Below are 57,671 nucleotides of genomic sequence, written 5' to 3'. Positions count from 1 at the left end.
CTCCTCGGTCAGCTCGGCGGCGACCTCGGCGGGGTCCACCGCGTCCCGCGAGGCGTGCGGGCTGACCAGGGTCGGCTCGGCCAGTCCCGCGAGCGCGGCCCGCCAGACGTCCGCCGAACTCGGTCGCGCTTCGAGCCATTCGAGGTAGCGGCGGAACGACGGCACGGCCGCCGGCCGGTCGCCCGCGTAGTGCGCGAACAACTCCTGGATCAGCAACGGGGTCGACCAGCCGTCGAGCAGCAGGTGGTGGCTCGTCAGCACGAACCGGTGCCGGTCGCCCGCCGAGAGCAGCGCGCAGCGCGCCAGCGGCGGCCGGGTGAGGTCGAAGCGCTCCCGCTGGTCGCGGCGCAGGAACTCCTCGAAGTCCTCCGTCGACTCCACCCACGGCACGTCCACCGACGCGGGCACCCTGGCGTGCCCGCCGTGCACCGCGATCCGCAGGTTGTCGTGCCGGTTGAGCACCGCGTTCACCGCCGCGCGCAACCGCGCCGGGTCCAGCGGGCCGTGCAGGTCGAGGGTGAGCTGGGTCAGGTAGAGGTCGGGTCCCTCGTCGTCGAGCAGCGCGTGGAACACCATGCCCTGCTGCAACGGGGTCAGCGGCCACACGTCCAGCACGTCGTCGCCGAGTTCGTCCACTTCGGACTGGTCGAGCGCGACCAACGGGAAGTCCGACGGGGTGCGGCCCTCGCCGCCGACCCGCGCCAGCGCGTCCACCCACCGGTCGGCCAGGTCCGCCACCTGGTCCTCGGTGAGCACGCCGTCCTGCCACGACCACACCGCGGTCAGCTCGTCGTCCAGCGCGTCGACGTTGACCTCCAACGGGTACGCGGCGGGCAACCGGTCCGCGCCGCCGCGCAGGGCGGCGGGCAGCGGCGCCCACGGCGCCTCCGAGGTGAGCGAGGTGCGGCCGAGGTAGTTGAAGCAGATCGACCCGCCGCGCAGCCCGCCGAGCAGCCCGAAGCCGAGCCCGTGATCGGGCACCGCGCGCAGCGCCTCCTTGACCTCCTTGAGGGAACCGGGTTCCAGTCGCACCGGGTGCAGGCAGGTGAACCAGCCGATCGCCCGGGACAGGTCGAGGTCGCCCTCGCGGCCGTGCCCCTCGACGTCGACCAGGGTCGAGGTCGTGTCGCCGAAACCGTGGTCGCGCCGCCACCGCGGGACGACCTCGGCGAGCGCGGTCAGCAGCACGTCCTGCGCGGTGCCGTTGACCGCCGCCGGCACGGTCGTCAGCAGCCCGCCGACGGGCGTGGTGACGGTGAGCCGCCGGGTGGTCGCGGCGGTGTCGTCGGCGGTCAGCGCGCGGGACCCGAGCACCGGTTCCCCCTCCGCCACCAGGTCGCGCCAGTACTCGGCGCGCGGATCACGCTCGAGGAGCGACCGCGCCCACGTCCGGTAGGAGACGGGCACCGGGTCGAGTGCCCGGCCGGCGCACGCGGATTCGAGGTCGCCCAGCAGGATCCGCCACGACACCGCGTCCACCACCAGGTGGTGCGCCACGAGCAGCACCGCGTCACCCAGCCGCACCGCCCGGAACATCACGCCGGCGCGCGGGTCCAACGCGTCCTGAGCGGTCCGCAGTGCCTGGGCGACCGGCTCGGTTCCCGGGCGCACGGCCAGCACTTCGCCGTCAGGCTCGGCCGGCACGTCCAGCCGCCACGGGTCCAGGAGCAGCCGCGCGGCCAGCACCGGGTGCCGGCGCACGACCGCGCGCAACCCCGCGGCCAACTCCTCGTCGCTCAGCGCGGCGGGCAGCCGGACCAGCACCTCCTGGCTGTAGGCGGACATCCGGTCGACGTCGTCGCCGACGAGCCGGGCCAGCCACCGGGTGATCGGCGGCGCGGGCACCTCGCCGTACGCCGCGTGCGCGGGTTCGGCGGTGTCCTCGAGGATCCTGGTCGCCACCGCGGCGATCCGGGCGGGCGTGCGCTCGGTGAACACCTGGCGCGCGGTGATCGCGTACCCCGCCGCGCGGACCCGGCCGACGAGCTGGATCGACACGATGCTGTCGCCGCCCAGGGCGAAGAACCCGTCGTCCACGCCGACCCGGCCGACCCCGAGCAGGTCCGCGAACGCCTCGCACAGCACGCGTTCCGCCTCGGTGCGCGCGCCGACGACTACCCGCTCACCCGCCGTCGGCACCGGCAGCGCCGTGCGGTCGAGCTTGCCGTTGACCGTGGTGGGCAGTTCCTCCAGCGCCACCACCGCGGCGGGCACCAGCGGCGCGGGCAGCACGGCGGCCAGCCGGTCGCGCACACCCTCGGCCGACGCCGCCACCACGTACCCGATCAGCCGTCCGTCGAGCACCGCGGCGGCCGCCGCCGACACCCCGTCCAGGCCCGCCAGCGCGGTTTCCACCTCGCCCAGCTCGATCCGGTGACCGCGCACCTTGACCTGGTCGTCGGCTCGACCCAGGAACCGCAACTCACCCCGGTCGGACACGGTCGCGAGGTCACCGGTGCGGTACATCACCGTGCCGGGCGCGCCGTGCGGGTCGGCCACGAACCTCTGCGCGGTCAGGGCCGTGTTGTTCAGGTATCCGCGCGCCAAGCCCGGCCCGGCCAGGTACAGCTCGCCGACGACACCGGCGCCGACCGGGCGCAGCGCGCCGTCGAGCACCCGGGTGACCGTGCCGGCGACCGGCGCCTCCCGGCCCGCACGGCGCAGGTAGGCGTCCACCGCGTACTCGGTGGGTCCGTACAGGTCGACCGCGTCGACCCCGGAAAGCCGGTGCCACAACGACTCCGGCACGGCCTCGCCGCCGACGCACACCACCGGGGGCCGGTGGTCGCCGGTGAGCAGACCCCGGTCGACCAGCTGGGCCAGGAACGTGGGCGTGAAGTCCACGACGTCGATCCGCTCGCGGCGCACCAGCTCGACGTACGCGTCCGGGTCCCGGTACAGGTCCTCGGCCACCACGCGCAGCTCGTGCCCGGCGACCAGCCACAGGATCGGGTCCCAGGAGGCGTCGAACGACAGCGACGCGGTGTGCGCCACCCGCATCCGGTCGGTGGCGAAGTGGTCGCGCCGGTGCGCGGCCAGCAGGTTCGCCAGTGCCCGGTGCTCGACCACGACACCCTTGGGCCGACCGGTGGAACCCGAGGTGTAGATCACGTACGCCGCGTCCCCTGGTGCCGGCCACGGCGCCGGCTCGGAGTCCACTTCGGAGTCCACTGTGGACGGTAGTTCGCGCAGCACGAGCACCGGCTGGGCATCGTCGGTCATCAGCGCCAGGCGTTCGGCGGGGTAGGCCGGGTCGAGCGGCAGCGCGACGCCTCCGGCCCGCAGCACGGCCAGCAGCGCCACCACGGCGTCCGCGCCGCGCGGCAGCGCCAGGCCGACGACCGCCTCCCGGCCCGCGCCCCGACCGCGCAACCAGGACGCGACGCGCTCGACGTCGCGCGCCAACTCGGCGAACGTGCGCGCGCCGCGGTCGTCCACCAGCGCGATCGCGTCCGGCGTCCGCACCGCCTGCGCGGCCAGGGCTTCCGGCACGGTCGGCGCGGCGGTCACCGGCACGCCCGCCGGCGCGGGAGCCGCGTCCAGCGCGGGCAGTCGGCCGACCGGCAGGTCCGGCGTCGTCGCCACCGCCGTGAGCACGTGCAGCAGGTGCCGCACCACGGGCGCCGCGTCGACCACGTCCGGCCGGTGCTCGACGTCGAGCCTGAGCGTCTCGGCCGGGGTCACGGTCAACCCGAGCGGGAACGGCGTGGCGTCGCGACCGGCCTGCGCCGAGACCTTCAGGCCGGGCACGGGTTCGGCGGCCTTGTCCGGGTCGAACGGGTAGTTCTCGAACACCGCCAGGGTGTCGAACAGCTCGCCGGTCGGCCGCTGGATGTCCGCGAGGCCGACGTGCTGGTGGTCCAGCAGCGCGGTGTGCTCGGCCTGGACCCGGGCCAACAGCGCGCGCAGCGGCTCGGCCGGGCGCAGCGCGACCCGCACCGGCACCGTGTTGATGAACAGCCCGATGACCTGCTCGATGCCGGGCACCTCCGGCGGGCGGCCGGACACCGTGGTGCCGAACACCACGTCGTCACGGCCGGTCAGCGCGCCGAGGACGAGCGCCCACGCGGTGTGCACCAGGGTGTTGAGCGTGACGCCCTCCGCGCGGGCCCGGGTGGTGAGGGCCGCGGTGAGGTCCGCGTCCAACGAGGTGCTCACGGTGTCCGGCAGCGCGGGCACGCGGTCCTGGGCCGGGCCGCCGACCAGCGTCGGGCGCACGCCGTCGAGCACCTCGTGCCACACCCGCGCCGAGTCGTCCCGGGTCGCCAACCACCGCAGGTAGTCGTGCGGGCCGGTGACCGGACGTGGTTGTGCCCCTTGGTAGAGCGTGAACAGGTCGTCCAGCAGCAGCGGCGTCGACCAGCCGTCCAGCAGCACGTGGTGGTTGCTGATCACCACCACGTGCTCGTCGGTTCCGGTGCGCACCAGCGTGAACCGGATCAGCGGCGGCACGGCGAGGTCGAAGCGGGTGTCGGCGTCCTGCGCGGTGATCCGGGCCACCGCGGCCGGCCCGTCCTGGCCGGTCACGTCGATCTCCCGCCACGGCACGGTCACGCCCTCGTGGACGACCGCGTGCCGGGTGTCCGGGAACGACGTGCGCAGCGTGGCGTGCCGGTCCAGCACCGCCTGCGCGGCGCGGTGCAGGGCGGCGGCGTCCAGCGGGCCGCTCAGCGCGAGGGTCAGCTGACCCAGGTAGACGTCGGGGCCGTCCTGGTCGAACGCGGACTGGAACACCATGCCCTGCTGGAGCGGCGTCTGCCGCCACACCTCGACCACGTCGGCGGGCAGACCGTCCACTTCGGACTGGGTCAGCACGGCGAGCGGGAAGTCCGCCGGCGTGCGGACGTCCTCGGTCAGCTCGGCCAGCGCGTGCACCCAGGCCTGTGCCAACCGGCTCAGCTCGGCCTCGTCCAGGACCGCGGACGCCCAGGTCGCGGTGAGCACGCCGTCGCGCACCGCCGAGTCCACCTCCAGCTCGTGCGTGACCGGCATCCGCGGGTCGATCCCGTCGACCAGCAGCGCGTTCTCCGCCGCCACGGCGAAGTCGGCGTCCTCGGTCGCGGGCAGCCGGCCGAGGTGGTTGAAGCCGATCGGCGCGGTGGGCAGGTCGTGCGCCAACCGCAGGAAGCCGTACCCGAGCACGTCGGGCAGGGTGCGGAGCTGTTCCTTGACCGCCTTGAGCGCGGCGCGCGGATCGGCCGAGCCGGGGGTGAGCCGCACCGGGTGGATCGCGGTGAACCACCCGACGGTCCGGGACACGTCGAGGTCCCCGTCCCGCCCGTGCGCCTCGCGGTCGACGAGCACGCTGTCCACCCCGCGCACCCGGTGGAACGCCAGGGCCAACGCGGTGAGCAGCGCGTCGTCCGCCTTGACCGACACGGGTTCCGGCGCGGTGACGGTGATCCGCCGGACGTCGCCCTCGGTGCGGGCGCGGTCGAGCGGGTGGGTCTGCTCGCCGGCGATCCCGCGCCACGCGGGCAGATCGGCCGTGTAGTCCCGTTCCCGGCGCGCCCAGGTGCGGAAGGACGCACCGGTGCGCGGGAGGTCGCGGCCGGCGTAGGCGTCCGCGAGGTCGGACAACAGGATCCGCCACGACACCGCGTCCACCGCGAGGTGGTGCACGGCGAGCAACAGCCGGTCCTGGTCCGGGAAGTGGACGGCCTGCACCATCACGCCGGTGTCCGGGTCGAGCCGGTCGCGCGCGGCGGCGGACTCGGTGGTGATGTCGTGCTCCGCCGTCCGGAACACCTCCGGCGCCCGTTCCGGCACGTGCAGGGACCAGCGGTCGCCGCGCACCAGTCGGGCGCGCAGCAGGTCGTGCCGGTCCAGCAGGGCGGCGACGGCGCGGCGCAGGCCGGGCTCGTCGCGCGGCACCCGGATCACCACGGCCTGGTGGTAGCCGGACACCGGGGCGTCCAGGTCGCCGAGCCACGCGGTCATCGGGGTCGTCGGCACGTCGCCGAGCGCGTCCCGCGCCGTGTCGTGCTCGTCCGGCGCGGCGAGCGGCGTGGCCGCGGCGGCCAGGTTGCGCACGGTCTGGTGGGTGAACACGTCCCGCGCGCTCAGGTCGAACCCGGCCGCGCGGGCCCGACCGACGAACTGGATGGACACGATGCTGTCGCCACCCAGGTCGAAGAACCCGTCGGTGGGCGCGACCTCGTCCAGCCGCAGCACTTCCGCGACCAGCGCGCACAGCACGCGCTCGGTCTCGTTCGCGGGCCGCGCGGAACCCGCGGTGTACACCGGGTCGGGCAGCGCGGACTGGTCCAGCTTGTCGTTGCCGGTGCGCGGAAACGACTCCAGCGCGACCACGGCGGCGGGCACCAGGTAGTCCGGCAGCACGCCGGCGAGGTGCCGGCGCACCGCCTCACCCTCCACTGTGGACGGTGTCACGTAGCCGACCAGCCGACCGTCTCGCAGCACGACCGCGGCCTGGTCGACGCCCGGCACGGCCGTCAGCGCGGCGGCGATCTCACCGGGTTCGACCCGGAAGCCGCGCACCTTGACCTGCTCGTCGGCCCGGCCGAGCACGAGCAGGCAGTGCGGCGTCCACTTGGCCAGGTCGCCGGTGCGGTACAGGCGCTCGCCGGGCGCGCCGAGCGGGTCGGCGACGAACCGCTCCGCCGTCGCGCGCGGGTTGCCGAGGTAGCCGCGCGCGAGCGACGCGCCCGCCAGGTACAGCTCGCCGACCACACCGCGCGGCACCGGCCGCAACGCCTTGTCCAGCAACAGTGCCCGGGTGCCGAGCACCGGGCGACCACCCCGCTCGTCCCACCAGTAGGTGTCGACGGTCGCCTCCGTCGGCCCGTACAGGTTGAGCACGCGGGTCCGCCCGACCAGGTCGACCCACAGCGAGTCCGGCACCGCCTCGCCGCCGACCGCGATCACCGAGGGGACGTGGGCGTTGTCGAACAACCCCGCGTCCACCAGCTCGCGCAGGTAGGACGGCGTGAAGTCGAGGTAGTCGATCCGGTGCTCGGCCACGAGGTCGAGCACCGCGCGCGGGTCGCGGTAGACCTCCGCCGGCACGACGTGCAGCAGGTGCCCGCCGAGCATCCACAGCACCGGGTCCCACGACGCGTCGAACGAGAACGACGCGGTGTGCGCGACCCGCAACCGCTCCCCGGCCGCGGGGAACAGCGTCGCCCGGTGCGAGGCGAAGAGCGTCGCGATGTTCTCGTGCGTCACCACGACACCCTTGGGCCGCCCGGTCGACCCGGACGTGTACAGCAGGTACGCGGCCGACCCGGGCGCGATGTCCCAGTCCGGCGGCGCGGGAGTCGTCGCGGGCAGGGAATCCAGCACCAGCACCGGATCCGCGTCGGCGAGCATCGCGTCCAGCCGCGCCCGCGGGTAGTCCCGGTCCAGGTGCAGCGCGGTCGCGCCGGACGCCAGCACGCCCAGCAGCGCCACCACCGAGTCCACCCCGCGCGGCACGGTGATCGCCACCACCCGCTCGGCCACCGCGCCGCGGGCGCGCAACCAGTGGGCCAACCCGGTCACCCGGTCACCCAGCTCGGCGTAGGTCAGCGTCACGACGCCGTCGGTCACCGCGTCCGCGGTGGACGACCCGAGGCCTGCCAGCACCGCGGGCAGCAACGGCGCGTCCACCGGCACGGCCGCCGCCGGGTGCTCGCCGGCCACCAGCACGTCCACCGCGCCGATCCGCACCCCGGTGTCCGCGCAGCACGCGGTCAGCAGCGCCACCAGGCGGGTAGCCAGGTCCGCCACCGTCGTGCCGTCGAACAGGTCGGTCCGGTACTCCACGAACCCGGCCATGCCGCCCGAGTTCTCCTGCACGCTGAACGTCAGGTCGAACTTCGCGGTCTCCTGCGCGGACTGCGCGATCTCGGCGGTCACCCCGGCAAGCTCCGGCGGGCGCCGGTCGCCGATCTGGTGGCTCACCATCACCTGGAACAGCGGGTGGTGCGCGGCCGACCGGGTCGGGTTGACCGCCTCGACCACCCGGTCGAACGGCAGGTCCGCGTGGTCGAACGCGGCCAGGTCGACGCGCCGCACCCGGTCCAGCAGCTCGCGGAACGTCGGGTCGCCCGAGGTGTCCACCCGCAGCACCACGGTGTTGACGAAGAACCCGACCAGCCCGTCCAACGCCGGGTCCGAGCGACCCTCGACCGGCGCGCCCAACGGGATGTCCTCGCCCGCGCCCATCCGGGACAGCAGCGCCGCGACCGCGGCCTGCACCACCATGAACACGCTGGTGCCGGTGTCCCGCGCGACCGCGCGCACCGCCTCGTGCAGCTGCGGCCCGACCGCGAACGGGTGCAGCGCGCCCGCCTGACCCGCGACGGCCGGCGCCGGGTGGTCGGTCGGCAGCGCGATCCGGTTCGGCACGCCCGCGAGCTGCGCGGTCCAGAACGCGACCTGCTCGTCCTGCACCCGGGCCAGCAGCTCCTCGTGCCACAGCGCGTAGTCCGCGTACTGCACGGGCAGCGGTGTCCACTCCGGACTCCCGCCGCGAAGCCTTGCCGCGTAAGCGGTTCCGAGGTCGGCGGAGAGCGGGGCGAGCGACGCCTCGTCACCGGCGACGTGGTGCAGCAGCAACATCAGCCGGTGCTCGGCGCCCGAACCCTCGAGCACCGCGCGCAGCGGCGGCTCGGCGGTGAGGTCGAAGGCGTGGCCGGGGTCGATCGCGCCCCGGTGCAGCACCGGGGCGTCGTCCCGCACCAGCTGTCGCGGCTGCCCGTCGACCTCGGCGAACACCGTCCGCAGCGACTCGTGCCTTGCCACCACGTCGGCCAGCGCGGCCTCCAGCGCCGGCACGTCCAGCGGGCCGGTCAACCGCAGCACGAGCGGCAGGTTGTAGGTGGAGTTGGGGCCCTCCACCGCGTCCAGGAACCACAACCCGCGCTGCGCGGCGGACAGCGGCACGACCTCGGGCCGCGGACCGGCGACCAGCGCGGGCCGGGGCGGCGCGTTCTCGTCCACCACCAGGGCCAACCCGGCGGGCGTCGGCGCGGCGAACAGCGACCGCAGCGGCACGTCGACCCCGAGGTCGGCCCGCACCCGCCCGACGACCTTGGTCGCGAGCAGGGAATGCCCGCCCAGCGCGAAGAAGTCGTCGTCCGCGCCGACCTCGGCCAAGCCCAGCACGTCCGCGAACACCCGGCACAGCGCCTGTTCGCGCGCGGTCGCGGGCACCCGCGTGCCGACCTCGACGGTCGGCGCGGGCAGCGCCTTGCGGTCCAGCTTCCCGTTGGCGGACAGCGGAAGCGCGTCCAGCACCACGAGGAACGACGGCACCATGTGGTCCGGCAGTACCCGCGCGACCGACCGGCGCACCGCGTCCACGTCGACCGCGCCGACCAGGTACCCGACCAGCACCGGCTCGCCGTCCAGCACCTCGCGCAGCACCACGGCCGCCGCGCGCACGCCGGGCGCGGCGATCAGCGCCGACTCGACCTCGCCCAGTTCGACGCGCAACCCGCGCAGCTTGACCTGGTCGTCCACCCGACCCAGGAACTCCAGCACGCCGTCGGGCGTCCACCGCGCCAGGTCGCCGGTGCGGTACATCCGGGAACCGGCCGGGCCGTGCGGGTCCGCGACGAACCGCTCCGCGCTCAACCCGGGCCGGTTCAGGTACCCGCGCGCCAACTGGACGCCGGTCAGGTACAGCTCGCCCGGCACGTGCGGCGGCACGGGCCGCAACCGCGCGTCCAGCACCCGCAACCCGGTGTTCCACACGGGTCGACCGATCGGCACGGTGGTCCGGTCGGCCGAGGCGACCTGCCACGACGTGACGTCGACCGACGCCTCCGTCGGCCCGTAGAGGTTGTGCAGCTCGGCCGAGAGCACCTCGCGGCACCGCCGGGCCAGGTCCGCGGGCAGCGCCTCGCCCGAGCAGATCACCCGGGCCAGGCTCGCGCACCCGGTGGCGGCCGGTTCCGCGAGGAAGGCGCGCAGCATGGACGGCACGAAGTGCGCGGTGGTGACCCGCTCGGCGCGGATCAGCTCGGCCAGGTACGCCGGGTCGCGGTGCCCGTCCGGCTTGGCCACGACCAGGGTCGCGCCCGCCAGCAGCGGCCAGAAGAACTCCCACACCGACACGTCGAAGGTCGCCGGCGTCTTCTGGAGCACCCGCTCCCCCGGCGCGAGCCGGTACCGGTCCTGCATCCACAGCAACCGGTTCACGATGCCCCGGTGCGGCACCACGACGCCCTTGGGCCGTCCGGTGGAACCCGAGGTGAAGATCACGTACGCGGCGTCGTCCGGCGTGGCCACCGGCAGCGGCCGCGGCTCGACCTCGGGCAGCTTCCCGGGTTCCACCACGACGTGACCGGGGAAGTCCACTGTGGACACCACGGCCACCGGGCGGGCGTCGGCCAGCACACCGGCGATCCGGTCGGCCGGGTGGTCGACGTCGACCGGCAGGTAGGCCGCGCCCGCGCGCTGGATCGCGTGCAACGCCACGACCAGCTCGATCGAACGCGGCAGCGCGACCGCGACCAGCGCGTCCGGCCCGGCGCCGAGCGAGGCCAGCACCTGGGCCAGTTCCTCGACCCGCGCGTCGAACTCCGCGTAGGTCAGCTCGACGCCGTCGGCGACCAGCGCGACCGCGTCCGGCGTCGCCGCGACCCGGCGGCGGACCAGCTCGGGCAGGGTGGTGTCCGGTACCCGGCGCGCGGTGTCGTTCCAGTGGCCCAGTTCCCGGCGTTCGCGCGCGGACAGCAGGTCGAGGTCGTCCAGCGGCGTCGACGGGTCGGCGGTGATCGCGGTGAGCAGCCGGACGAAGCGGTCGCCGAGGGTCCGGGCGGTGGCCGAGTCGAACAGGTCGGTGCGGTACTCGACGCTGCCGGTCATCGCCGAACCGGTGTCCACGACGCCGAAGGTCAGGTCGAACTTGGCCGTGCCGACGCCCGTGACGTCCACGGTGGACTTCACACCGGGCAGGTCGAGTCGCTCGGCCAACCCGGCGCGGTGCACCAGCATCACCTGGAACAGCGGCGAGTGCGCGGGCGAGCGCGCCGGGTTCAGCGCCTCCACGACCCGCTCGAACGGCACGTCCGCGTGGTCGAACGCGGCCAGGTCGACGGCCCGCACCAGGTCCAGCAGCTCGGCGAACGTGCCGGCGCCCGCGGTGTCCACCCGCAGCGCCAGGGTGTTGACGAAGAACCCGACAAGCCGGTCCAGCTCGGTGTCGCCGCGACCGGCCACCGGCGTGCCGACGGTGATGTCCTCGCCCGCGCCCAACCGGCGCAGCAACGCGGTGAGCGCGGCGTGCAGCACCATGAACACGCTGGTGCCGGTGCGGGACGCGAGGTCCCGGATCCCGTGCGCGACGCCGTGCGGGACGGTGAACGGCACCGTGTCGCCCGCCGCGCCCGCGATCGCCGGCCGGGGGCGGTCGGTCGGCAGGTCGAGCACCTCGGGCGCGCCCGCCAGCGCGGCGCGCCAGTGCGCGAGCTGCGCCTCGCCGGTCAGGTCGAGCAGATCCCGTTGCCACAGCGCGTAGTCCGCGTACCGGACCGGCAGCTCGGGCAGGTCGGCCGTGCCGCCCGCGAGCCGAGCCCGGTACGCCGCGGTGAGGTCGCCCACCAGCGGCGCCATCGACCACTCGTCGGCCGCGATGTGGTGCAGCAGCAGGACGAGCACGTGCCGGGAGTCGGACCGCACCAGCGTCGCGCGCACCGGCGGCTCGGCGGTCAGGTCGAACGGGCGGCGGATCTCCCGGCGCACCGCGGACTCCGGGTCGGCCGCGACCACCACGCGCAACGGCGGCGGCACCTCGAGCACCCGCGCGCACCCCGTGCCGTCCGCGCCCTCGGGGAACACCGTGCGCAGCGACTCGTGCCGCCGCGCCACGTCCGCGAGCGCGCCCTCCAGCGCCGGCACGTCGAGCGGACCGCTCAACCGCACCACCAGCGGCAGGTTGTAGGTGATGTCGGCCGGGTCGAGCCGGTGCAGGAACCACAACCGCTGCTGGGCGAACGAGAGCGGCAGGTCGTCGGGCAGCACGCGGCGGGTCAGCGCCGGTCGGCCGAGGTCGGTCAGCGCCGCCGCGACACCCGCCGGCGTCGGCGTGGCGAACAGCGCCCGCAGCGACAGGTCCTGGCCGACCTCCGCGCGCACCGCGCCGATCAGCCTGGTCGCGAGCAGGGAGTGCCCGCCCAGCGCGAAGAAGTCGTCGTCCGCGCCGACCTGCGCCACCCCGAGGACGGTCGCGAACAGCGCGCACAGCCGGGTTTCCAGCGGGGTCGCGGGTGCCCGGCCGACCGCGTGCACGACCGGCGCGGGCAGCGCCCGGCGGTCGACCTTGCCGTTGGTGGTCAACGGGATCCGGTCCACCGGCACGATCGCGGCCGGCACCAGGTAGTCCGGCAGCACCGCGCCGAGCCGGGTCCGCACGTCGACCGCGTCGAGCGTCGCGGGCACCACGTACCCGACGAGCCGCAGCGAGCCGCCGACGTCCGGCAGCGCGAGCACCGCCGCGCCCACGACGCCCGGCACCGCGGTCAGCGCGGCCGTCACCTCGCGCGGCTCCACCCGGAAGCCGCGGATCTTGACCTGCTCGTCCGCCCGACCGACGTACTCGAAACCGCCGTCGGTCCGCTGCCGCACCAGGTCGCCGGTGCGGTACATGCGGGTGCCCGGCACACCGTGCGGATCGGCCACGAAGCGGGACGCGGTGAGCCCGGTGTTGCCCAGGTACCCGCGCGCGAGCCCGTCGCCGGACAGGTACAGCTCGCCGACCAGGCCCTCGGGGACCGGGTGCAGGCCACCGTCCAGGACGTACGCCCCGGTGTTGGCCAGAGGTCGTCCGATGGAGACGGCGTGCGAGGGCGGTGCGGTGTCGGGCATGGCGGAATGCTCCAGAGGTCCACACGATCGGGTGACAAGCTAAGGTGAGGCTAACCTAATGCATCGGTGGTACGCACCGCTGCCGATCAGCCCTGTGACATTGCTCCGAGGAGACCCGAATGCGGCTCGGCGACCTGGTTGTCGACGTGGCACCCCTGCGAGAGAGCAGGGAGTTCCGCTTCCTGTTCGTGGCGAGACTGGTGTCCCTGTTCGGCTTCGGCCTGACCACCGTCGCGATCCCGGTCCAGGTCTACGGCCTGACCGGTTCCTCGATCCAGGTGTCCCTGGTCAGCCTGGTGATCATGGTCCCGATGCTGGCCGGCACCCTCGCGGGCGGCGTGCTGGCGGACCGGATGGACCGGCGGAGGCTGATCCTGCTGGCGCGCGGCGGCGCGGTGCTGGTGTTCGCGGCACTGGCCCTCAACGCCTCGCTCGACCACGCGCACCTGTGGGCGATCTACCTGTGCGCGGCGCTGAACAGCGTGCTGAACGGGTTGAGCGCCACGGCGTTGATGGCCGCCACGCCGGCCATCGTCGGACGCGGTCAGCTCGCCGCGGCGGGCGCGCTGATGGCGATCACCGCCGAACTGGGCGCGATCGTCGGACCGTCCGTCGGCGGCGCGCTGACCGCCGGGCTCGGCCTCGCCTGGAACTACGGGCTGACCGCCGTGGCGACGGCGATCACCACGGGGCTGGTGTCGTTCATCCGACCGCTGCCGCCGACCGGCGAGGTGGACGAGAACCCCGTCCAGTCCATTGTGGAGGGTTTGAGGTTCGTGGCGCGCAACCGGGTCGTCGCCGGATTGCTCCTGATCGACGTGTGCGTGGCGCTGTTCACCATGCCGTTCGCGCTGTTCCCTGAACTGGCCGAGCGGGTGTTCGAGGGCGGCGCCGGCGTGGTCGGCCTGCTGTACTCCGCGCCCGCCGTCGGCGCGATGATCGCCGCGACGGCCAGCGGCTGGACCGGTCGGGTCCGGCGCACCGGGCACTACCTGGTCGGCGCGACGATCGCGTGCGGCGTCGCGGTGGCCGGGTTCGGGCTGAGCAACGGCGTGCTGTGGCTCGCGCTGGTGAGCCTCGCGCTGCTCGGCGCGGCCGACACCGTGTCCGAGATCCTGCGGCGTTCCCTGTTGCAGCACAACACCCCCGACCACTTGCAGGGCCGCGTGAGCAGCCTTTGGCTGGCGCAGACCAACATCGCGCCCGCGCTGGGCAACTTCGAGGCGGGCGTGCTCGCCCGACTGGTGGGACCGGTGACCGCGGTCGTCGTGGGCGGCGCGCTGTGCGTCGTCACGTCCTCCGCCGTCGGCGCGGCGATGCCCGCCCTGCGGCGGTCGAGCCTCCAGGACCCGTCCGCCGACGACCTCGCCTCGGCCTGAGCCCCGTTGTCGAGCAGGGCGCCGACGGGCGCCCTACTCGGCGGGCGCGTGGTGGTCGAAGTTCTCCTCGCCGCGCTTCCAGTAGCCGTCGACGTCGATCGACTCGCGCGGGAGGCCGCGCTCGTCGCGCAGCAGCCTGCGGATCGGCTTGAGCGAGTTCGCCTCGCCCGCGACCCACGCGAAACCGCTGCCCTCGGGCAGCACCAGCGCCGCGATGGCGTCGTGCAGCAGGGTCGTGCTGCCCGCCTCGGCGCCGTCCCGGTACAACCAGGTCAGCCGGACGTCCGCCTTCGAGGTCAACTCCTGGTGCTCGGCCTCGTCGGCGACCTCCACGAAGGCGAACACCGTCTCACCCTCGTCGGCCTGCTCCAACCAGCGGGCGAGCGCCGGCAACGCGGTCTCGTCGCCCGCCACGAGGTACCAGTCCCGCCCCTTGGGCACCAGCACGGACCCGCGCGGCCCGAGCACGCCCACCGCGTCGCCCTCGCGCGCGCCGGCCGCCCAGGACGAGCCGGGGCCCTCGCCGTGCACCACGAAGTCGATGTCGAGTTCGCCCTGCTCGGCCCGGTACTCGCGCACCGTGTAGTCGCGGAACGTGGGCCGCGGCGCGTTCGGGTCCCGCTCCAGGCCCTCGGGGCCGAGCTTGGGCATCACCGGCAGCCCGTCCCGCTCGGCGGGGAAGAACAGCTTGACGTGGTCGGCGGGCGCGGCCTCCTGGAACCCGTCGAGGTCAGGCCCGGCCAGCGTCACGCGCACCATCTTCGGGGTCACGTTCCGCACGGCCTTGACCCGCAGCACACGGGGCTTCAGGTCGTACTGCACGACCTCGACGCCAGCCTGTTCAGCCACCACGACTCCTTCACTCCGGTTTGCTAAGCCTCACCTTACTTCGTGATGGCCGGGTGATCCACAGTCGCCCGCCGGCGGGCGTGGCCGGGCCGAGGCGGGTTCGTAGACTGGTGATCATGACCGACGAGAGGTACCTCGTCGCCGAGACCAGTTCCGGCGACCGGTGGGACGATCCGTCCGAGGACCTGCTGTACATGCTGGTGGAGGACATCGTCGACGAGCGGGGCGGGTCGTTCCTGCTCCGGCGGATCCACCCGCGGGAAGGGGACACGCTCGAGGTGTCCAGTCTCGACGGGCGGGCGTTCCGGGTGGTGCGGGCCGACGACGACGGGGTGTTCGAGGCGCACAGCGGTGAGCCCCGGGAGGTGCACGCCGCGATCACCCACTGGTCCTTCGAGCGGGCCGACGGGGCGGCGTACTCGCGGTTGGGGTGGCGGGCGGTGTAGCGAGGCGGTCCAGGAGGCCGTCGACCACGATCGACAGGCCGAGCCGGGCGCGGTCGTCGTGGGCTTCCGCGCCGCGGCGGGCCAGGGCCGGGACGACCTCGGCGGCCATGCGGGTGCCGAAGGACTCGTCGTCCGGGTTGGTGGCGGACAGCACCGCGCCGAACAGGTGCGACCACAGGATCCGGGCCGCGTCGGCGATCTCCACCACGCCGGCCGCGCGGAACGCCGTCACCACGCGGTCCACCAAGGGCAGGATCAACGGGCCCGCCAGGCCGTCGACGGACAGCGCCGCCACCGCCCACGGGTCGCCGCGCAGCACCTCGTACACCGTCCAGCTCACCGCCAGCAGTTCGGCGCGCGGCTCCGCGGCGGCCGGTGGCGGCTCGATCTCCTCGGCCACCGCGTCCAGCATCGCGACCACCAGGCCGTCCCGGTCGCCCACGACGGCGGGCAGGGTGGTCGGGTCCACGCCCACCCGGCGGCCGACCGCGCGCAGCGTCACCGCGGCCAGCCCCTCCTCCCGCGCCAACGCCCGCCCCTGCGCCACGACCTCGGCCCGGCCGGGCACCGCGGGCGGCGCGCACACCGGGGCAGGCACCGGTACCGGCGGACCGACGCGCGAGGCCAATCCGTCGAGCAGGATGTCCAGCTTCTCGTTCAGCCACCCACGTCCGCGAAACGTCTCGTCACCCATCTCGGGCCACGCCAACAGGTAGATCTCGCGCAACGACCGCCGACCACGAGGCGTGTCGAACACGCGATCCAACCCGCGCACCCCGATCTCGGTCGCCACCGTCAGGTCCGCGACCAGGTCGATCGCCACCATCGCGTCCTGCTCGGACAAACCCTCGGCTCGCAGCCGAACCCGGTACCCGGTCATCAGCACGGTGGCGCCCGGCGGCAACCCCGGCGCGGTCCACACCGCCTCGGCCAACCCGGGCGACCCGGCCAGGAACCGCCACAGCGCGTCCACGAACGCGGTCAGCAGCTCGCGCCACGGCAGGTCCGCGGGCGGCCAGGAGAACTCGCGCATCGCGAGGTCCAGCGCCGCCAGAACCAGGTCGTCCCGGTCGTGCACGTACCGGTAGAGCGTGGAGTGCCCGACACCGAGCCGACGGGCGACCGAGGGCATGGACAGGTTCTCCATGCCCTCGTCCAGGGCGGCGCGGGCGACGTCGTCCCGGGTCAACGACGGGGGACGCCCCGGACGACGACCCGGCCGGGGCTGTGCGGTCACGCCCCGATCCTAGGTCCGCGCCGCCCGGGCCAGCCGCCACCCACCGGCTCGCGTGCGCTCGCGCCAGAAGTCCGCGTACCGCCCGTCCCGCGCCAGCAGCTCGTCGTGCGTGCCGCGTTCCAGCACCACCCCGTCGCCCAGCACCACGATCTCGTCCGCCCGCACCACGGTGGGCAGCCGGTGCGCGATGACCAGCAGCGTCGACCGCTCCCGCAGCACGTCCAGCGCGTCCCGGACGAACCGCTCGTTCTCCGCGTCCAGCGCCGCCGTGGCCTCGTCCAGCAGCACGATCGGCGCGTTCTTCAGCACCGCCCGCGCGATCGACACCCGCTGCCGCTCGCCACCGGACAACGACGCGCCGCCCTCGCCGACCCGCGTGCCCCACCCGCCGGGCAGCCGCTCGACCACCTCGGCCACCCCCGCGAGCCGACCGGCTTCGCGCACCTCCTCGTCGGTCGCGTCCGGCCGTCCGACGCGGATGTTGGCCTCCAGCGTGTCGTCGAACAGGTAGACGTCCTGGAACACCAACGCGACCTGGGCCATCAGGTCCTCGGTGGTCTGGTCGCGCACGTCCACCCCGCCGACCCGGATCACGCCCGAGTCCACGTCCCAGAACCGCGCGATCAGCCGGGTCACCGTGGTCTTGCCCGACCCCGAGGCACCGACCAGCGCCGTCATCGTGCGCGCCGGCACGGTGATCGACACGTCGCGCAGCACCGGCCGGTCCGCCTCGTAGCCGAACCCGACGCCGGCCAGCTCGATCTCACCGGGTCGCACCACGGGGTCCGAAGTGGACGGTTCCGGCAACGGCTCCTCGGCCAGCACGGCCGCGATCCGCCGGACGTCGTTGTGCGCCATCCGCAGCGCACCGGCCAAAGTGGACACCTCACCAAGTGGGCCGGTGAACCGCGCGGCCAGCGCGAGCACCGCCACCAACCCGATGGCGTCCACGCCGGTCGACAGCGACACCCCGACCGCCACCAGCACGGTGAACGCCGACTGCGCGGCGAGCCCACCGGCCAGGATCCCCGGCACGGACAGCCACAACGCCTTGCGCCCCACCCGGTGCTGGTCCTCGATCGCCCGCTCCAGCGGCTCGTGGCCGACCGCGCCGCGCCCGAACGCCCGCAGCGTCCGCTGGTGCCGGGCGAACTCGACCACCCGGTTCGCCGCCTCCACCGCCGCCGTCTCGGACAGCTCGTCGCCGCGCCCGACCAGCGCGCCGGACCAGCGGAACACCAGGTACAGCAACGGCGCGCACACCACCATCGCGAGCCCCAGCCGCCAGTCGAACACCAGGGTGGCGACCGCGATCGTGATCGGCGTGACGACGCCGGACACCAGCGGTGTCACCAGGTGCGCGAACAAGCCGCCGACGGACACCGTGCCACCGGTGACGATCCGGGACAGCCGACCGACCTTCTCGCCGGAGAACCAGCCCACCGGCAGGGCGCCGACGTGCTCGCCGACCCGTTCGTGCATGGTGGTCAGCACGGTCAGCGCGACCGCGAAACCCTTCATCGCCTGCACGTAGTTCACCACGCACGCGGCCACGACGGCGATCGCCATCAGCCCGAGCCACCGCCCGGTCGCCGCGAGGTCGCCCGCGATCAGCGACCGCAGCACCGGTACCAGCAGCGCCGCCGCGATCCCTTGCAGCACCGCGAACAGCGTCACCCACGCCAGGTACGCGTCGAGCGCGCGGCGTCCGCCCAGGATCGCCGCCAGGTCCTTGATCATCGTTCGTCCCCCTGGTGTGCGGCCCACATCCGCGCGTACCGACCCGCGCGGTGGAGCAGTTCGTCGTGCGTGCCCTGTTCCACGACCTCGCCGTCGTCCAGCACGAGGATCCGGTCGACGCCGGTGATGGTCGCGAGCCGGTGCGCGATCACCAGCAGCGTGCGCCCCTTGGTCAACTCCGACAACGCGTCCTGCACCGCCGCCTCGGACTCGGGGTCCGCGAACGCGGTCGCCTCGTCCAGCACCAGCACCGGGCAGTCGGCGAGCAGCGCGCGGGCGATCGCGACCCGTTGCGCCTCACCGCCGGACAGCCGCGCGTCCACCGTGTCGTAGCCGTCGGGCAGTTCCAGCACCCGCTCGTGGATCCGGGCGGCCTCCGCCGCGGCGCGCACCTCGGCGTCGGTCGCCTCCGGTCGACCGAGCCGGATGTTGTCCGCGATCGTGCCGTGCACCAGCGCGACATCCTGGAGCACGAACCCGATCCACCGGTAGAGCTGTTCGGGCGCGATGTCCCGGACGTCCACCCCGCCGACGCGCACCGCTCCCCCGGTCACGTCGTGGAACCTCGGCAGCAGCGTCGCCAGCGTCGACTTGCCCGAACCCGACGGCCCGACGAGCGCGGTCACCGTGCCGGGTGCCAGCACCGCGCTCACCCCTCGGAGGACGTCGGTCGTGCCGTCGTAGGAGAACCGCACGTCGTCGAACTCGACGCCGTTGTCCCGCGGCACCAGAGGTTCCGCCGCCACCGGGAGTTCCGGCGCGGTCAGCAGGTCGTGCAGCCGCACCGCGGCGGCGCCGGCCAGCCTGCGGTCGTGCGCGCCGAACGAGATGGCCATGACCGTCGTCGGGATCACCATCGCGAGCAGCACCTCGGTGAGCGCCTCGGCGGGCGTGACCCAACCCTCGGAGACGAACCACCACACGCCGGCGAGACTGGCCAGGCCGACCACCGGCGCGGACAGCGCGAGCCCGCTCACCGCCTCCAGCCTCAGCATGGGCCGCACCCACTCGGCGTAGAACCGGCCGAACTCGCCGGCCGCGCGGTGGTACGACTCGTGCGCCCGCCGTTCCCGGCCGAACGCCTTCACCACGCCGATGCCGGTCACGAACTCCACGACGGCGGCGCTGATCCGCGCGAACGCGGTGTTCATCCCCTCCATCTTCTCCTGGTAGCCGCGCATCATCCACGCGTACGCGGCCGCGTAGGCAGGCAGCGTCGCGACGGACAGCAGCGCGAGCCGCCAGTCCAGCAGGAGCAGGTAGCCGATGCCGCCCAGCGGCAGCACGACCGCCGCGGTCAACTCCGGGGAGTGGTGCGCCACCAGGTGGTGCAGCGTGGCGATGTCGTCCTGCGCGGCCTTGCGCACCGCGCCCGAGGACCGCTCGGAGAACCAGCCGAGCGGCACCCGCCCGAGCCGGCGCACGATCCGCCGCCGCAGGTCGGCCTGGAGGTCGACGTCGGCGAAGTGGGTGATCGCGAGCGCCAGTCCCATCAGCACGCCGCGCGCGCCGAGCCCGGCCGCGATCACCCACGCCACCGTCGTCGCGTCGCCGTGCCGCGGCAGCACGTCCGCCAGCGCGCCCAACCCGATGAACGGCACCAGCCCGGCGAGCGCGCTCAACCCGGCCAGCACCATCGCGACCCTGGTCCGGGCCATCACCGGCGCGCGCAACTCGGCCGTGGCCGCCGCCGCGCGCTTGCCCTCCGACACCTCCTCCGGCGCCTCCACCAGCACTTCCCGATCCAGCGTCGCGGTCATCCGCGCCCCCTTAGGTCACCTTGCCGCAGGAGTTTACGACAGGCTGTCTGCTTTAGGTAAGCCTTACCTCATGTACGCTGCGCCTCATGCCCCGGTACTCGGCGATGGACCAGTTCCAACTGAAGGTGCTCACCAAGGCCGCCGCCCTGGTGATGGCTCCCGGCAACTACCGGGACGTGTTCGAGCAGTTCCCGATGACCGTCGTCGCGGTGCGGGAACTGAACGAGCACCTGCGGCGGATCACGTTCCACGCGCCCGGGTTCGCCGACTACCGGCGCACCGGTCCGGACGAGAACTTCGGCCTGCTGATGCCGCGACCCGGGCGTCCGCTCGTGCTGCCGAGCGAGGACAAGATCCAGGTGCGGCAGGCGATCCGGGCCATGCCCGCGGAGCAGCGCCCCGACGCGCGGTGGTACACCGTGCGGTCGCACCGGCCCGAGCGCGCCGAGATCGACGTGGACTTCGTGCTGCACGGCGACACCGGGCCGGGCTCGCGCTGGGCGGGTGCGGTCGCGCCCGGTGACGTGGTGGGGTTCCGGGCCGGCACGTCCGGGTACCGCGCGCCCGGCGGCTCGTGCCTGCTGGCCGCCGACGAGACGGCGTTGCCCGCGTTGGCGTCGATCCTGGAGGACCCGGGCGCGGCCGAGGTGCACGCGTTCGTGGAGGTGCCGGACGAGAGCTACCGGACGCCGTTGCCCGGTCCGGCGACCTGGGTCTTCCGCGGCGCGGACGCGCCGGGTTCGGCGGTGGTCGAGGCGGTCGGCTCGGCGCCGGCCGTGGACTTCGCCTGGGCCTGCGGCGAGTCCGCGCTGGCGACCGGCGTGCGGCGGCACCTGGTCCGGGAGAAGAAGATGGACCGGCGCGCGGTGATGTTCACCGGGTATTGGAAGGTCGGCTCGGCCCGGATGTGACCCGCCCTCGCGGAATCACCACGCGAAACGCGCGACGGCGTTGTCCCGCCCGTTCGAACCGGCGCGCGTCGGGTTGATCACCGGAATGTGCCGTGACCGCGACTGAGCGCTTTCCGGCGAATGATCGACGGTGGCCGAATTGTCACCCGAAAACAATTCCGGCGGACGAGATCAGTGCGCGCCCGGCCACAACCGCCAGGCGCGGGGGCCGCTCGGACCGGGCTTGCCGTTCGCCTCGGAGAACCGAAGCCGCACCCGCGCGCCGCCGAGCCGTCCGCGCTCGACGTGGATCGTGCCGCCGGTCGCCTCGGCCGCGCCCCGCGCGATGTCCAACCCGAGCCCGGTCGACCCGCCGCCACTCGCGCCACGGTCGAGCGCGCGTTCCGGATCCGCGACCCCGGGCCCGCCGTCCTCCACGACGAGCGTGATCCACCCGGCGTGCGTCACCACCGCCACCGACAGCGCCGTCCGCGCAGGCGTGTGGCAGAAGACGTTGTCCAACAACGCGTCCACGACCGCGCCCACCACGTCGGCGGACAGCGGCACGGGCGTCGGCCGGTACGGCAACTCCACCTCGCACCCCCGTCCCTGGTCCTCGGCGTGCACCGCCCAGAACTCCATCCGCGCCGCCACGACCTCACCGAGGTCGCACGTCGCCTCCTCGTCCACCACCGGCCGCAACGCCTCGATGATCCGGTCCACGTCGTGCCCGAGCGCGGTCACCGCCCGCCGAACCCGGTCCGCCACCACCCCACCGCCGAGCGCGTCGGCGTCCAACCGCAACGCGGTCAACGGCGTCCGCAACCGGTGCGACACGTCCGCGATCACCTCCCGCTCCCGCTCGACCACCCGTTCCGCCCGCCGTGCCGCCGCCTCCACCGCCTCGCCCAACGCCCGCAACTCCGCGAGCCCACCACCCGGAACCCGCCCGTCCCGCGCCGCGTCCACCAACGCCGCGACCCCGTCCACCACCGGCACCACCCGCCGCCGCCCGACGCGAACCCCGGCCACCACCCCGATCACCACGACCAGCACCCACCACCCGACCACCCACCAGAACGCGCAGCCGAGCCGGGACCCACCGCCCCGGAGTTCGACCACCCCGCGCGCCCCGGCCCGCCACAACCCGTCCCGTTCCCCACCCGCCGCCACCCGCGCGACGTCGTCCCGCGACGCCCGCCCCACCCCGACCACCGCGCCGTCCGCGAGGTGCACCGCCAACCGCCCCTCGCGCCCGGCCGACGTCCGCGCCACCGCGCTGCGCACCACCTCGACGTCATCCACCGCGGCCACCACCACCCGCACCGCCTCGACCTCGCCGGCATCCCGCTCCTCGACCCGCCCCACCGCGCCGACCCACACCACGCCCAGCCCGCCGAGCCCCAGGACCAGCCCCACCACCACCGCCACGACGAGAACCGCGTTACCCAGCAAGGACTTCACCCCACCACCACTTCCCCGCTCCCCACTCCCCCGCGCCTACCGCCTCGCGAAACGATTCGCGCCACCACACGCACCCCACATCACGCGACCACCCGCGCGCGATCACCAACCACGCCAAGCCCAACCAAGCGCCAGACCAGCCACACGCCGCCCTTCAAGGCCGCTCGGCAACCTCATCGCCCCACCTCCCGCCGAACCACCTGCGAAACGATTCGCAGACCCCCGGCCGCCTGCCCATCGGCGGGTGTGGTCAAGGCCGGGGCCGGGTTCGGCCGCGCGCGGCGAGTGCGCGGATGAAGCGGGCGACCTCGGTCGGCTTCTCCTCGGCCATGTAGTGCCCGGCGTCGATCGGTTCGTAGGTCACGTCGTGCGCCCACGCCTTCCAGATGCCCAGGGGGTCGAAGCCCAACTGGGCGCCCCAGTCCTGGGAGAGGACGCCCACGGGCATGGGGAGCGTCCGCCCGGCCTCGCGGTCCGCGAGATCCAGGTCCAGGTCGATGCCCGAGGTGGCGCGGAAGTCGGCGACGATGGAATCGACGGCTCCGGCGGAACTGTCGAGGTAGTGTCGCCGGACCTCGGGAGTGAAGGTCGAGCCGTCGGTGTCCCAGGTGTCGAGGAACGAAGCGAAGAACTCCTCCGCCACGGCCTTGATCATCTTCTCGGGCAGCCCGGCCGGTTGCGCCATCAGGTACAGGTGCCAGGCGACCTTCGCGTGCACTCCCCGAAGGACGTTCCAGGTGTCGAGCGTGGGGAGAACGTCGAGAATCCCGAGGTACCGGACCTTGTCCGGGTGGTCGAGGCCGGCGCGCACACCGACCAGAGCGCCGCGGTCGTGGCCGATCAGGCCGAAGCGCTCGTGGCCGAGCGCGCCGGCGACCCGCACGATGTCGGTGGCCATGGTGCGCTTGGAGTACGTGTGGGGACCGTCCGCCTGCGGCTTCCCGCTCTCGCCGTAGCCTCGGAGGTCGGGAACGATCACGGTGTGCTCGGTGACGAGGTCCTGCGCGACCTCGCGCCACATGTAGTGGGTTTGCGGGAAGCCGTGGAGCAGGACGACGGCCGGCCCGGACCCGCCTACCGCGACGTTGAGTGCGACGGAGTCGTCGCCGGACAAGGTCTTGTAGTGGAATCCGTCAATGGTCGCCATGGTCATCGGTGTCCTTCACTGGTCCGAGGTGGAGTGCCCGGAGGGCGGTGCGGAGAAGATCCCGGCGGGTAGCCCCGCCGGTCGAGCGGATGTCGCCCGCAGAGCGGGGATGAGGATCGAGTCGACGAGTGCTTCGAGGTAGGCCTCGTCGGTGTCGAGCCCGTTGAGCCGCCGGAGCAGGAGTACCGACCCGGCCACTTCCTCGAAGGGGAAGGGGTCGACGCCCTCGGTCAGTTCACCGCGACGGATCGCGGCGTCCACGACCGAGGCGGGCAACCGGGCCCCGGTCGGTCCGACCGCCCGTTCGATCTCCTCGGCCAGCCCGGGGTCTTCGAGCGCGGCCTGGAGGAGCAGCAGTGCGGTCCGGCCGTCGGTCGAACGCATCGTCGTGATGAGGCGTCGGCACAGGGCGAGCAGGTCACCGCGCAGGCTGCCCGTGTCGATGTCGTCCGCACCCTCCCGACGGGCGGGGCCTGCCTTCAGCGCGGCGACGACCATCTCCCGCTTCGACCTCCACCGCCGGTACAGGGTGGCTTTCGACGCGCCCGCACGACGCGCCACCTCCTCGAAGGTGACTCCCTCGAAGCCGTCCTCGGCCAGCAACGACGTCACTACCTCGAGGATCCTGCCCTCGCGCTCGTCATCACGGGGACGTCCCCCTCGACGTGCCCGACCGGCACCCCGGGTGACGCCGTTGCCCTCATTAAGATACGACACGTGCCGTATCGTATCACCGCAGCCCGCCGACACCTGCGGTCGAGGGCGACCACGGCGGACGGCCCGCGGTGTTCGAAGACGAAATCGCGACCTTCGCCCGCGCGCTCGAGGACGCCGGCACCCCGGTGCCCGACAGCGCGAAAAGCCGGTCGTCAAGTCCGGCGCACCGTGCGTCGCAACGATTCGCGGTATCGCGCGCAGTCCGCTGAGCGGGATCGTCCGCGCGATCGATCTTCGACTGCCGCGCGCCACCACCTGCGAAACCCATCGCAGGACCAACCGCGAAACCCACCACGGGATCGGTGAGGCCGCCGCGCGAACGGCTGCCGGGCCGGGCTTGGTCGCCGCGCGGCCGGTCGAGGACATCGCCGAATCGGGCGCGGTGTCGGCCCGGGAGCGGGTGTGGCCCGATGGCGGCTGATCCGGTTGGCGCAGGACGTTCCCGGTCTCGCGTCGCGGGTCGGGAGCGTCGTGGTCACGGTTCGACCAGCTTCAGACCCACCCCGCGCACCGTGTGCAGGTAGCGCGGTGCGGCGGCGGTTTCGCCCAGTTTGCGGCGGAGCCAGGAGGCGTGGACGTCGATGGTGCGGTCGTCGCCGTGGTGTTGACCCCACACCGCGGTCAGCAGTTCGCGGCGGGGTACGACCCGGCCCGGGCGGCGGGCCAGGTAGGCCAGCAGGTCGAACTCGCGCCGGCTCAGCGCGAGCGGCGCGTCCGCGAGCCACGCGCGGCGGCGGCTCAGGTCGATGCGCAAACCGCCCAGTGCCACCACCTCCTCGTCCTCCGCGCGCGCCGACCCGCCCGCCCTCCGCAGCAGGGCGTTGACCCGCGCGGTCAGCACCGCCACCGAGAACGGCTTGATCAGGTAGTCGTCCGCGCCCGCCTCCAGCAGGCCCACGACCGAACTCTCCGCGCCCCGCGCCGTCGCCACGACCACCGGCACGTCGCTGATCCCGCGCAGCATCCGCAGCACCGCCGCGCCGTCCAGGTCCGGCAGCCCGAGGTCGAGCACCACCAGGTGCAGCACCCGGGACGCGGCCTCGCGCAGCGCGGCGGCGGCCGTGCCGACGGCGTGCACCTCGTGCCCGAGATCGGTCAACGCGTGCGCGAGCGCCGCCCGGACCACCGGGTCGTCCTCGACCACCAGCACCTGGGACATGCCGGCAGGGTAGGCCCGCCGAGCACCTGCGCGAAGCCTTTCCCCCGCTTAGCGCAACCGTTCCCGACCCTTAACGGTGCCTTAGGGAATCGGGCGCTACCTTCTCCGCACGCAGTGGTCGTGGCGCGGATCACATCCGGTTCGCGTGGAATTCGGTGGGAGTGGGCGTGGCGGAAGTCGTTCTCTCCGGCGTGGGAAAAGTCTACGTCGACGGCACGCGGGCGGTCGACGGGTTGAACCTGGAAATCCGGGATGGCGAATTCCTGGTCCTGGTCGGCCCGTCCGGCTGCGGCAAGACGACCGCGCTGCGCATGATCGCGGGGTTGGAGCACGTGAGCGAGGGCGAGATCCGGATCGGCGAGCGGGTGGTCAACGACGTGCCGTCGCGGGACCGGGACGTCGCGATGGTCTTCCAGTCCTACGCGCTGTACCCGCACCTGGACGTGTTCGACAACATCGCGTTCGGGCTGACCCTGCGGAAGCTGCCGAAGGCGGAGATCGACCGCCGGGTGCGCGAGGTCGCCGACATCCTCGAGCTGGGCGAGCACCTGACCCGCAAGCCGCGCAACCTGTCCGGCGGTCAACGCCAGCGGGTCGCGATGGGCCGGGCGATCGTGCGCGCGCCGCGGGCGTTCCTGATGGACGAGCCGCTGTCGAACCTGGACGCGAAGCTCCGGGTGCAGATGCGCGCCCAGATCGCCCGCATCCAGCGCGACCTCGGCGTCACCACGGTGTACGTGACGCACGACCAGACCGAGGCGATGACCCTCGGCGACCGGGTCGCGGTGCTCAAACGCGGTGTGCTGCAACAGGTCGGGCCACCGCAGGAGCTGTACGACCGCCCGGTGAACCTGTTCGTCGCGGGCTTCATCGGCTCTCCGGGCATGAACCTGGTGACCGCGCGCCTCGACCGCGACTACGAGGGCCGGTACTGGGTCGCGCTGAACGCGGACACGTTGCCGCTGCCCGATTCCGTGCTGCACACCAGACCCGCGCTCGCGGACTACGCGGGCCGGGAGGTGATCCTCGGCATCCGGCCCGAGGACATGGAGGACGCGGCGCTCGCCGACGCGGGCGACGGCTCGATCCTGCACTCGGTGGCCGACCTGGTGGAGGCGATGGGCTCGGACGTGCTGGTGCACTTCCCGGTCGACGCGCCGCCCGCGGTCACCGAGGACACCAGGGCGCTGGCCGAGGACACCGGCACGGCCGACCTGCCGAAGGGCCGCGGCACGGTGCTCGTCGGCCGCTTCTCCCCCCGCACGCACATCTACGAGGGCGAGCCGGTCGCCGCCTGGGTCGACACGTCCCGCCTGCACTTCTTCGACCCGGAGACCGGGTCGTCCATCACCACCACGTCAGAGGAGCAGCGATGAACGGCTTGAAGGTGATCACCGCGCTGGTCGCGGCGTCGGCGTTGACGGCGTGCTCGTCCGCGGGCACCCCCGACACCACGACGAAACCCCTGTCCGGCAAGACCATCGAGGTCGCCGGCACCTGGTCGGGCGACGAGCAGGCCCGGTTCGAGCAGGTGCTGGCCGCCTTCGAGGAGCGCACCGGCGCGGACGTCCGGTACACGCCCGCGGGCGACGAGTTACCGACCGTGCTGCAAACCCGGGTGCAGGGCGGCACGCCGCCGAACATCGCGCTGGTCGCGCAACCGGGTCTGGTGGCGCAGCTGGCCCGGACGGGCGCGCTCAAGCCGTTGTCGGCGGAGGTCGACAAGGCCGTCACGGACCACAGCGCGGCGGTGTGGAAGACGCTCGGCAGCGTCGACGGCAAGCTCTACGGCGTCTACTTCAAGACCGCCAACAAGTCCACCGTCTGGTACAGCCAGAAGGCGTTCGACGCCGTCGGCGCGCAGCCGCCCAAGACCTGGGACGAGTTCCTCGCCGTCGGTCGGTCCGTTGTGGACAGTGGACAGGCCGCGGTCTCGGTCGGCGGCGCGGACGGCTGGACGCTCACCGACTGGTTCGAGAACGTCTACCTGCGCACCGCGGGCCCGGACAACTACGACAAGCTGGCCCGTCACGACCTCCCGTGGACCGACCCGACCGTGCGCACCGCGCTGGAGACCCTGGGCCGGCTGTTCGGCGACCCGAGACTGGTCGCGGGTGGCGGCGCGGGCGCGCTCCAGACCGAGTTCCCGAAGTCAGTGGTCGACGTGTTCGGCGAGCCGGCGAAGGCCGCGATGGTCTACGAGGCGGACTTCGTGGCGGGCGTGATCTCCGCGAACACCTCGGCGAAGGTGGGCGAGGACGCCAAGTTCTTCCCGTTCCCGTCGATCAACGGCTCGCCCGAGGCCGTGGTGGCGGGCGGCGACGTGGCGGTGCAGCTCAAGGACGACGACGCGACCGGTCGGCTGATGGCCTACCTGGCCTCGCCGGAGGCGGGCTCGGTGTGGGCGAAGCTGGGCGGTTTCCTGTCGCCCAACAAGGACATCCCGGTCGGCGACTACCCCGACGACGTGACCCGCGACCTCGCCAAGCGGGTCGTGGCGGCCGGTGACAACGTGCGGTTCGACCTGTCCGACCTGGCGCCGGCCGCGTTCGGCGGCACGAAGGGCGCGGGCGAGTGGAAGGCGTTGCAGGACTTCCTGGCCAACCCCGGCGACGTCGACGGCGCGGTGCGGCGACTGGAGGCCGAGGCGGCGAAGGCGTACGGGAAGTGACGACGACCGGGACCCCTGCCCGGCGCACGGGCAGGGGTCGCGCCGATCCGACCCCGGGTCGCGATCCGCGCCACGCGGTGCCGTTCCTGCTGCCCGCGCTGGTCGTGCTGGCCGCGCTCGTGGTGTACCCGCTGGTGTACTCCTTCGTGCGCAGCTTCTTCGACCGGGACGGCTCGGCGTTCGTCGGCGTCGGCAACTACGTCGACCTGTTCACCGACACCCGCACGCTGACCGCGTTCCGCAACAACGTGATCTGGGTGCTGGTGGCGCCGGCCGCGGTCACCGGGCTGGGCCTGGTGTTCGCGGTGCTGACCGAGCGGATCCGCTGGGCGACCGCGTTCCGGCTGGTGCTGTTCATGCCGATGGCGATCTCGCTGTTCGCCTCCGGCATCATCTTCCGCCTGGTGTACGAGGAGGACCCGCGCCAGGGCGTGGTCAACGCGGTCACCGTCGGCGTGCACGACCTGTTCACCGAACCCTCGCCGTACCCCGGCGCGCACCCCAGGGACGGCGTTTTCCCCGCCGCACCAGGGGGTTTCACCTCGACGCCGGTGCGACCGGGCGAGGTGGTCACCGCGCCGCTGGTGGGTTTCGCGCCGGGGAAGGTGGTGCCCGAGGCCTCCGCCGCGTCCACGCCGACGCCCGCGCCGGGCGAGGTGCGCGGCGTGGTGTGGCTGGACGTGTCGGTCGGCGGCGCGCCGGGCCGGACCGACCGGGCCGAGAAGGGCCTGCCGGGACTGGCGGTGGAGGCGTTGCGCGGCAACGAGGTCGTGGCACGCACGACCACCGGCGACGACGGCCGGTTCACCTTCGCCGACCTCGCCGACGGCGAGTACGCGATCCGGTTGGCGGAGACCAACTTCGCGCTGCCCTTCCGCGGCGTGACCTGGCTCGGGCCGACGCTGGTCACCCCGGTGATCATCTCGTCCTGGATCTGGATCATGACCGGGTTCGCCGTCACGTTCATCGCGGCCGGGTTGTCCGCGATACCGCGGGACGCGCTGGAGGCGGCCCGGGTGGACGGCGCGACCGAGTGGCAGGTGTTCCGCCGGGTCACCGTGCCGCTGCTGTCGCCGGTGCTGCTGGTGGTGTTCGTGACGCTGGTGATCAACGTGCTGAAGATCTTCGAGCTGGTGTTCGTGATCGCGCCCGGCTCGGTGCAGGAGGAGGCGAACGTCCTGGCGTTGCAGATGTGGCAGGTGTCCTTCGGCGCGGGCGGCGACCAGGGTGTCGGCAGCGCGCTGGCCGTGGTGCTGTTCCTGCTGGTCGCGCCCGCGATGGTGTTCAACGTCCGCCGGTTCCGCCGGGAGCGGTCGTGAGCGGGCCCGTGACGGGCGCGCCGAGGCGCGGCGTGCTGTCGAGGCTGACCGCGCGGCTGGGCAGCGGCGCGGTGAGCGTGCTGCTGGCCCTGGTGGCGTTGTTCTGGCTGGTGCCGGTGTTCGGCCTGTTCGTCGCGTCGCTGCGGGACGAGAGGGCGAACGCGGCGTCGGGCTGGTGGACGGTGTTCACCGCGCCCACGTCGCTGACCCTGTCGAACTACGCGGACCTGCTGGGTGAGGGCACGGTGCTGAGGTCGCTGCTCAACACGGTGTGGATCTCGGTGCCCGCCACCGCGCTGGTGGTGGTGATCGCGGCGGCGGCCGCGTACGGGTTGGCGTGGATCGAGTTCCCCGGTCGGGACGTGCTGACCACGGTCGTCGTCGGGTTGCTGGTGATGCCGATCCAGGTCGCGCTGATCCCGGTCGCGAAGCTGTTCGGGTTCCTGGGGTTGTTCGGCACCATCACGGGCGTGGTCGCGTTCCACGTGGCGTTCGGGCTGCCGTTCGCGATCTTCCTGCTGCGCAACTTCTTCACGGGGATCCCGCGTGACCTCGTGGAGGCGGCGCGGATGGACGGCGCGACGGAGTGGGTGGTGTTCCGCCGGGTCGTGCTGCCGGTGGCGAAGCCCGCCATCGCGTCGCTGACCGTGTTCCAGTTCCTGTGGGTGTGGAACGACCTGCTGGTGGCGCTGGTGTTCGCGGACCAGGACTCGGCGCCGATCACCGTGGCGCTGCGCGCGCAGCTGCGCCAGTTCGGCACGAACATCGACGTGCTGTCGACCGGCGCGTTCCTGTCCATGGTGGTGCCGCTGGTGGTGTTCCTGGCGTTCCAGCGGTACTTCGTGCAGGGCGTGCTGGCCGGCTCGACCAAGTGACGGCGCGGTCCCCGGCTCGTCAGGGTCGGGGACCGACGCCGTGCAGCAGCGTGTCCACGACCTTCGCCGCCATCACCTCGGGGTCGGTCTCGTCCGTGTGGTGCGCGGCCTCGCCGATGAGCGCGTAGTAGACCTGGCAGGTCCACCCCAGGTCCGCCTCCGCCGCCACCAGCCCGTCGGCCTGGGCGCGGCGCAGCAGGGCCACGCAGCGCTCGGCCAGCGCGCGCTGCCCCTCGGACCACCGCGCGCCGGGCGTGAACGACTCGGTCATCGCGAACGGCCACCCCAGCTTGACCCGCAGCACGCTCGCGGTGACCCCGTGCAGCGCCACGAGCGGCGGCGCGGTTTCCGGGCGGCAGGCCGCGATCACCTCGTCCAGCTGCGCGAACACGTTGTGCACCATGGCGTCCACCAGCGCCTGCCGGTTGGCGAACCTCCGGTGCACGGTCGTCCGCGCCACGCCCGCCGCCTCGGCGACCTGCTCCAGGGACGCGGTCGGGTTCGCGGCCAGCACCTTCTCCGCCGCCTCGAGGATCGTGCGGACGCTGCGCTCGGCGTCGGCGCGCAGCGGGCGTTCCCGGTTCACCACCCCGGCACGGTACCTCGCCGGCCAGAACTGCGTCACCCCTGTTGCATTTAGAGTTGTATCTGCTACAACTGTGTTGCACTTACCGAGCAGAGGAGATGGTCATGAGCACCGCACTGGTCACCGGGGCGTCCGCCGGGTTGGGCGTCGAGTTCGCCGGGCAGCTGGCCGCGCGCGGGCACGACGTCGTGCTCGTCGCCCGGTCCCGCGCCCGGTTGGAGGAGGTCGCCGAGCGGATCCGCCGCGAGCACCGCGTCCGGGCCGAGGTCGTCGTGCAGGACCTGGCCGCGCCGGACGCCGTGCCGAACGTCGTGGCCGCGCTGGCCGAGCGCGCGATCACCGTGCACACCCTGGTCAACAACGCGGGTTTCGGCACGGCCGGCCGGTTCGAGGAGATCGCCGACGGCCGGGACCGCGACCAGTTGATGGTCAACGTGGTCAGCCTCGTCGCGCTGACCCGCGCGCTCGTGCCGCAGGTGCTCGCCGAACGCGGCGCGATCGTCAACGTGGCGTCCACGGCCGGGTTCCAGCCCACGCCGTACTTCGCCACCTACAGCGCGGGCAAGGCGTTCGTGCTCAACTTCAGCCTGGCCCTGCGCGCCGAGCTGAAGGGTCGGGCGAAGGTGCTGTGCGTGTGCCCCGGCCCGGTCGAGACGAACTTCTTCGACACCGTCGAGGTCGGCCGCAGCGCCGCGATCGGCGGCCGGTTCACCACCCCCGAGGCCGTCGTCAAGGCCTCGCTGGCCGCGCTCGACCGGGACCGGGGCTACCTCGTGCCCGGCCTGCTCAACGGGCTCAACGCGCACCTCACGCCGCGTCGCCCGCGCAAGATGGTGGCCGCGATCGCCGAGCGGATCACCAGGACCGCGCTCGGCGACGCCCTCACCGGCACCGTCACCAGGTGATGTCGGCCAACGACTCCAGCGGCGCCCGGTCGGTCAGCGACTCCGGCGTCGCCAGGGTGTCCGCCGCGTGCAACGCCTCGGGGAAGGCGAACCCGCAGCGCTGCTCGACGTCGCGAACGCCGACCTGGAACACCCGGAACTCGTCCAGGTCGAGCGACTCCAGCTGATCGAGGTTCTGGGTCAGCACGAACGCGCGCGCCTTCAGCTCGCCCTTCTCCACGAACGCGATGACCTTCCAGTACTCGCGCGGCAGCGGCACGCCGCGGAACACCCGGTCGTCGTCCTGGAACACCGGACCGCCGTAGACGCTCACCCGCAGGTGGTCGACCTCGACGTCGGAGAGCACCGCGTCCTCGAGCCTGCCCCACAGGCCGTTGCGCATGCTCTGGTTGAAGTCGTCCATCTGCGGGGTGATGTTGGTGAAGAAGAACGAGTCCTTGTTCGCCCGCTCGGCGTCCTTGCCCCACAACAGGTCCGCGCGCCGGGCGAGGTGGCCGCGGTCGAGCCGGTTGTTCTTGTACAGCTCGTCGCCGACCTGGAACTGCCGGGGGATCCGGGAGTCCAGCACGAACGGGATCCCGCTGCGGTTGATCGACTTCAGGTCACCGCCGTCGATGTTCCACGCGACCCAGTAGGCGAACCGGCGCCGCTTGTGCAGCGCGAGCGAGAAGTGCGTGTAGTCGATCACCGGCGACCCGCCGAGCAGCACCGGGTCCGCGTCCGGGCCGAACGTCGGCACCCCGACGGGCGTGCCGAGGAAATCCGGGTCGAACCCGACCGGCGCGACCGCCTCCGCCCGCTCCGGCGGGGACAGCGCGATCTCCAGCTTCTCGAACACCGACGTCGGCAGGCACGCCAGCGCGTGCTCGTCCGGGTTCTCGCCGGTTTCGCCGCCGAAGTGCAGGCCCGCCAACACCTTCGACGTGCGGCCGTTGGCCGCCTTGAACACCCACGCCGAGCCCGAGTCGCCGCCGGAGCTGATCTCGCCGCCGGGTCCCGGGCGCGCCGGGTCGGGCCCGATCTCGAAGCACCCGATCTGCTTCTCGCCCTGGCCCGGGTAGGTGATCTTCACCAGGCAGTCGACCCGGCGGACCACGCCGTGGGTGACACCGGTGGTCCGCCCGCTCTTGACCACTTTGTCACCCAGTTCGGGGTCACCCAACTGGTCGATGGCAACGCCCAGGTCCAGGATCTGGTCGGTGTGCGCGCGACCCTCGATGGTGGCGATCGCGCAGTCGCCCGCCGCGCCCAGGTGCGACCGGACGAGCACGCCGAGCCGGTTGCGGTCGACCCGGTTGTCGTCGTGCGGACCGGGTTGCACCACCAGCTGGCCGATCTCGCCGAGCGCGCCGTGCAGCACGTGCCAGTTGCTCAGGACGTAGGGCGTGCCGTCGGCGCGGTCGTAGACCACGAGCCCGACGGTGCCGGCCGACCCGTTGGCACTCGCGACGCTGACACCCGCCGCCACCGGGTCCACCCGACTCTTCCGCTCACCGCCGGAAGTCTCTTCCACCACGCGGAATTCGGTGTGGTAGTCGCGCTGGAGCACGTCGGTCGGCACCACCACCCCGTCGACCTCGACCGACTCCGGCAGCAGCGCGGTGCCGAGCGCCTCCAACTGGTCGGGCTCGGCCTTCTGCCGCACGGTGAACTGGACCGCGATCGTGTCGGTCGCCCGAAGCCCTTCGACCTTGTGCCCGATGCCGATCGACGTGACGTTCGGATCCGCCAGGTAGTCCGCGCCTCGGGTGCGCACGAACGTGCGCAACGCGGCGGACAGCGGTTGCTTCTTCTTGGCCATGGCCCGACCCCCTTGTTGGCGGTGCGCCTGGCTGTCGACCAACAACCCAGCCGTGTTAGCCCACCGTTACGGCGTTCACCCCTTCGGGCGAGGATTCCGAGATCAAGAGGACGAACAACAAACAAAAAGTGACTCCGGGTTGAACATCCCCACCACCCACACCCACCTCACCCGAATGGCCCCAACCAGCCGCCTTCACCCACCAACCGCCAACTGCCGCCCGCGATCCGGAGGCCATCGGACTTGAGCCGACGGATCTTGCAGCCTGCTGCCGGCGGCACTCGGCGCCTTGGCGGGACGGCGAGCGGGCAGACAGCGGAAGTCGGGCGGCAGGAGGGAGGTAGGCGGGAAGCAGGCGAGCGGACAGGCGGCGGGGCCGCAGGCAAACGGACAGCGGGCGGGCGGAGGCAGCGGCGAGCAGGTGGCAGGCGGGCAGCGAGCGGGCGGCAGTCGCGGCAGGCGGCGATTGCGGCGGCGGGTGGGAGGCACGCGGGCACGCAGGCAGGCAGGCGGCGGCGGGGCCGCAGGCGGACGGAGGCAGCGGCCAGCAGAGGGCAGGCGGGCAGCGAGCGACCGGGCAGTCGCGACAGGCGGCGGTTGCGGCGGCGGGCAGGAGGCACACGAGCGGGCAGGCGGCGGCAGGCGGGCAGGCGGCGGCCGTGGCGGTGATGGCGGCAGCAGCAGTGGCGGCGGTGGCGGCGGTAGGTGGCAGGGAGGCCGGGCGGAGAGCGGCACGCGGGCGGAGGCGAGCGGGTAGGCGGTCGGCGGCGGGGCGGCCGCAGGCAACGGGGCGCCGGGTCCGGTCGCAGGTGAGCAGTAGCCGGCGTGAGGCAGGTGGCATGCGAGCGAGCAGGCAGGCGGCAGTCGCGGCAGGCGGCGGCCGTGGCGGAGGCAGTTGCGTCAAAGGCGGCGGCGGGGTCGGCGGCGGGTGTGGTGGAGGTGTGCGTGTTGTGGTTGGGTTGTTGAGCTTTGTGGGATTGTTCTACGATCCGGCAATTCTCATGTTCAACGTGGCTCATGTTGAACACTCCGCAGCTCAGCGCAGGCCGTGGTCCCGGGCGTACACCGCGGCCTGGGTGCGGTCTCGGAGGCCCAAGCGGGCGAGGATTCTGGAGATGTGGTTTTTCACCGTGCCTTCGCTCAGGTTCAGGTGGCGGGCGATTTCGCGGTTGGTGGAGCCTCGGGCCACCAGTCTCAGCACGTCCACCTCCCGGCCCGTCAGGTCGTGCTCCCGCACCGACACCTCCACCGGCACGCGCCCCAACGCCACCGCCACCCGAGCCGACGCCGCCGGGTCCAGCTGGTGCACGCCCTGGTGCGCCAACCGCACCGCCGCCGCCAACTCCCCCGCCGGCCGATCCTTGAGCAGGTACCCGCAGGCACCCTCCCGCAACGCGCGCACCACGTACTCCTCGTCGTCGAACGTGCTCAACACCAGCACCCGACAAGCCGGCGCGCACTCCCGCAACACCCCCAGCGCCTCCAACCCGTCCATCACCGGCATCCGCACGTCCATCAGCACCACGTCCGGCGCCGACTCCAGCACCGCCGCCACCGCCGCCCGACCGTCACCCGCGGTACCGACCACCGACACCCCGTCCTGGAGGTCCAGCACCGCCGCGATGCTCTCCCGGATCAACCGCTGGTCGTCCACCACCAGCACCCGCACCGTCACGGCGACCGCCGCGGGATCGTCACGGTCAACCGGGTGCCCGCCGAGCAGTCCACCTCCAGCACCCCGCCTTCCTGCTCGACCCGCTCCCGCATCCCCAGCAACCCGTACCCCTCCGGCCCCCGCAACCCGAGCCCGTCGTCCGCGACCACCAGCTCCGCCTCCGACTCTCCACAGTGGACGGACACGGACACCGTCGACGCCGACGCGTGCCGCAGCGCGTTCGTCACGCCCTCCTGCGCCACCCGGTACAGCGCCAACAACTGCGACGGCGCGTACCGCCCCTCGTCACCCTCGACCGACGCCGTCACCCGCAACCCGCGGGTCAGGTCCTCCAACGCGGTCGCCAACCGGAACGGCTCGCGCAACGTGCGCACCGAGCGGCGCACGTCCTCCAGCGCCCGCCGGGCCGACTCGCGCGCGTCGGCCAACGCCCGGTCCACCACGTCGGGATCGCGGTCCCGGAACGCCTCGGCCTTCTCCAGCAGCACCGCCACCGCCGTCAGGTGGTGCCCGAGCCCGTCGTGCACGTCGCGCGCCACCCGGTTCCGCTCGGCCGCCGCGGCCAGCTCCACCACCCCGCGCTGCCCCTCCACCGCCACCGCCGCCATCGCGACCACCAGCACCAGCCCGATCGCGAACATCGCCAGGTCCGACACCTGGTCGACCTGCCGCGTCCACCCCGGCCGGGTCACGCCGAACACCGCCACCACCAGCCCGAGGCAGCCGACGCCCACCACCACCGCCACCCGCCTGCCGAACGCGACGTAGGCGAAGTACGGCAGCAGCAGGAACAACACCCGGGACATGCCCGACCCGTCGGCCCACACCACGACGAGGTAGAGCGCGACCCGGACCGCGAGCAGCGCCGCGGGTAACCGGTGGGAGAAGTGGAGCCGGTGCGCGAGGTCCAGCGCGCACGCCAGCAGCAGCCCGGCGACGAACGGCACGACGCGCACCTCGCCGAGTCCGGACACGGCCGCGTACCCGCCGGCGACCAGCACGACCCCGTACAGGAGCGGAGACAGCCAGGGCACCATCCGCGCAGGCTACCGGCCCCACGCGAGGATTCGTCAGCTGTCCCACGACACGTGCCGATCGGCACGGGTGGTGTGGACCATGCGCACTTACCGCCGTGCCGGACGCGTTCCTAGCGTCACCGCCATGACCTTCCTACCGCGTTTCGGCGCCGTCTGCGGCGCACTGTCCGGCCTCGCGATCGCCGTGCCCGGCGCGATCGAGGCGTTCACCGGCGAGATCGCGCCGACCAGCGTCGTCCTCGGCCTGTCGCCCGCGCTGGCCGCGCCACTGGTGACCGCCCTGTTCCTGACCCAGCGGACCGACCGGTTCGCCCGCCTGGCCTACGCCGTGGAGATGATCGGCCTCGGCCTGTTCGGCGCGGCGGCCTTCGCGCTGAACGTCGTGGTGTTCTTCGCGTCCGGCGACGTCCTGACGGGCCCGAGCAGACTCGTGCTCTCCGCGAGCGCCTTGACGTTCGTGGTCGGCACCGTGCTGTTCGCGATCGCCCTGCACCGCGCCGGCGCGCACCCGAGGGTGCCGGTGTGGTCGTTCGGCATCGCGCTGCCGGTCTTCACGCTCGCCGCCCGACTGCCCGACACCCCGCTGACCAGCGGCTTGCACGTCGTCGTCGGCGCCACCCTGGTGTGGCTCGCGACGTCGGCCTACGCGAAGGCCGCGACGTCGTCCACCGGCACGGCGGCCCGGAACGCCTCGGCGGTGACCGTGCCGGCCTCGTCCGAGTCGTAGTCCACGACGATCCGCCACCGGCCCTCGACCCGCCGGGAGAAGGTGTGGAACCGACCGTGGAACACCTTGCGCGCGTCGCCGCGACTGGCCGTGATCCGGAAGACGCCCCGCTCGCTGGCCGCCTCACCCGCCGCGATGCGCTCGGTGAAGCGGAACTCGATGGCCAGCCCGTCGCCGCGCTCGGCGCTGTCGGTGAACCACTGGGCGGTTTGCATGGCGTACTCGTTGTAGCTCTGCACCTGCTTCGCCGGACCGCCCGCGCGGATCAGGTCCGGGCTGTGCACGTCGAGGAACGCCTCGGTGTCCAGCGCGCCGTACGCGCGCCGGAACGCGTGCCACACATCCCGGTTCAACTCGTGGAGGAGTCCGGTGTCAACCACGCACCCGAGCTTAGGAGTTGACCTGGAGCGCGGCCCACGTCAGCGCGACCGACACTGCGATTCCCAGGAACGGGACTACGGGCCTGGTACCGCGCGCCCAGGTGAGCACCAGGGCGGCGATCCCGACCACCACCGGACCCAGCACGCCGAGCAGCGTCGGCACGACACCGCCGCAGGACGCCCCACCCGGCAGCCGGCACTGGGTGTTCGGCACCAGCAGGATCAACCCGAACAGCACCGAGAGGGCCGTGTACAGCCCGAGCAGCACGGATCCGGCGATCGCGATTCCCCTCATGCCCGGATCCTAGACTGTCCACAGTGGACCACGGGCGGGTTCGCGAAGATCACCGCGCCGTCCCGTGTGGATCACCGGTACCCCCTCGCCGTGCGCCGGGCAGGTGCGCCACCCCGAAGCGGTCGAGGCACCGGACGGACCAGCGGCCACCTGCGCCGACCGGGTGAACCGCACCGGGTGTACATGTCCGTGACGACCACCGATCACCTTCACCGTGTACGCATCCAGGAATGCGCCGAGTAGCAGCCACCGCCGTCGTAGCCGCTCTCCTCCTCTCCGGGGCGACCCCCGCCGTCGCCGTGCCCGCGCTCACCCGCGACCCGGTGACCGTGATCTACAACCGGGACCACGCGCTGCACGTGCTCAACGGCGGCGCGACCGACGACGAGCTGACCACCCGCACCGCGAAGCTGGCGGAGAGCGCGTGGTCGTTCTTCCGGGGCACCTCGCCGCTGTACTACCGCGACCTGGGCGAGCTGGCGCCGTCGGCCTACGCCTCGGGCACCGCGTGGCTGACCGGTGACGCGCACCTGGAGAACACCGGCGCGGACCGGGGCGCGGACAACCTCGAGCAGTACCAGCTCACCGACACCGACGACGCGTGGCCGGGTTCGTGGACCTGGGAGCTGCGCCGCGAGGCGGTGTCCATCGTGCTCGCCGGCCGGGCGAACGGCCGCAGCGCGACGAAGATCAACGCCGACCTCGACACGTTCGTCGCCGAGTACGCCCAGTGGATCGGCAACTTCCACGGCACCAACGACGAGGCGACCTACCGGCTGACCAAGTCGAACACCTCGAACCTGTCCGAGGACCTGATCGACGCCTCCGACGCGGACTCGCGGTCCGACCTGGTCGCGAAGTGGACCTCCGGCGGCAGGTTCAAGGCCGACCCGGCGCTGCAAACCGTCCCCGCCGCCACGAAGACCCAGCTGATCAACGCGGTCGCCGCGTACCGGACCACGGCGGGCGCCCCGCTGACCGCCGCCGAGGCGACCGTGAAGGACGTCCGCCGCAGGCTCGGCGCGGGCACCGGCAGCCTCGGCCGCTACCGCTGGTACGTGCTCGTGGAGGGTGACACGACGGCGAACTCCGACGACCGGATCCTGGAGCTCAAGCAGACCGTCGACCCGGCGCCCCAGCAACTCGCGCCCACCGCGACCCCGCTCACCGGCGGCGAACGGCCCGCGAAGGCGTTGCGGTGGCTGGTGAACCAGTCCGACCCGCTGGCCGGCTGGACGTCCGTCGGCACGATCCCCGTGCTGGTCAAGGAGAAGTCGCCGTTCGCCGAGGACCTGTCCATCGGCGACCTGAGCAGCTCCACCATCTGGGACGACAGCGTCCGCGACGTGGCGCGCCTGCTCGCCGCCGGGCACTCCCGCGCCGACCAGGACATCGCCGGCACCGGCCTGACCTACTCGGTCGACGCCGCGATCGACAACGCGATCACCTCCGTCTCCGGCCTCCAGTCCGAAACCCGCGCGTTCGCCACGTCGTACGCCGACCAGGTCGCCCTCGACTGGCAGGCGTACGTCACCGCGAAGAACAACGGTCGACCCCTCTTCTGAAGGCCCTGCACCCCAAGGAGAAACCACCACCGTGTCTCCACTGTCCCGCAGGACGCTGCTCGCCGGCACGATCGCCGGCGCGGGCGCCACAGTCCTGTCCTCCGCGCCCGCACAGGCCATCGCCTACCCGTTCACCCTCGGCGTCGCGTCCGGTGAACCCGCGCCCGACGGTGTCGTGATCTGGACCCGCCTCGCGCCCAGCCCGCTCAACGCCGACGGCCTCGGCGGCATGTCGAGCGCGTCGGTGTCGGTCGAGTGGCAGGTCGCCACCGACGAGCGGTTCACCGCGATCGCCCGCACCGGCACGGTCACCGCCGTCCAGGCCGCCGCGCACAGCGTGCACGTCGAGCTCACCGGTCTGCTGCCCGGCCGCGAGTACTACTACCGGTTCCGCGCCTCCGGCCACATCTCGCCGGTCGGCCGCGCGCTCACCGCGCCCGCCGTGGGCACCTCGCCCGCGCTGACGATGCTCTTCGCCTCGTGCTCGCACTACGAGGAGGGCTACTTCACCGCGTACCGGCGGATGGCCGAGGAGCACCCGGACCTGATCCTGCACCTGGGCGACTACATCTACGAGGGCGCGGCGTCGACCACCAAGGTGCGCAAGCACGCGCCCACCGTGGAGATCGACGACCTCGCCGACTACCGGATCCGGCACGCGCAGTACAAGACGGACCCGGATCTCCAGGCCGCGCACGCCGCCGCGCCCTGGCTGGTCGTCTGGGACGATCACGAGGTCGAGAACAACTACGCCAACCTGGTGCGCAACGACAGCTCGCCGGCGGGCGACTTCCGCGCCCGGCGCGCGGCGGCGTACAAGGCCTACTGGGAGCACATGCCGTTGCGCGCCGCGCAGGCACCGGTCGCGGAGAACATGCAGCTGTACCGCCGGGTCCGGTGGGGCAGCCTCGCCACGTTCCACATGCTCGACACCCGCCAGTACCGCGACGACCAGGCGTGCGGCGACGGCACGAAGGTGTGCCCGGACGCCGACCTGCCGAACCGCACGCTGACCGGCACGGCGCAGGAGACGTGGCTGCTCGACGGCCTGCGGCAGAAGCTCGGCACCTGGGACCTGCTGGGGCAGCAGGTGTTCTTCGCGCAGAAGCTCGCCTCGGCCGACGGCGCGAAGTCGATGGACTCGTGGGACGGCTACACCGCGAACCGCGGCCGGCTGCAAAGGGGTTGGGACGCGGCGGGGTTGCGCAACACGGTGGTGCTGACCGGCGACGTGCACCGGTCGTGGGCGGCGAACCTGATGGCGGACTACACCGCGCAGGACCGGATCGTCGGCACCGAGCTGGTGACCACGTCGATCACCTCCACCGGCGACGGCAACGCGGCCGACACCGGGACGTCGAGCCTGAACCCGCACGTGAAGTTCTACAAGAACCTGCGCGGCTACGTGCGCACCACCACCACTCCCACCGAGATGAGCGTGGACTTCCGCGCGGTCGACAAGGTGACCGTCCGGGACTACCCGGTGAAAACCGTGCAGAGCTACGCGATCGAGGCGGGCAACCCCGGATTGCAGGCGCCGTGAAGAAGACCATCGCCCTCGCCGTCGCGCTGACGCTGGCCGCGCCCGGCGTCGCCTCCGCCGCGGGCACCACGCCCGCCGACATCACCTGGTCCACCGCGAACAGCACCGCCACCGGCGACCAGGACAACGCGGCCGTCTCCGCCGTGCGCACCGGGTACACCGCCGTGGTGTGGGAGGACGACCGGGACACCTCCGCGCCCGAGGACGCCGTGCACAGCGACGTCTGGATCCGGCTGTACCTGGACGGCGTGTCGAAGTACGAGAAGAAGCTGTCCGCGGGCGGCACCGGGAACTGGCGGCACGTGCAGCCGGACGTCGCGCTGCACGAGGACGGCAGCGCGGTCGTGGTGTGGGCCGAGGACCCGGACGCCAACGGGTTCTACAACATCGCCGTGCGGGTGCTGAAAGCCGACGGCACGCTGGTCGGCTCGACCACCGCGAACGCCTCGGCCGACGGTCAGCAGACCAACCCGGCGGTGGCCGCCGATCCCGACTCGCCCGGTTTCGCCGTGGTGTGGGAGGACAAGCAGACCGGCACGAACGCGACCGTGCGCGCGGCCGGGTTCGCCTCGGTGACCTCGAAGACCTACGAGGTGCAGGTGAACACCGCCGGCGGCACGCACCAGCGGCCGGACGTCGCGGTGGGCGCGGCGGGCAACGCGATCGTGGTGTGGGACGAGGACGGCGACGGCAACGGCGCGTTCAACGTGGGCCGCAAGATCCTCACCCCGACCGGCGGCGTGAAACTGGCGCAGGGCGTGGTGAACGCGGAGGCGAACGGGCAGCAGCGGCACCCGTCCGTCGCGGCGGACTTCACCGGCGACTTCGCGGTGGCCTGGGAAACCGACCACACCGGCACCCCGCAGATCGGCGTGCGGTCGTTCACCGCCGCCGGCGCCGCGTCGTCCACTGTGGACACCTACCTGCCGGGTTCCGACCCGCAGGTCGGCATCGACGACCAGCGCGGCGTCGTCGTGGCGTGGACGAGCGCGTCGGACGTGTTCGCCCAGGGCCTGAACCCGGACGGCACCACCGCGGGCCGCCTGCCCCGGCTCGCCACCACGCAGACCGCGGCGGGTCGGCAGGACGAGCCGGCGCTGGGCGTCGACGCGTGGGGCCTGGTGACCGTCGTGTACACCGACGACCACGACGGCAACCTCTACGACCAGGTCTACCTCGGCACCGGGTTGGCCAACTCCACCTGGTGACCCCCTGACCGGGGCGCGCCCCACCCCGACGGGGCGCGCCCCACCTCCTTGCTCCACGCCGTGTCGGGGCACGGCGATCGGTTGCCCGGACTCACACCCGGAGGTGGCGGGAACCGCTCACGGGACGCTCACACCCTCAGGACCCGTCCCACTGGTCGTCGCCCGACCCGGTCCGGCCGATCCGGAGCGGTCTTCGGCCGGCCACCCCCTTCGCGGCACCCGGGGTTCGGGAGGACACCCCGGGCGCTGTCCCGCGTTCGCCACCGCCACTGCGGACGGTGGCCTGACCGTGCGTCGTCGTCTCCATGCCTTCTCTACACCGCAGGGCCCGAAAGGGTTCCACCCGTCAGCGCACCGCTCCGGCGAGTTCGAGGACCGTCCAGTCCGGCAGGTCGCCCGTCACCGCGTAGACCGCGTCGCCGATCCGCCACACCGCCCTCGTGCCGCGGCACTTCACCAGCCCCGTCCCGGCCCGGCCGCCGTCCTCGGCGGTGATCCGGTACTGCGCGGCGAACTCCCGGCGCAGCAACGACTGCGGCCCGAGCGGCGCGGGCGCGGGCGTCGTCTCGGCGCCGGCGGTGTAGCGCTCCAGCAACACCGGCACGCCCGCGACCTCGTAGTCCACCAGGACCACCCCGCGCGCCGGGCCGATACCGGACTCGCGGATCCGCAGCGGTGCGGGCCACGGCATCAGCGACGGCGGTTCCCAGCCGTAGCGCGCCGCCACGACGTCGTGACCCACCTCCACGAACCCCGTCCACCCCGCGCACGGCTCGGCGGAGGCCTGCGACACGGGCAACGTGCCGCCGCCGGTCGAGTCGGCCGACGGCGTCCCGTACAGCGAGCCCAGCACCACCGCGGCGGCGAGCACGACGCCCGCCGCCGCCAGCGGCCACCCACGACACGGCCACCGGCGGCGGCGCGGCCGCAACGCCAGCATGATGTTCTCCACCGCCATCTCCGGCGGCGGCCGGTCCATCGACCGGCCGAGTTCCACGAGCAGGCGTTCGAGTTCAGCAGACATGGTCTTCCGCCACCTGTGCCGCGAGCACGCCGCGCAGCCGAGCGAGCGCGCGGGACGTCCTGGACTTCACCGACCCGCGCGCGAGGCCCAGCACCCGCGCGGTCTCCGCTTCCGACAGCTCCAGCAGGTACCGGCACCCCAGCACCTGCCGGTAGCGCTCGGGGAGGTCCGCCAGCGCGGCCCAGAGCGCCCGGTCCCGCTCCCGGTCGAGCGCGACCACCTCCGGATCCGGCTGGAACGCGGTGTCCCGCAGCGCGGACACCCTCCCGAGCAGCCCCGACCGCCGGTTCGCCGACCGGTGCGAGTTGCGCACCAGGTTCGCGACGATCTGCAACAGCCAGGGCCGGAACGGCGCGTCCGCCCGGAACCTCCCCAACGCGGCGTGCGCGCGCACGAACGCGTCCTGCACCGCGTCCTCCGCCTCGTGCCCGGCGCCCATCACCCACGCCACCCGCAACGCGGCCGCGTAATGCCGCCGCACCAACTCCTCGTACGCCGCCCCGCTGCCGGCCTTGGCCCGCGCGACCAGCTGATCGTCGTCCGTGACACACACCCCCCTCTTGCCCCCGCGCGTAGTACACCGCCGGTGGCAAATGGGTTCCACTTCCGCGACCGGGCCGCGCTCACGCGCGCACCGCCCGGCCGCCTCGAGGGTGCCGAGTGACGACCGCGCCGCAGACCGCCGCCCTCCCGCCGCACAAGGACCCGACGCCCGCCGACCGCCCGCCGCGCAGACGCCGAGTGGCGAACCCGCCGCCCTCCCGCCGCGCACAGGCCGGGCGGTCGACGCGAAACCCACCGCCGACCAGCCGCCCCACCGGTGCCGAGCGCGCGAACGCGACGCCCGCCGACCTCACAGGTGCCGAGTGGTGAAGGTGATGCCGGCCGCCGCCAGGCGGGTGATCAACGGCGAGCCCATCGCGATCGCGGGGGTGACCTGGCCGGCGGTCGGCGCCAGGGTGTCGAACGCCAGGCACAGCGCGGACTCGGCCAGCATCTTCGCCGTGTCGCCGTACCCCGGGTCACCACCCGCGACCTCGGTCACCAGCCGCTCGTCACCCGCCGTGGCGAAGAACACCACCTTGAACCACGACCGCGCGCGCTGCTCCGCCGACGGCCCGTCGCCCGCCTCCTTCAAGCCCAGCAACCACTTCCGGGTCACCGGCAGCTGCGCGAGCCCCACCACCGCGCCCGCGCCCACCGCCAGCCCGACCGCCGTCGCGAGCCCCTTCACCCCGATGTGGTGCCCGTACCGGAAGTCCGGCCCGTACTCCGCCGACGCCCGCGCCGACCGCAGCACGACCAGCGGGTCGATCGTCGGCGCCGGCAGCGCCCACACCCCGAGCCGGTGGTCGTAGTGCGGCGGCCGCGACGCGCCGCGCACCACCCGCGTCCCGCGCCCCTCCAACGCCCGCCGCTCCCGCGCCACCGCCGCGCTCGCGCGCAACCGACCCAGCGCGTTCACCGCCGAGTGCAGCGTCCCGCCGGAGAACCCGGCCGACGCCGTCACGTACCCCTCCAGCCGGATCGGCACGTCCGAGGGCAGCTGGGACACCGTGAAGAACGCGCCCAGGTCGTAGGGCACCGAGTCGAACCCGCACGAGTGCACCAGCCGCGCACCCGACGCCACCGCCCGCGCGTGCTGCTCCACGTACACCCGGTCCACGAACTCCGGCTCACCGGTCAGGTCCAGGTAGTCGGTGCCCGCCTCCGCGCACGCCGCGACGACCGGCATCCCGTGCGTCAGGTACGGACCCACCGTCGACACGAGCACCCGGGTGGACGACGCCAACCGCCGCAGCGAGGCCGGGTCGGACACGTCGGCCGGAATCAGGTCCAGACCTGTGACACCGAGCCGCGCGGCCACCGCCGCCAGCTTCGGCGCGGACCGGCCGGCCAGGGCCCACCGCGCGCCCGCCGGCACGTGCCGGGCCAGGTGTTCGGCGGTCAACGCGCCGGTGAAGCCGGTCGCGCCGAGCAGCACCACGTCGTACACGGGATCCCCTTTCCGGGCAAGGAGGTCAAGGCTAGGTCAACGATCACCCACCTGCCGGGTGACGCAGTTCGCCAGGCGTTCACCGCCCCGACCTCGGTAGATCATCACACCGTGCTCAGACCTCCCTACGGTCTGCGAGGCCCTTGTCCGGAAACAGGAAGCGAAGGGTTTCGGCATGCCAGGTAGCAGGGCCACCACCGCGTTGATCGCCATCGGCGTCCTCACCGCGACCACCCTCACCGTCGTTGCCTCCTCGGAGTACGCGCCGTCCGCGAACGCGGCGGCCACCACCTTCACCCCCACCGCCGACACCTACGTCGACAACTCCGCAACGGGGACGAACTACGGAACGTCCGGCCAACTCGGCGTGGACGGCTCCCCCAGCAAGCGCTTCTTCCTCAAGTTCACCGTGTCCGGTGTGTCCGGCGCGGTGACGAACGCGAAGCTCCGGGTGCACACCGACGACGTGTCGGGTTCGCAGAGCCCGGCCGGCGGCACGTTCAAGGCCACGACCAGCACCACGTGGACCGAAACCGGCGTGACGTGGAACAACCAGCCGGCCATCGACGGCGCGTCGCTCGGCTCGCTGGGTTCGGTGTCGCGCAACGCCTGGTACGAGGTCGACGTGACGTCGTTCGTCACCGGCAACGGCACCTACAGCGTCGCGGTGTCCTCGACCAACGGCGACGGCGCGGACTACGACTCGCGCGAGTCCGGTTCCGCCACCGCGCCGCAGCTGGTGGTCACCACCGGCACCACCCCGACGACGACCACCACGACGACGCCGCCCAGCGGTGACCCGGTGTTCGTCGGCGCGGGCGACATCGCCGACTCCGGCTCGGGCGACACCGCCACGGCCGCGTTGCTGGACAACATCCCCGGCACCGTGTGGACGACCGGCGACAACGTCTACGACAACGGCACCACCACCGAGTTCGCCAACTACTACGGCCCGACGTGGGGCAGGCACAAGGCGCGCACCAGGCCGTCGCCGGGCAACCACGACTACAACACCAGCGGCGCGACGGGCTACTACTCGTACTTCGGCGCGCAGGCGGGCACCGCCGGTGTCGGGTACTACTCGTTCGACCTGGGCAACTGGCACATCGTGTCGTTGAACTCCAACATCTCCATGTCGGCGGGCTCGGCGCAGGAGCAGTGGCTGCGGCAGGACCTCGCGGCGTCCGCGAAGCCGTGCACCGCGGCGCTGTGGCACCACCCGCTGTACACCTCGGGCGCGAACCACGCCCCGTCGACGTCGACCAGGCCGCTGTTCCAGGCCCTGTACGACTACAACGCCGACCTCGTGCTGACCGGCCACAACCACCAGTACGAGCGGTTCGCCCCGATGAACCCGACCGGCGGGCTCGACACCACCCGCGGCATCCGGTCGTTCGTCGTCGGGTCCGGCGGCGCGAGCCACTACTCGTTCGGCACCATCCAGCCCAACAGCGAGGCGCGCAACAGCGACACCTACGGCGTCCTGAAGCTCACCCTGCACAGCACCAGCTTCGACTGGCAGTTCGTCCCCGAGGCGGGCAAGTCGTACTCCGACAGCGGCACCACCGCCTGTCACTGACCCACCCGCACCGCCGCGCCCGGTCACCTCGAGGCCGGGCGCGGCCCCTCGGAGGTGAGCCGTGTACCTGTCCACAGTGGACCGACCGAAGTCGCTGGGCTGGAAGGGCATCAGCGCCAACGTCTTCGCGCTCGGCGCGGTCAGCCTGATCACCGACGTGTCGTCGGAGATGGTGACCGCGATCCTGCCCCTGTACCTCGTCGTCGGGCTCCAGCTCAGCCCGGCGGCCTACGGCCTGATCGACGGCGTCTACACCGGCGCCACCACCCTGCTGCGCCTGGTCGGCGGCTACCTCGCCGACCGCACCGACCGGCGCAAGACGGTGGCGGGCCTGGGTTACGCGCTGTCCGCGGTGGCGAAGCTGGGCCTGTTGGCCGCCGGCACGTCCACCGCCCTGCTCGGCGCGGTGATCACCGCGGACCGCGCGGGCAAGGGCCTGCGCACCGCGCCGCGCGACGCGCTGATCACCCTGTCCACCCCGTCCGGCGACCTGGGCCGCGCGTTCGGCGTGCACCGCGCGATGGACGGCGTCGGCGCGTTCGCGGGTCCGCTGGTGGCGCTGGCCGTGCTGGCCCTGACCGCCGACTCGTTCGACTCGGTGTTCATGACGAGCTTCTGCGTGGCCGCGCTGGGCGTCGTCGTGCTGACCCTGTTCGTCCGCGACCGCCCGGCGCCGAACCCGACCAGGGAACCGTTGCGGGTCAAGGAGATCCGCGTCCTCTGGCAGGACGTGAAGGTGCGCCGGGTGATCCTGACCGCGGCCGTGCTCGGCCTGTCGACCATCGGCGACGGCTTCGTGTACCTGGTGCTCCAGAAGCGCGCGGGCCTGACCATCGGCTGGTTCCCGTTGCTGGCCGTGGGCACCAGCCTGGTGTACCTCCTGCTCGCCGCGCCCGTCGGCGCGCTGGCCGACCGCGTCGGCCGCCTCCCGGTCATGCTGGGCGGCTACACGGCGCTGATCGCCGTCTACCTGATGATCTTCGGCCCCGTGGGGGGCTGGACGTCGGTCGTCGTGGTGTTGGCCCTCTACGGCGTCTTCTACGCCGCGACGGACGGCGTCCTGATGGCACTGGCCGGCCCGTTGCTGCCGGAACGCCTGCGCACCACCGGAATCGCCCTGATCCAGAGCGGCCAAGCACTGGCCTACCTGGCCTCCTCGGTCCTCTTCGGCCTCGCCTGGCAGTTCTGGGGCCCGGAAACCGCCACCCGCCTGGCCGCACTGGGCGTAGCCGTCGCCCTGGCCACCACCGCCCTCCTGTTGGGACGTCGCCGATGACCACCAGAACCCGCCTGCTGATCACCGCCCTGGCCGCCCTGCTCCTGGGCTCGCTGGCCGTCGGCTACACGGCCCTGTCCGCCGAACCGGAGGACGGCGCGACCTCGACCCCCGCCACCGGCACCACCGGCGGCGACCGGATCCACGTCCTGAGCAACGGAAAACTCTCCTCCGTGGCCCGCTCCGACCCGGGCGGACCTCGGGAGATCACCGACCAGAAGTGCGACCGCGCCTACGCCGCCGCGGGCACGATCTCCTGCCTACGCCCCGCGGGCGCCCTGAAAGCCGCCCGACTGTCGGTGCTGGACGCCGGCCTGCACGAGCGCAGGACCATTCCCCTGATCGGCTTCCCCAACCGCACCAGGGTGTCGCCCAGCGGCCGCATGATCGGCTGGACCCTCTTCGTGGACGGCCACTCCTACGCCGCCAACGGCTTCTCCACCAGCACCGGCATCCTGGACACCGCGACCGGCACGACGGTGATGTCCCTGGAGGAGTTCACCCCGTACGTCGACGGCAAGCCCTACCAGGCGGCCGACCTGAACTTCTGGGGCGTCACCTTCACCGCCGACGACAACCTCTTCTACGCCACCATGGCCACCGCGGGCCACCGCTACCTGACCCGGGGCGACTTCGCCGCCCGCACGATCACCGCGCTGATCGACAACGTGGAATGCCCGTCGCTGTCGCCGGACGACACCAGGATCGCCTACAAGGCCGCGGTGGACGGCGACCCCCAGAAGGGCTGGCGCGTCTCGGTGATGGACCTGGCCACCCGCAAGATCACCCCGCTGGCCGAAACCCGGAGCGTGGACGACCAACCGACCTGGCTCGACAACCGGACGATCGCCTACGCCCTCCAACGCCCGGACGGCGCGAACGACACCTGGTCCACCCCCGCCGACGGCTCGGGAACCCCCACCCTGCTCATCCCCGAGGCGAATTCCCCGTCACCGGCGACCTGACCCACCGCTCACACCAGGACGACCTCGACCCCGCGATCGACGAACCGCCGGACATCGCCTTCGTCGGCACCGGTGTCGGTCACCAGCACGTGCACCGACGCGATCCCGCACACCGACGCGAACGCCCGCACCCCGATCTTGGAGGAATCCGCGACCACCACGACCTTCCCGGCCCGCTCGGCCAACAACCGATCGACGTCGGCCTCACCCTCGTGGTGCGCCGAGGCGCCGGCGTCGGGGTCGATCGCGTCCACCCCGAGAAAGGTGACGTCCAGGCTCAACCCGCCGAGGATCCGGCCGGCCAGCGGACTGACCAACTCGTAGGACTGCGGCCGGGCCACCCCACCGGTCACCACGAGCTTCACCTGGGGCCGAACCGCCAACTCGTTGGCGATGTTCAACGCGTTGGTCACCACGGTGATCAACTCGGCCCCGTCCTCGCCACCCACCTCGGCACTGCCCACCAACGCCCGGGCGACCTCGGTCGTGGTGGTCCCCCCGTTCAACCCGACCACCGCGCCCCGCACCACCAACCCGGCCGCGGCCACCCCGATGCGCCGCTTCTCCCCGGCCCGCCGAACACTCCGGTACCGGACCGGCAACCCGTAGGCCACCGAATGGGCCACCGCGCCGCCGCGCGTCCGGGTCAGCAACCGCTGCCCGGCGAGGTGGTCCAGGTCCCGCCGAATGGTCGCGCCGGACACCGCCAGTTCCGCCGCGATGTCCTCGACGTCGATCCGCCCCCGCACCGCGAGCAACTCCAGGAGCGCGTTCAACCGCTCGTCACGATTCACCCGGCCACCTCCGCGCACAACATAATGCACGCGCAGGCCGGGCCGACTCCTCCACTCGCCACGAAAACGCACCACCCGGACCAATGTCCAGTGGACAGAAAATCCACAGTGGACACCGCACCGAAAGCGCTACACCATTCCCCGCAACATCAGGTTCCAGTACAGGAAGGGCAACCCGACCCGCTTCACCAGGCCGAAATCCCGAACCTCACCCACCGGCAACCCCAACGACGGGGTAGGCCGCCCGGAGTAGTCGAACTCGGCCAGCACCAACGACCCCCGCCCCGTGGTGATCGGACAGGACGCGTAGCCCCCGTACCCGAACGGCGGCTCGACACCGGCCCGAGCCGCCAGCAGGTTCCCCACCACCACCGGCGCCTGCCGCCGCACGGCCGCCCCGGTCTTCGCGTTGGGCGTCCCCGCGACGTCACCCAGCGCGAACACCTCGGGGAACTCCCGGTGCCGCAACGTGCCGGGGTCGACGTCCACGAACCCGGACTCCCCGGCCAACGCCGACCGGGCCACCCACCCCGGCGCGCTCTGCGGCGGCACCAGGTGGGCCACGTCGTAGGGCAACGTCATCACCCCGGAAGGCGTCCGCACCACCACGTCCCGCCGCGCGGGCCGCACCTCCACCACCTCGCTGCCCAGGTGCACCCGCACCCCCAACCTCGAGGCGACCCGCTCCAACACCGCCGCGTACTCGGGCACCCCGAAGATCGCCGGTCCCGGCAACACCAGGTGCACCTCCACCGAGGCACCCGTTCGACGCCAGTGGTCCGCGGCCAGGTAGGCGATCTTCTGCGGCGCCCCGGCGCACTTCACCGGTCCGGAGGGCATCCCGAACACCGCCGTCCCCGATCGCGTGTCCCGGATGAACTTCCACATGGCGGGCGCGTACTCGTACGCGTAGTTGGACGACACCCCGTCCCGCCCGACGGCCTCCCGCAACCCGATCAACCGGTCCCAGTCCAACCGGATCCCGGGACACACCACCAACCACCGGTACGAGATCTCCTCCCGCTCCAGCACCACCCGCCGCGACAGGGCCCGCACCTCCACCGCGGAGTCGCGGATCCACGTCACCCCACGCGGTAACACCGCGCCCGTCGGACGCGCACTCGCCTCGACCGACGCCCGCCCACCACCGACCAACGTCCACAACGGCTGGTAGTAGTGCGTGGAGGACGGCTCGACCACGGCGACGTCCGACACACCGGCCCGCCGAAGCCGAGCCGCCACCGTCACCCCGGCCGTACCCCCACCGATGATCACCACTTGAAACTCACGCACCCCAACACACCTCCAAATGTCCGTACATCCGGCAACTACGCACCGTACGATAATCGACAGAGGAGGCCTCATGCTCGACCGAACGCACCCCACCCCGCTCTGGCGTCAACTCCAGAACGACCTGATCCGCCGGCTCCGCGCGGGCGAGTTCACCGACACCTTCCCCGGCGAGCTGACCCTGGTCGACACCTACCGGGTCAGCAGGCACACCGTCCGCCAAGCCCTGCGCCACCTCAGGGAGGAGGGCCTGGTCGCCGCCACCAGGGGCCGCCAACCCCGGGTGGCCCACACCGCCGAGGTGGTCCAACCCCTGGACACCCTCTACAGCCTGTTCGCCAGTGTCGAAGCCACCGGCAGAACGCAAACCTCCCAGGTCAGGGTCCTGGACATCCGAGCGGACGGCGTCATCGCCGACCAACTCGACCTCGAGGGCTCCACCCCGCTGCTGCACCTGGAACGCCTGCGCCTGGCCGACGACGAGCCCCTGGCGATCGACCGGGTGTGGCTCCCGGCGGCCATCGCCGCCCCGCTCCTGGACGCCGACTTCAGCCGAACCAGCCTCTACGCCGTCCTGGCCGACCGCACCGGCACCAGGCTCGACCACAGCAGCGAGAACATCCGCGCCGTCATCCCCACCGGCGCCGAACGGGCGCTGCTCCGCTGCCCGGCCGACACCGCGTGCCTGTCCATCCACCGCCGAGGCGAGTCCGCCGGCCGCCCCGTCGAGTGGCGCCACACCCTCGTCCGGGGCGACCGCTACACCGTCACCGCGGAGTTTTCCGTCACGGAGGGCTACCAACGCCGCCCGATCTAGCCCCATAATGTCCGTACATTGGAGGTACGGACATGGACGTCATCCCGCTGGACACCCCGGAACTGGGCGATCGCGGCTACCTCGTGCACGACGGCGCGCACGCGCTCGTCGTCGACCCCCAACGCGACATCGACCGCGTCGAGGCGAAGGCCCGCGAGCAGGGCGTCACCATCACCCACGTCGCGGAAACCCACATCCACAACGACTACGTGACCGGCGGCCACGCCCTGGCCCGCAAGCACGACGCCACCTACCTGGTCGCCGCCGCGGAACAGGTCGCCTTCGACCGCCACCCGGTCCACCCCGGCGACACCGTCGCGGTGGGCACCATGACCGTCACCGCCCTCGCCACACCGGGCCACACCGAGCACCACCTGGCCTACGTGGTCGACCACGACGGCCGGCAGGCGATCTTCTCCGGCGGCAGCCTCCTCCACGGCTCGGTGGGACGCACGGACCTGGTCGACCCGACCCGCACCGAGGAGCTGACCCGCGCCCAGTACCACTCGGCCCGCACCCTGGCCGACCGCGCGCACCCGGACGCGACCCTGCACCCCACCCACGGCTTCGGCAGCTTCTGCTCGTCCGGCCCCACCCGGACCGCGCACACCTCCACCATCGCCGAGCAGCTCCGGGTGAACCACGCCCTCACCGACGACGAGACCGAGTTCGTCGCCACCCTGATCGCGAACCTGACCGCGTACCCGTCCTACTACGCGCACATGGCCCCGCTGAACAGGATCGGCCCCGCCGAACCCGACCTCACCGTCCCGCGACCGCTGAGCCCGGGAGAGCTCTCCCGCCGCCTCGACGCCGGCGAGTGGGTCGTGGACCTGCGCCACCGCGTCGCCTTCGCGACCTCCCACCTCCGCGGCGCGATCAGCGTCGAGTACGGCCGCCACTTCACCACCTACCTGGGCTGGACCCTGCCGTGGGGCGACCCCGTCACCCTGATCGGCGCGCCGGACGACGTCACCGCGGCGATCCGCGACCTGTCCCGGATCGGCCTGGACCACCCGGACGTCGGCGCCGACGCCGACGCCGGCCACCCCACCAGCTCCTACCGCCGCGCGACGTGGCCGGAACTGCGCACCCGCCTCACCGACCCGCGCCCGCTCACCGTCCTCGACGTCCGCCGCGACGACGAACGCGCCACGACCGCCGTCCCGCGGTCGCTGCACATACCCCTACCCCGCCTCGTGTCCACAATGGACAGCCTGCCGAACCACGAGATCTGGGTGCACTGCGCCTCGGGCTACCGGGCGGGCATCGCGGCGAGCCTGCTGGATCGCGCGGGCCACCACGTCGTGCACGTGGACGACGACTGGCCGGACACCGCGACCCCATGACCACCGCCCTGGCCCTGCTCGCCGGCGCGATCGTCGGCCTGGCCCTGGGCGCGCTGGGCGGCGGCGGCAGCGTGCTCACCGTGCCCGCCCTCGTCTACCTGCTCGGCTTCTCCCCGCAGCACGCCGGCACCGCGAGCCTGCTCGTCGTCGTCACCACCTCGGCCGCCGCGCTGCTCGCCCACGCCAGGGCGAACCGGGTGAACTGGCGCCTGGGCGGCCTGTTCGCGGCCGCCGGCGTGCTGCCCGCCCTCACCGCCGGCGCGTTGACCAGGCACGTCCCGGACACCGTGCTGACCGCCGCGTTCGCCGTCACGGCCCTCGCGAGCGCGCTGTCCCTGCTGCGCTGCCCCGCGCCGACGGCCACCCGCAAGCACCCGGCCGCGGTCGGCGGCGTGGGCGCGGGCCTGGGCGCGGTCACCGGTCTGCTCGGCGTGGGCGGCGGTTTCCTGGCCGTGCCGGCGCTCGTCGCGGTGCTCGCGGTGCCGATGTCGGCGGCGGTGGGCACGAGCCTGCTGGTGATCGTCGTGAACGGACTGGCCGCGACCGCCACCCGCCTGCCGTCGTTCACCGGCTTGGACTGGACCGTGCTGGGCCCGTTCGCGGCGGCCGCGCTCCTCGGCGCGTGGGACGGCAAACGCCTGGCGCACCGCGTCGACCCGACCACGCTGCGCCGGGCGTTCGCGGTGGTGCTGCTCGTGGTGTCGGTCGGCATGCTGGCCGAGGTGGTCGCCTGACCGGAGTCCGTCCGACCACGCTCACCCCGGCGGTACGAACGCGGCGATCGACGCGGCCAGCCGACGCGCACCGTCCTCACCGGGATGCCGATCGGCCAACTCCCGCACCACGGCCAACCGGTCCGCCACCCGACTCGACCCGATGGCACCCGCCGAGGCCACCGCCCGCCCACCGGCCTCCGCCGCCCCGTCGAAGTCGTTCCGGTGCAGGCACATCGTCGCCAACGCGATCAGGCAGAACGTCCGACTCCGAGCCATTCCGGCCGAATACCCCCGCACCGCCGCCGTCAACGCCTCGACCGCCTCCGACCCGTGCCCGGCCTCGCCCCCACCGACCAACTCGGTCAGCACCACACCGGTCATCGCCGAGAAGTCGGCCTCGTCGAAGAACCGGGCCCACCCGCCCGCCGGCGTCGCGCCCCGGTCGAACGCGCCACGCGCCACCCGCAGGCACCGCACCGCCTCGCCGCTATCCCCCAACCGCGCCGACGCCCACGCGCAGTTGGCGGTCAGCAACGCCGTGGTGTGCGCACCACTCGACACCGACAGTCCACTGTGGAACGACGACAGCGCGCCCAGCGGATCGCGGTGGTGCAGCCGCAACCTGCCGACCCGGTAGTGCACGTTGGCGACCAGTTCGCGGTGCCCGGCCTCCTGCGCCAGCTCCCGCGCCCGCGCCCAGTGCCGCTCCGGCGACCGGACGAGGCCGGTGTCGAAACCGGCCCACGCGGCCAGGTTGTGCTGATCCGCCAACGCCACCAGCAACCGCCGCCGCACGCCGGGGGCAGCCGCCGCGCGCAGCGTCCCGTCGTTCCAGGCCGCGGCGACGATCGCCCGGTCCCGGCACGCGGCGCCACCCTGCTCGTAGTCGACCCGGCGCAGCAGCTCGGTCTCCTCCTCGATCCGACGTACATCGGACGTTCCCATCCTGGGCGGAACCCGACCGCTTCCAGCCATGGCGGCACCTCGCAGTCGCAACGGATCCGGTCCAGCACCTGCATCCAACCGCCAGGATGCCTCGGCAGACGCCCGTGCACGGCGGGTACCACCCCGGCGGATACCCCCGACCGGGCGGACCACTGGCCCCGTGCGGCGGTACGGGACGACCCACCAGACTGGACGAATGGCCTCTCTCGCGTTGGTGACGCTGCTGGCCGCGTCCGCGCTCGTCGCGGATCCGGGCCAGTGGCCGGTCAAAGTCCAGTCGGTGCTCACCGCAGGATCCACCGGATATGTCGAACTCCGCAACATCTCGTCCACATCCGTAGACTTATCCGGGTGGACCGTGCGCGGGTGCGCGGGCGCGACGACCGTCGACCTCGCCGAGCTGCCCGCGGGCGCGGTGCTGCCGGGCAGTGAGCGATTCCTGGTCGCCGGCGCGGATTTCGCCGGTCCGGCCGCCCGGATCACGGTGCCCGCGCTGGTGGGCGACGGACTGGTCCTGGTGGACCGCAGGCGCGCCCGGGTGGACGCGGTGGCCACCACGCCGTCCTCGCCCTGCTCCGAACGCCGTGCCGCGGCGCCGTGCGGTGCCCTGCCTCTCAGTCGCGACCCCGACGGTGCCGACACCGACGACAACAGCCAGGATTTCCACTGCGCCCCACCCTTCGGCCCCTGAGACCGGTGCCCGCGCCCCACGCGGCGCCCCGGCAGGAGTACTCATGAATGGGTACGTCCGCGAGGTGGGGAGGGCACGTGGGTGGAGCGCGACGGTCCGGGACGTGAGGACGCCGCAGGGTGGGAGCGGGACACTGGCCAGAGACGACGTGACGATGCTCGTGGAGAAGCTGGTCGCGCGGTGGGCGGCGAAGGACACCGCCGCGGTGAGCAAGCTGTTCGCCGACCGCGTCCGGTGGTGGACGGCCGCCGTGCCGGGCGTGCCGTGGCCGACCAGGGTGCGCACACCGCGCGAGGTCGAGTCGTTCTTCCTCGCGTTCCGGTCCACGCTGGAGCTGACCGGGGTCACCACGCACGGGCTCGTGGTCGACCGGTCCGACGCGGTGCTCATGGGTCGCCTGCACACCAGGGTCCAGGCGACCGGCGCCACGCTGTCGTTCGACTTCGCGATGGCGGTGAGCGCGCACGCGGGCCGGATCGCCGAATTCCGGCTCTACGCGGACACCCTGGCAATTGCACGTGCAGTCGCCGTGCGCTGACACCGTCGATGTTCCTCGGGTATCACCGTGATGCTTGGCCGGTCGACCCGCGTCCGCTGGAACACTGTGGGGCGGCTTGTCGTCGCAAGAAAGGCCTCGATGGTGTCCGGAACGTCCGCACATGATGACGGGAAACACCTACCGCAGCCGATGAGTGAATTCCTACCCGAACTGCGCAGACAACACGGTCTCACCCAGTGCGATCTCGCCGCCGAGCTGCACGCGGTATCCGGTAACCTCAGCATCACGCGCGAGGAGGTCTCCCGCTGGGAGCGGGGGAAACGAATTCCCGGACCGTACTGGCGCAATTGGCTCAGCCAGGTGCTGCACACCTCGCAACGTGAATTGGAACTGGCCGCCGCCGTCGCGAGGCATCGCCGCCACTTCCCCGGTTGACGTTTACCGGAACTGCACTGGCCCCTTACGAATGGCTCCGCCGCCGCGCCAACATTGAGCCGGGCCGCCACCAGGGCGAACACCCCGAAAATCGCCCGGAAGCCCGGATCCACCTCATTAAGGAAAGGTGTGTCATGCGTCGACTGTTGAGCAGTGCCGCGACCATCGCCATTCTGGCCACGATCATGGCGACCGCCCCGAGCGCGAACGCCGCTCCGAACTCCCCCGACAAGGACCAGCCGCTCGCCTCGACCAGCGTGGTCGTCAACGAACTGTCCACCCGCGGCCCGAACGGCCCGCTGGACGAGTTCATCGAGGTCCGGAACGTCAGCAACAACCCGGTCGACCTCACCGGCTACTCGGTGCGCGTGTACAACGGCCAGAACGCCCTCATCGGCACCATCGCGCTGCCTGCCGGCCTGGTCCTCCAGCCGAAGGACAACGTCGGCCAGTTCCTGGTGCTCACCGCCGCGAACTTCTCCGGCACGGTCCAGGACGCGTCCAACGTGCTGCCGTACGTGCTCAACTCGGTCGAGGGAATCCCGACCACCGGCGGCGTCGCCGTCTTCGGTCCGACCGGCGCGCGGATCGACGGCGTCGCGTACTCCCTCGTGGTCAACGCCGCCCGCGAAGGCCAGCCCGCGCTGCCGGAAACCCGTGCGGACGCCCAGCTCGCCGCCGCCACCGCGCGCGACATCGTCAGCACCGACACCGACAACAACCGGGTCGACTTCTCGCTGCACGCGCGGACCCCGGGCCAGCTGAACTGACCGGCCCCGACTTCTCCCGGCGCGGGCGAACCCACCCTCCACGCAAGAGGAACCGGCCGGCTCCCCACGCCGCGCCGCGAGGGGGAACCGGGAGAACGTCCGCTCCACCACCACCGGACCGAACGGTTCCCCGGAACCGCGCCACCCGGGAGGAAAGCGGGCGGACAGCCAGGAACCAGCACACCCGGGTCGGCCCGAACCGACCCGATCCGAAGGCCCCGACCGCGTGGTGCGGTCGGGTCGTCTACCTGGACGGCAACTCGCTGGGCGCACCGCCCAAGGCCGTCGCGGCACGCGTGCAGGAGGTGATCTCCCACCAGTGGGGCCGGCGGCT

The 57,671-nt window shown here is 72.8% G+C and carries 43 protein-coding genes (1 of these 43 running past the window's edge); 22 read left to right on the top strand and 21 right to left on the bottom strand.

Annotated features, from left to right (window positions below):
* Nucleotides 1–12,816, bottom strand: partial view of a non-ribosomal peptide synthase/polyketide synthase gene (locus AB0G50_RS08965; RefSeq protein ID WP_360104058.1) — the 5' portion only. The gene continues 7,239 nt to the left of window position 1, outside the view; 12,816 of the gene's 20,055 nt are visible here — the first part of the coding sequence; it begins with the start codon at nucleotides 12,814–12,816; its stop codon lies beyond the left edge, outside the window.
* Between the two features lie 119 nt (nucleotides 12,817–12,935).
* Here AB0G50_RS08965 and entS point away from each other — a divergent pair, with 119 nt between their 5' ends.
* Nucleotides 12,936–14,195: an enterobactin transporter EntS gene (gene entS, locus AB0G50_RS08960; RefSeq protein WP_360104055.1), complete on the top strand. Its 1,260-nt coding sequence runs from the start codon at nucleotides 12,936–12,938 to the stop codon at nucleotides 14,193–14,195.
* 33 nt (nucleotides 14,196–14,228) lie between these two features.
* On the opposite strand, the gene AB0G50_RS08955 is transcribed toward entS, so the two are convergent.
* Complete coding sequence (locus AB0G50_RS08955) at nucleotides 14,229–15,044, bottom strand: siderophore-interacting protein (RefSeq protein ID WP_360104052.1); 816 nt, start codon at nucleotides 15,042–15,044, stop codon at nucleotides 14,229–14,231.
* Nucleotides 15,045–15,160: 116 nt separating this feature from the next.
* Between AB0G50_RS08955 and AB0G50_RS08950 the strand changes: the two genes are divergently transcribed.
* Nucleotides 15,161–15,490, top strand: coding sequence for a hypothetical protein (locus tag AB0G50_RS08950; protein WP_360104049.1), 330 nt, complete (start codon nucleotides 15,161–15,163; stop codon nucleotides 15,488–15,490).
* Here the strand turns inward: AB0G50_RS08950 and AB0G50_RS08945 are convergent.
* The 3 genes from AB0G50_RS08945 to AB0G50_RS08935 are packed head-to-tail and all read right to left on the bottom strand — an operon-like array spanning nucleotide 15,423 to nucleotide 20,227.
* Nucleotides 15,423–16,727 (bottom strand): TetR/AcrR family transcriptional regulator, encoded by a 1,305-nt coding sequence (locus AB0G50_RS08945; protein ID WP_360104046.1) that lies wholly within the window; start codon nucleotides 16,725–16,727, stop codon nucleotides 15,423–15,425. The genes AB0G50_RS08950 and AB0G50_RS08945 overlap by 68 nt on opposite strands.
* Nucleotides 16,728–16,736: 9 nt before the next feature.
* Nucleotides 16,737–18,467: an ABC transporter ATP-binding protein gene (locus AB0G50_RS08940; protein WP_360104043.1), complete on the bottom strand. Its 1,731-nt coding sequence runs from the start codon at nucleotides 18,465–18,467 to the stop codon at nucleotides 16,737–16,739.
* Entirely contained in the window at nucleotides 18,464–20,227 is a 1,764-nt protein-coding gene (locus AB0G50_RS08935) for an ABC transporter ATP-binding protein (protein WP_360104040.1), read from the bottom strand. Before AB0G50_RS08935 ends, AB0G50_RS08940 begins: the two co-directional genes overlap by 4 nt.
* 86 nt (nucleotides 20,228–20,313) lie before the next feature.
* Between AB0G50_RS08935 and AB0G50_RS08930 the strand changes: the two genes are divergently transcribed.
* Nucleotides 20,314–21,138 (top strand): siderophore-interacting protein, encoded by an 825-nt coding sequence (locus AB0G50_RS08930; protein ID WP_360104038.1) that lies wholly within the window; start codon nucleotides 20,314–20,316, stop codon nucleotides 21,136–21,138.
* 171 nt (nucleotides 21,139–21,309) lie between these two features.
* Here the strand turns inward: AB0G50_RS08930 and AB0G50_RS08925 are convergent, their stop codons facing one another.
* The 4 genes from AB0G50_RS08925 to AB0G50_RS08910 form a co-directional block, all read right to left on the bottom strand.
* Complete coding sequence (locus tag AB0G50_RS08925; protein ID WP_360104035.1) at nucleotides 21,310–22,581, bottom strand: HAMP domain-containing sensor histidine kinase; 1,272 nt, start codon at nucleotides 22,579–22,581, stop codon at nucleotides 21,310–21,312.
* A gap of 250 nt (nucleotides 22,582–22,831) precedes the next feature.
* Nucleotides 22,832–23,734 (bottom strand): alpha/beta hydrolase, encoded by a 903-nt coding sequence (locus tag AB0G50_RS08920; protein ID WP_360104032.1) that lies wholly within the window; start codon nucleotides 23,732–23,734, stop codon nucleotides 22,832–22,834.
* A 9-nt stretch (nucleotides 23,735–23,743) separates the two neighbouring features.
* On the bottom strand, nucleotides 23,744–24,340 hold the full coding sequence (locus AB0G50_RS08915; protein WP_360104029.1) for a TetR/AcrR family transcriptional regulator: 597 nt from the start codon (nucleotides 24,338–24,340) through the stop codon (nucleotides 23,744–23,746).
* A gap of 580 nt (nucleotides 24,341–24,920) precedes the next feature.
* A complete protein-coding gene (locus AB0G50_RS08910) occupies nucleotides 24,921–25,604 on the bottom strand; it encodes a response regulator transcription factor (protein ID WP_360104026.1) in 684 nt (227 codons plus the stop codon).
* A gap of 167 nt (nucleotides 25,605–25,771) precedes the next feature.
* On the opposite strand from AB0G50_RS08910, the gene ugpC reads away from it, so the two are divergent.
* The 4 genes from ugpC to AB0G50_RS08890 are packed head-to-tail and all read left to right on the top strand — an operon-like array spanning nucleotide 25,772 to nucleotide 30,469.
* On the top strand, nucleotides 25,772–26,980 hold the full coding sequence (gene ugpC, locus AB0G50_RS08905) for a sn-glycerol-3-phosphate ABC transporter ATP-binding protein UgpC (protein WP_360104023.1): 1,209 nt from the start codon (nucleotides 25,772–25,774) through the stop codon (nucleotides 26,978–26,980).
* On the top strand, nucleotides 26,977–28,275 hold the full coding sequence (locus tag AB0G50_RS08900; RefSeq protein ID WP_360104020.1) for an ABC transporter substrate-binding protein: 1,299 nt from the start codon (nucleotides 26,977–26,979) through the stop codon (nucleotides 28,273–28,275). The genes ugpC and AB0G50_RS08900 overlap by 4 nt, the downstream gene beginning before the upstream one ends.
* The gene (locus AB0G50_RS08895; RefSeq protein ID WP_360104017.1) at nucleotides 28,272–29,594 is read left to right on the top strand and encodes an ABC transporter permease subunit; all 1,323 of its coding nucleotides are present in this window, start codon (nucleotides 28,272–28,274) and stop codon (nucleotides 29,592–29,594) included. Before AB0G50_RS08900 ends, AB0G50_RS08895 begins: the two co-directional genes overlap by 4 nt.
* Nucleotides 29,591–30,469, top strand: coding sequence for a carbohydrate ABC transporter permease (locus tag AB0G50_RS08890; protein ID WP_360104014.1), 879 nt, complete (start codon nucleotides 29,591–29,593; stop codon nucleotides 30,467–30,469). The genes AB0G50_RS08895 and AB0G50_RS08890 overlap by 4 nt, the downstream gene beginning before the upstream one ends.
* Before the next feature lie 19 nt (nucleotides 30,470–30,488).
* On the opposite strand, the gene AB0G50_RS08885 is transcribed toward AB0G50_RS08890, so the two are convergent.
* Nucleotides 30,489–31,058 (bottom strand): helix-turn-helix domain-containing protein, encoded by a 570-nt coding sequence (locus AB0G50_RS08885; protein WP_360104012.1) that lies wholly within the window; start codon nucleotides 31,056–31,058, stop codon nucleotides 30,489–30,491.
* A gap of 101 nt (nucleotides 31,059–31,159) precedes the next feature.
* Here AB0G50_RS08885 and AB0G50_RS08880 point away from each other — a divergent pair, with 101 nt between their 5' ends.
* Complete coding sequence (locus tag AB0G50_RS08880; protein WP_360104009.1) at nucleotides 31,160–31,960, top strand: SDR family oxidoreductase; 801 nt, start codon at nucleotides 31,160–31,162, stop codon at nucleotides 31,958–31,960.
* Here the strand turns inward: AB0G50_RS08880 and AB0G50_RS08875 are convergent.
* The 3 genes from AB0G50_RS08875 to AB0G50_RS08865 all read right to left on the bottom strand — a co-directional run bounded on the left by AB0G50_RS08875 (nucleotide 31,950) and on the right by AB0G50_RS08865 (nucleotide 36,473).
* Nucleotides 31,950–33,761, bottom strand: a complete 1,812-nt coding sequence (locus AB0G50_RS08875; protein ID WP_360104006.1) for a DNA/RNA non-specific endonuclease — start codon at nucleotides 33,759–33,761, stop codon at nucleotides 31,950–31,952. The genes AB0G50_RS08880 and AB0G50_RS08875 overlap by 11 nt on opposite strands.
* A 1,036-nt stretch (nucleotides 33,762–34,797) precedes the next feature.
* Nucleotides 34,798–35,436 carry a response regulator transcription factor gene (locus AB0G50_RS08870; RefSeq protein WP_360104003.1) on the bottom strand — a complete coding sequence of 213 codons (639 nt, stop codon included), beginning with the start codon at nucleotides 35,434–35,436 and terminating at the stop codon, nucleotides 34,798–34,800.
* Entirely contained in the window at nucleotides 35,433–36,473 is a 1,041-nt protein-coding gene (locus AB0G50_RS08865; protein ID WP_360104000.1) for a sensor histidine kinase, read from the bottom strand. The genes AB0G50_RS08870 and AB0G50_RS08865 overlap by 4 nt, the downstream gene beginning before the upstream one ends.
* Before the next feature lie 124 nt (nucleotides 36,474–36,597).
* Here AB0G50_RS08865 and AB0G50_RS08860 point away from each other — a divergent pair, with 124 nt between their 5' ends.
* Nucleotides 36,598–37,200 (top strand): hypothetical protein, encoded by a 603-nt coding sequence (locus AB0G50_RS08860; RefSeq protein WP_360103997.1) that lies wholly within the window; start codon nucleotides 36,598–36,600, stop codon nucleotides 37,198–37,200.
* Here AB0G50_RS08860 and AB0G50_RS08855 read toward each other — a convergent pair.
* The gene (locus AB0G50_RS08855; protein WP_360103994.1) at nucleotides 37,116–37,580 is read right to left on the bottom strand and encodes a nuclear transport factor 2 family protein; all 465 of its coding nucleotides are present in this window, start codon (nucleotides 37,578–37,580) and stop codon (nucleotides 37,116–37,118) included. The two genes, AB0G50_RS08860 and AB0G50_RS08855, sit on opposite strands and share 85 nt — an antisense overlap.
* A gap of 10 nt (nucleotides 37,581–37,590) precedes the next feature.
* Nucleotides 37,591–37,875, bottom strand: coding sequence for a hypothetical protein (locus AB0G50_RS08850; RefSeq protein WP_360103992.1), 285 nt, complete (start codon nucleotides 37,873–37,875; stop codon nucleotides 37,591–37,593).
* A 230-nt stretch (nucleotides 37,876–38,105) separates the two neighbouring features.
* Here AB0G50_RS08850 and AB0G50_RS08845 point away from each other — a divergent pair, with 230 nt between their 5' ends.
* The 3 genes from AB0G50_RS08845 to AB0G50_RS08835 are packed head-to-tail and all read left to right on the top strand — an operon-like array spanning nucleotide 38,106 to nucleotide 42,191.
* On the top strand, nucleotides 38,106–39,440 hold the full coding sequence (locus AB0G50_RS08845; protein WP_360103989.1) for a DUF2252 family protein: 1,335 nt from the start codon (nucleotides 38,106–38,108) through the stop codon (nucleotides 39,438–39,440).
* A 31-nt stretch (nucleotides 39,441–39,471) separates the two neighbouring features.
* Nucleotides 39,472–40,983 (top strand): alkaline phosphatase D family protein, encoded by a 1,512-nt coding sequence (locus AB0G50_RS08840; protein WP_360103986.1) that lies wholly within the window; start codon nucleotides 39,472–39,474, stop codon nucleotides 40,981–40,983.
* Nucleotides 40,980–42,191 carry a hypothetical protein gene (locus tag AB0G50_RS08835; RefSeq protein WP_360103983.1) on the top strand — a complete coding sequence of 404 codons (1,212 nt, stop codon included), beginning with the start codon at nucleotides 40,980–40,982 and terminating at the stop codon, nucleotides 42,189–42,191. The genes AB0G50_RS08840 and AB0G50_RS08835 overlap by 4 nt, the downstream gene beginning before the upstream one ends.
* A 346-nt stretch (nucleotides 42,192–42,537) precedes the next feature.
* Here the strand turns inward: AB0G50_RS08835 and AB0G50_RS08830 are convergent, their stop codons facing one another.
* From AB0G50_RS08830 to AB0G50_RS08820, 3 genes are all read right to left on the bottom strand, one after another.
* Entirely contained in the window at nucleotides 42,538–43,215 is a 678-nt protein-coding gene (locus AB0G50_RS08830) for a hypothetical protein (RefSeq protein ID WP_360103980.1), read from the bottom strand.
* Nucleotides 43,205–43,768, bottom strand: a complete 564-nt coding sequence (locus AB0G50_RS08825) for a sigma-70 family RNA polymerase sigma factor (RefSeq protein ID WP_360103977.1) — start codon at nucleotides 43,766–43,768, stop codon at nucleotides 43,205–43,207. Before AB0G50_RS08825 ends, AB0G50_RS08830 begins: the two co-directional genes overlap by 11 nt.
* A 300-nt stretch (nucleotides 43,769–44,068) precedes the next feature.
* Nucleotides 44,069–45,211 carry a saccharopine dehydrogenase NADP-binding domain-containing protein gene (locus AB0G50_RS08820; protein WP_360103975.1) on the bottom strand — a complete coding sequence of 381 codons (1,143 nt, stop codon included), beginning with the start codon at nucleotides 45,209–45,211 and terminating at the stop codon, nucleotides 44,069–44,071.
* Between the two features lie 175 nt (nucleotides 45,212–45,386).
* Between AB0G50_RS08820 and AB0G50_RS08815 the strand changes: the two genes are divergently transcribed.
* The 3 genes from AB0G50_RS08815 (at nucleotide 45,387) to AB0G50_RS08805 (ending at nucleotide 49,031) form a co-directional block, all read left to right on the top strand.
* Entirely contained in the window at nucleotides 45,387–46,790 is a 1,404-nt protein-coding gene (locus tag AB0G50_RS08815) for a DNRLRE domain-containing protein (protein WP_360103972.1), read from the top strand.
* A 61-nt stretch (nucleotides 46,791–46,851) separates the two neighbouring features.
* Nucleotides 46,852–48,066: an MFS transporter gene (locus tag AB0G50_RS08810; RefSeq protein ID WP_360103969.1), complete on the top strand. Its 1,215-nt coding sequence runs from the start codon at nucleotides 46,852–46,854 to the stop codon at nucleotides 48,064–48,066.
* Entirely contained in the window at nucleotides 48,063–49,031 is a 969-nt protein-coding gene (locus AB0G50_RS08805) for a hypothetical protein (RefSeq protein WP_360103967.1), read from the top strand. Before AB0G50_RS08810 ends, AB0G50_RS08805 begins: the two co-directional genes overlap by 4 nt.
* A gap of 8 nt (nucleotides 49,032–49,039) precedes the next feature.
* On the opposite strand, the gene AB0G50_RS08800 is transcribed toward AB0G50_RS08805, so the two are convergent.
* Together AB0G50_RS08800 and AB0G50_RS08795 are read right to left on the bottom strand one after the other, a co-directional pair.
* A complete protein-coding gene (locus AB0G50_RS08800) occupies nucleotides 49,040–49,825 on the bottom strand; it encodes a DeoR/GlpR family DNA-binding transcription regulator (RefSeq protein ID WP_360103964.1) in 786 nt (261 codons plus the stop codon).
* Between the two features lie 129 nt (nucleotides 49,826–49,954).
* Nucleotides 49,955–51,118 (bottom strand): FAD/NAD(P)-binding oxidoreductase, encoded by a 1,164-nt coding sequence (locus tag AB0G50_RS08795; protein WP_360103961.1) that lies wholly within the window; start codon nucleotides 51,116–51,118, stop codon nucleotides 49,955–49,957.
* A 70-nt stretch (nucleotides 51,119–51,188) separates the two neighbouring features.
* Here AB0G50_RS08795 and AB0G50_RS08790 point away from each other — a divergent pair, with 70 nt between their 5' ends.
* The 3 genes from AB0G50_RS08790 to AB0G50_RS08780 are packed head-to-tail and all read left to right on the top strand — an operon-like array spanning nucleotide 51,189 to nucleotide 54,015.
* Nucleotides 51,189–51,932, top strand: a complete 744-nt coding sequence (locus AB0G50_RS08790; protein WP_360103958.1) for a GntR family transcriptional regulator — start codon at nucleotides 51,189–51,191, stop codon at nucleotides 51,930–51,932.
* A 32-nt stretch (nucleotides 51,933–51,964) separates the two neighbouring features.
* Complete coding sequence (locus tag AB0G50_RS08785) at nucleotides 51,965–53,281, top strand: MBL fold metallo-hydrolase (RefSeq protein ID WP_360103955.1); 1,317 nt, start codon at nucleotides 51,965–51,967, stop codon at nucleotides 53,279–53,281.
* Nucleotides 53,278–54,015: a sulfite exporter TauE/SafE family protein gene (locus AB0G50_RS08780; protein ID WP_360103952.1), complete on the top strand. Its 738-nt coding sequence runs from the start codon at nucleotides 53,278–53,280 to the stop codon at nucleotides 54,013–54,015. The genes AB0G50_RS08785 and AB0G50_RS08780 overlap by 4 nt, the downstream gene beginning before the upstream one ends.
* Nucleotides 54,016–54,036: 21 nt before the next feature.
* On the opposite strand, the gene AB0G50_RS08775 is transcribed toward AB0G50_RS08780, so the two are convergent.
* Nucleotides 54,037–54,972: a tetratricopeptide repeat protein gene (locus AB0G50_RS08775; RefSeq protein WP_360103949.1), complete on the bottom strand. Its 936-nt coding sequence runs from the start codon at nucleotides 54,970–54,972 to the stop codon at nucleotides 54,037–54,039.
* 166 nt (nucleotides 54,973–55,138) lie between these two features.
* Here AB0G50_RS08775 and AB0G50_RS08770 point away from each other — a divergent pair, with 166 nt between their 5' ends.
* The 4 genes from AB0G50_RS08770 (at nucleotide 55,139) to AB0G50_RS08755 (ending at nucleotide 57,337) form a co-directional block, all read left to right on the top strand.
* Nucleotides 55,139–55,633 (top strand): lamin tail domain-containing protein, encoded by a 495-nt coding sequence (locus AB0G50_RS08770; RefSeq protein ID WP_360103946.1) that lies wholly within the window; start codon nucleotides 55,139–55,141, stop codon nucleotides 55,631–55,633.
* Nucleotides 55,634–55,736: 103 nt separating this feature from the next.
* The gene (locus AB0G50_RS08765) at nucleotides 55,737–56,171 is read left to right on the top strand and encodes a nuclear transport factor 2 family protein (protein WP_360103943.1); all 435 of its coding nucleotides are present in this window, start codon (nucleotides 55,737–55,739) and stop codon (nucleotides 56,169–56,171) included.
* A gap of 150 nt (nucleotides 56,172–56,321) precedes the next feature.
* Entirely contained in the window at nucleotides 56,322–56,567 is a 246-nt protein-coding gene (locus tag AB0G50_RS08760) for a helix-turn-helix transcriptional regulator (protein WP_360103940.1), read from the top strand.
* A gap of 134 nt (nucleotides 56,568–56,701) precedes the next feature.
* Nucleotides 56,702–57,337 carry a lamin tail domain-containing protein gene (locus AB0G50_RS08755; RefSeq protein ID WP_360103937.1) on the top strand — a complete coding sequence of 212 codons (636 nt, stop codon included), beginning with the start codon at nucleotides 56,702–56,704 and terminating at the stop codon, nucleotides 57,335–57,337.
* The last annotated feature ends 334 nt before the right edge of the window (nucleotides 57,338–57,671 follow it).

The organism is Actinosynnema sp. NPDC020468 (genome assembly GCF_040642015.1).
GTDB lineage: Bacteria > Actinomycetota > Actinomycetes > Mycobacteriales > Pseudonocardiaceae > Actinosynnema.
This window is presented reverse-complemented; position numbering and strand designations above follow the sequence as displayed.

Bases quoted from the DNA above. Each gene is read 5' to 3' on its own strand.
- entS (WP_360104055.1), top strand. From the start codon at position 12,936: ATGCGGCTCGGCGACCTGGTTGTCGACGTGGCACCCCTGCGAGAGAGC.
- AB0G50_RS08950 (WP_360104049.1), top strand. From the start codon at position 15,161: ATGACCGACGAGAGGTACCTCGTCGCCGAGACCAGTTCCGGCGACCGG.
- AB0G50_RS08940 (WP_360104043.1), bottom strand. From the start codon at position 18,467: ATGATCAAGGACCTGGCGGCGATCCTGGGCGGACGCCGCGCGCTCGAC.
- AB0G50_RS08935 (WP_360104040.1), bottom strand. From the start codon at position 20,227: ATGACCGCGACGCTGGATCGGGAAGTGCTGGTGGAGGCGCCGGAGGAG.
- AB0G50_RS08930 (WP_360104038.1), top strand. From the start codon at position 20,314: ATGCCCCGGTACTCGGCGATGGACCAGTTCCAACTGAAGGTGCTCACC.
- AB0G50_RS08920 (WP_360104032.1), bottom strand. From the start codon at position 23,734: ATGACCATGGCGACCATTGACGGATTCCACTACAAGACCTTGTCCGGC.
- AB0G50_RS08910 (WP_360104026.1), bottom strand. From the start codon at position 25,604: ATGTCCCAGGTGCTGGTGGTCGAGGACGACCCGGTGGTCCGGGCGGCG.
- AB0G50_RS08900 (WP_360104020.1), top strand. From the start codon at position 26,977: ATGAACGGCTTGAAGGTGATCACCGCGCTGGTCGCGGCGTCGGCGTTG.
- AB0G50_RS08880 (WP_360104009.1), top strand. From the start codon at position 31,160: ATGAGCACCGCACTGGTCACCGGGGCGTCCGCCGGGTTGGGCGTCGAG.
- AB0G50_RS08875 (WP_360104006.1), bottom strand. From the start codon at position 33,761: ATGGCCAAGAAGAAGCAACCGCTGTCCGCCGCGTTGCGCACGTTCGTG.
- AB0G50_RS08865 (WP_360104000.1), bottom strand. From the start codon at position 36,473: ATGGTGCCCTGGCTGTCTCCGCTCCTGTACGGGGTCGTGCTGGTCGCC.
- AB0G50_RS08860 (WP_360103997.1), top strand. From the start codon at position 36,598: ATGACCTTCCTACCGCGTTTCGGCGCCGTCTGCGGCGCACTGTCCGGC.
- AB0G50_RS08850 (WP_360103992.1), bottom strand. From the start codon at position 37,875: ATGAGGGGAATCGCGATCGCCGGATCCGTGCTGCTCGGGCTGTACACG.
- AB0G50_RS08845 (WP_360103989.1), top strand. From the start codon at position 38,106: ATGCGCCGAGTAGCAGCCACCGCCGTCGTAGCCGCTCTCCTCCTCTCC.
- AB0G50_RS08830 (WP_360103980.1), bottom strand. From the start codon at position 43,215: ATGTCTGCTGAACTCGAACGCCTGCTCGTGGAACTCGGCCGGTCGATG.
- AB0G50_RS08815 (WP_360103972.1), top strand. From the start codon at position 45,387: ATGCCAGGTAGCAGGGCCACCACCGCGTTGATCGCCATCGGCGTCCTC.
- AB0G50_RS08805 (WP_360103967.1), top strand. From the start codon at position 48,063: ATGACCACCAGAACCCGCCTGCTGATCACCGCCCTGGCCGCCCTGCTC.
- AB0G50_RS08790 (WP_360103958.1), top strand. From the start codon at position 51,189: ATGCTCGACCGAACGCACCCCACCCCGCTCTGGCGTCAACTCCAGAAC.
- AB0G50_RS08785 (WP_360103955.1), top strand. From the start codon at position 51,965: ATGGACGTCATCCCGCTGGACACCCCGGAACTGGGCGATCGCGGCTAC.
- AB0G50_RS08780 (WP_360103952.1), top strand. From the start codon at position 53,278: ATGACCACCGCCCTGGCCCTGCTCGCCGGCGCGATCGTCGGCCTGGCC.
- AB0G50_RS08775 (WP_360103949.1), bottom strand. From the start codon at position 54,972: ATGGCTGGAAGCGGTCGGGTTCCGCCCAGGATGGGAACGTCCGATGTA.
- AB0G50_RS08770 (WP_360103946.1), top strand. From the start codon at position 55,139: ATGGCCTCTCTCGCGTTGGTGACGCTGCTGGCCGCGTCCGCGCTCGTC.
- AB0G50_RS08760 (WP_360103940.1), top strand. From the start codon at position 56,322: ATGAGTGAATTCCTACCCGAACTGCGCAGACAACACGGTCTCACCCAG.
- AB0G50_RS08755 (WP_360103937.1), top strand. From the start codon at position 56,702: ATGCGTCGACTGTTGAGCAGTGCCGCGACCATCGCCATTCTGGCCACG.